At 35.5% G+C, this 57,671-nt stretch carries 60 protein-coding genes (1 of these 60 running past the window's edge); all 60 read left to right on the top strand.

Annotated elements, in window-relative coordinates; translation table 11 throughout:
• Positions 1-839: the 3' portion of a DNA-processing protein DprA gene (gene dprA / locus DES48_RS02765; RefSeq protein ID WP_113866636.1), read on the top strand. The gene continues 64 nt to the left of window position 1, outside the view; only the last 839 of its 903 coding nucleotides appear in the window; the start codon falls outside the window, past its left edge; the stop codon is at positions 837-839.
• Positions 840-980: 141 nt separating this feature from the next.
• A complete protein-coding gene (gene topA, locus DES48_RS02760) occupies positions 981-3,059 on the top strand; it encodes a type I DNA topoisomerase (RefSeq protein ID WP_113866634.1) in 2,079 nt (692 codons plus the stop codon).
• 388 nt (positions 3,060-3,447) lie between these two features.
• Positions 3,448-4,365 (top strand): tyrosine recombinase XerC, encoded by a 918-nt coding sequence (gene xerC / locus DES48_RS02755; protein WP_113866631.1) that lies wholly within the window; start codon positions 3,448-3,450, stop codon positions 4,363-4,365.
• A gap of 9 nt (positions 4,366-4,374) precedes the next feature.
• Positions 4,375-4,920 (top strand): ATP-dependent protease subunit HslV, encoded by a 546-nt coding sequence (gene hslV, locus DES48_RS02750; RefSeq protein ID WP_113866629.1) that lies wholly within the window; start codon positions 4,375-4,377, stop codon positions 4,918-4,920.
• A 25-nt stretch (positions 4,921-4,945) separates the two neighbouring features.
• Positions 4,946-6,337, top strand: a complete 1,392-nt coding sequence (gene hslU / locus DES48_RS02745) for an ATP-dependent protease ATPase subunit HslU (protein ID WP_425451850.1) — start codon at positions 4,946-4,948, stop codon at positions 6,335-6,337.
• Between the two features lie 37 nt (positions 6,338-6,374).
• Positions 6,375-7,154, top strand: a complete 780-nt coding sequence (gene codY, locus DES48_RS02740) for a GTP-sensing pleiotropic transcriptional regulator CodY (RefSeq protein ID WP_113866625.1) — start codon at positions 6,375-6,377, stop codon at positions 7,152-7,154.
• A gap of 517 nt (positions 7,155-7,671) precedes the next feature.
• Entirely contained in the window at positions 7,672-8,064 is a 393-nt protein-coding gene (gene flgB, locus DES48_RS02735; RefSeq protein ID WP_113866623.1) for a flagellar basal body rod protein FlgB, read from the top strand.
• Between the two features lie 2 nt (positions 8,065-8,066).
• Positions 8,067-8,519 (top strand): flagellar basal body rod protein FlgC, encoded by a 453-nt coding sequence (flgC, locus tag DES48_RS02730; protein ID WP_079709441.1) that lies wholly within the window; start codon positions 8,067-8,069, stop codon positions 8,517-8,519.
• 18 nt (positions 8,520-8,537) lie between these two features.
• Positions 8,538-8,846, top strand: a complete 309-nt coding sequence (fliE, locus tag DES48_RS02725; RefSeq protein ID WP_113866620.1) for a flagellar hook-basal body complex protein FliE — start codon at positions 8,538-8,540, stop codon at positions 8,844-8,846.
• 46 nt (positions 8,847-8,892) lie between these two features.
• Positions 8,893-10,500 (top strand): flagellar basal-body MS-ring/collar protein FliF, encoded by a 1,608-nt coding sequence (fliF, locus tag DES48_RS02720; protein WP_113866618.1) that lies wholly within the window; start codon positions 8,893-8,895, stop codon positions 10,498-10,500.
• A gap of 12 nt (positions 10,501-10,512) precedes the next feature.
• Positions 10,513-11,526, top strand: a complete 1,014-nt coding sequence (gene fliG, locus DES48_RS02715) for a flagellar motor switch protein FliG (protein ID WP_113866615.1) — start codon at positions 10,513-10,515, stop codon at positions 11,524-11,526.
• Positions 11,519-12,256: a flagellar assembly protein FliH gene (gene fliH / locus DES48_RS02710; RefSeq protein WP_170126151.1), complete on the top strand. Its 738-nt coding sequence runs from the start codon at positions 11,519-11,521 to the stop codon at positions 12,254-12,256. Before fliG ends, fliH begins: the two co-directional genes overlap by 8 nt.
• Complete coding sequence (gene fliI, locus DES48_RS02705; RefSeq protein WP_113866611.1) at positions 12,246-13,559, top strand: flagellar protein export ATPase FliI; 1,314 nt, start codon at positions 12,246-12,248, stop codon at positions 13,557-13,559. The genes fliH and fliI overlap by 11 nt, the downstream gene beginning before the upstream one ends.
• Positions 13,559-14,005, top strand: a complete 447-nt coding sequence (gene fliJ, locus DES48_RS02700; protein ID WP_113866609.1) for a flagellar export protein FliJ — start codon at positions 13,559-13,561, stop codon at positions 14,003-14,005. The genes fliI and fliJ overlap by 1 nt, the downstream gene beginning before the upstream one ends.
• A gap of 5 nt (positions 14,006-14,010) precedes the next feature.
• Positions 14,011-14,595: a MotE family protein gene (locus DES48_RS02695; protein ID WP_170126150.1), complete on the top strand. Its 585-nt coding sequence runs from the start codon at positions 14,011-14,013 to the stop codon at positions 14,593-14,595.
• 33 nt (positions 14,596-14,628) lie between these two features.
• Positions 14,629-16,011, top strand: a complete 1,383-nt coding sequence (locus DES48_RS02690) for a flagellar hook-length control protein FliK (RefSeq protein ID WP_113866605.1) — start codon at positions 14,629-14,631, stop codon at positions 16,009-16,011.
• 10 nt (positions 16,012-16,021) lie between these two features.
• The gene (gene flgD, locus DES48_RS02685; RefSeq protein WP_079709450.1) at positions 16,022-16,471 is read left to right on the top strand and encodes a flagellar hook assembly protein FlgD; all 450 of its coding nucleotides are present in this window, start codon (positions 16,022-16,024) and stop codon (positions 16,469-16,471) included.
• A gap of 13 nt (positions 16,472-16,484) precedes the next feature.
• On the top strand, positions 16,485-16,853 hold the full coding sequence (locus DES48_RS02680; protein WP_113866602.1) for a TIGR02530 family flagellar biosynthesis protein: 369 nt from the start codon (positions 16,485-16,487) through the stop codon (positions 16,851-16,853).
• An 82-nt stretch (positions 16,854-16,935) separates the two neighbouring features.
• Complete coding sequence (flgG, locus tag DES48_RS02675; RefSeq protein ID WP_113866600.1) at positions 16,936-17,862, top strand: flagellar basal body rod protein FlgG; 927 nt, start codon at positions 16,936-16,938, stop codon at positions 17,860-17,862.
• A 45-nt stretch (positions 17,863-17,907) separates the two neighbouring features.
• Positions 17,908-18,129, top strand: coding sequence for a flagellar FlbD family protein (locus DES48_RS02670; protein ID WP_079709453.1), 222 nt, complete (start codon positions 17,908-17,910; stop codon positions 18,127-18,129).
• Complete coding sequence (fliL, locus tag DES48_RS02665; RefSeq protein ID WP_079709454.1) at positions 18,119-18,538, top strand: flagellar basal body-associated protein FliL; 420 nt, start codon at positions 18,119-18,121, stop codon at positions 18,536-18,538. Before DES48_RS02670 ends, fliL begins: the two co-directional genes overlap by 11 nt.
• A 29-nt stretch (positions 18,539-18,567) precedes the next feature.
• Positions 18,568-19,572 (top strand): flagellar motor switch protein FliM, encoded by a 1,005-nt coding sequence (fliM, locus tag DES48_RS02660; RefSeq protein ID WP_113866598.1) that lies wholly within the window; start codon positions 18,568-18,570, stop codon positions 19,570-19,572.
• Positions 19,562-20,731, top strand: coding sequence for a flagellar motor switch phosphatase FliY (gene fliY / locus DES48_RS02655; RefSeq protein WP_113866596.1), 1,170 nt, complete (start codon positions 19,562-19,564; stop codon positions 20,729-20,731). Before fliM ends, fliY begins: the two co-directional genes overlap by 11 nt.
• Positions 20,732-20,749: 18 nt before the next feature.
• Positions 20,750-21,112, top strand: a complete 363-nt coding sequence (locus tag DES48_RS02650) for a response regulator (RefSeq protein WP_079709457.1) — start codon at positions 20,750-20,752, stop codon at positions 21,110-21,112.
• A 7-nt stretch (positions 21,113-21,119) separates the two neighbouring features.
• The gene (fliO, locus tag DES48_RS02645) at positions 21,120-21,818 is read left to right on the top strand and encodes a flagellar biosynthetic protein FliO (RefSeq protein WP_079709458.1); all 699 of its coding nucleotides are present in this window, start codon (positions 21,120-21,122) and stop codon (positions 21,816-21,818) included.
• On the top strand, positions 21,811-22,479 hold the full coding sequence (fliP, locus tag DES48_RS02640) for a flagellar type III secretion system pore protein FliP (RefSeq protein ID WP_079709459.1): 669 nt from the start codon (positions 21,811-21,813) through the stop codon (positions 22,477-22,479). Before fliO ends, fliP begins: the two co-directional genes overlap by 8 nt.
• Before the next feature lie 20 nt (positions 22,480-22,499).
• Entirely contained in the window at positions 22,500-22,769 is a 270-nt protein-coding gene (gene fliQ / locus DES48_RS02635) for a flagellar biosynthesis protein FliQ (RefSeq protein WP_079709460.1), read from the top strand.
• A 4-nt stretch (positions 22,770-22,773) separates the two neighbouring features.
• Positions 22,774-23,553 carry a flagellar biosynthetic protein FliR gene (gene fliR, locus DES48_RS02630; RefSeq protein WP_113866594.1) on the top strand — a complete coding sequence of 260 codons (780 nt, stop codon included), beginning with the start codon at positions 22,774-22,776 and terminating at the stop codon, positions 23,551-23,553.
• 4 nt (positions 23,554-23,557) lie between these two features.
• Complete coding sequence (flhB, locus tag DES48_RS02625) at positions 23,558-24,637, top strand: flagellar biosynthesis protein FlhB (RefSeq protein ID WP_113866592.1); 1,080 nt, start codon at positions 23,558-23,560, stop codon at positions 24,635-24,637.
• Positions 24,638-24,662: 25 nt separating this feature from the next.
• Positions 24,663-26,696, top strand: coding sequence for a flagellar biosynthesis protein FlhA (gene flhA, locus DES48_RS02620; RefSeq protein WP_113866590.1), 2,034 nt, complete (start codon positions 24,663-24,665; stop codon positions 26,694-26,696).
• Positions 26,693-27,844 carry a flagellar biosynthesis GTPase FlhF gene (flhF, locus tag DES48_RS02615; RefSeq protein ID WP_113866588.1) on the top strand — a complete coding sequence of 384 codons (1,152 nt, stop codon included), beginning with the start codon at positions 26,693-26,695 and terminating at the stop codon, positions 27,842-27,844. Before flhA ends, flhF begins: the two co-directional genes overlap by 4 nt.
• Positions 27,837-28,700 (top strand): MinD/ParA family protein, encoded by an 864-nt coding sequence (locus DES48_RS02610; protein ID WP_079709465.1) that lies wholly within the window; start codon positions 27,837-27,839, stop codon positions 28,698-28,700. Before flhF ends, DES48_RS02610 begins: the two co-directional genes overlap by 8 nt.
• 6 nt (positions 28,701-28,706) lie before the next feature.
• Positions 28,707-29,768 carry a protein-glutamate methylesterase/protein-glutamine glutaminase gene (locus DES48_RS02605; RefSeq protein WP_113866586.1) on the top strand — a complete coding sequence of 354 codons (1,062 nt, stop codon included), beginning with the start codon at positions 28,707-28,709 and terminating at the stop codon, positions 29,766-29,768.
• 10 nt (positions 29,769-29,778) lie between these two features.
• Positions 29,779-31,803 (top strand): chemotaxis protein CheA, encoded by a 2,025-nt coding sequence (locus DES48_RS02600; RefSeq protein ID WP_113866584.1) that lies wholly within the window; start codon positions 29,779-29,781, stop codon positions 31,801-31,803.
• Positions 31,804-31,817: 14 nt separating this feature from the next.
• On the top strand, positions 31,818-32,303 hold the full coding sequence (locus tag DES48_RS02595) for a chemotaxis protein CheW (protein WP_079709468.1): 486 nt from the start codon (positions 31,818-31,820) through the stop codon (positions 32,301-32,303).
• Between the two features lie 11 nt (positions 32,304-32,314).
• A complete protein-coding gene (locus DES48_RS02590) occupies positions 32,315-32,947 on the top strand; it encodes a chemotaxis protein CheC (RefSeq protein ID WP_079709469.1) in 633 nt (210 codons plus the stop codon).
• Complete coding sequence (locus DES48_RS02585; RefSeq protein ID WP_079709470.1) at positions 32,947-33,447, top strand: chemotaxis protein CheD; 501 nt, start codon at positions 32,947-32,949, stop codon at positions 33,445-33,447. The genes DES48_RS02590 and DES48_RS02585 overlap by 1 nt, the downstream gene beginning before the upstream one ends.
• Positions 33,448-33,482: 35 nt before the next feature.
• Positions 33,483-34,250, top strand: a complete 768-nt coding sequence (locus DES48_RS02580; RefSeq protein ID WP_079709471.1) for a FliA/WhiG family RNA polymerase sigma factor — start codon at positions 33,483-33,485, stop codon at positions 34,248-34,250.
• 27 nt (positions 34,251-34,277) lie between these two features.
• Positions 34,278-35,651, top strand: coding sequence for a flagellar assembly protein A (locus DES48_RS02575; protein WP_113866582.1), 1,374 nt, complete (start codon positions 34,278-34,280; stop codon positions 35,649-35,651).
• Between the two features lie 21 nt (positions 35,652-35,672).
• On the top strand, positions 35,673-35,975 hold the full coding sequence (locus tag DES48_RS02570) for a hypothetical protein (RefSeq protein WP_079709473.1): 303 nt from the start codon (positions 35,673-35,675) through the stop codon (positions 35,973-35,975).
• Between the two features lie 11 nt (positions 35,976-35,986).
• The gene (locus DES48_RS02565; RefSeq protein WP_113866580.1) at positions 35,987-36,517 is read left to right on the top strand and encodes a DUF6115 domain-containing protein; all 531 of its coding nucleotides are present in this window, start codon (positions 35,987-35,989) and stop codon (positions 36,515-36,517) included.
• 152 nt (positions 36,518-36,669) lie between these two features.
• Complete coding sequence (rpsB, locus tag DES48_RS02560) at positions 36,670-37,407, top strand: 30S ribosomal protein S2 (protein WP_113866578.1); 738 nt, start codon at positions 36,670-36,672, stop codon at positions 37,405-37,407.
• A 154-nt stretch (positions 37,408-37,561) separates the two neighbouring features.
• Positions 37,562-38,446 carry a translation elongation factor Ts gene (gene tsf, locus DES48_RS02555; protein ID WP_113866576.1) on the top strand — a complete coding sequence of 295 codons (885 nt, stop codon included), beginning with the start codon at positions 37,562-37,564 and terminating at the stop codon, positions 38,444-38,446.
• Positions 38,447-38,571: 125 nt separating this feature from the next.
• On the top strand, positions 38,572-39,294 hold the full coding sequence (pyrH, locus tag DES48_RS02550; RefSeq protein ID WP_079709477.1) for a UMP kinase: 723 nt from the start codon (positions 38,572-38,574) through the stop codon (positions 39,292-39,294).
• A gap of 3 nt (positions 39,295-39,297) precedes the next feature.
• Entirely contained in the window at positions 39,298-39,855 is a 558-nt protein-coding gene (gene frr / locus DES48_RS02545; protein ID WP_079709478.1) for a ribosome recycling factor, read from the top strand.
• Between the two features lie 703 nt (positions 39,856-40,558).
• Positions 40,559-41,329 carry an undecaprenyl pyrophosphate synthase gene (locus DES48_RS02540; RefSeq protein ID WP_113866573.1) on the top strand — a complete coding sequence of 257 codons (771 nt, stop codon included), beginning with the start codon at positions 40,559-40,561 and terminating at the stop codon, positions 41,327-41,329.
• Between the two features lie 33 nt (positions 41,330-41,362).
• Complete coding sequence (locus DES48_RS02535) at positions 41,363-42,154, top strand: phosphatidate cytidylyltransferase (protein WP_113866571.1); 792 nt, start codon at positions 41,363-41,365, stop codon at positions 42,152-42,154.
• Between the two features lie 175 nt (positions 42,155-42,329).
• On the top strand, positions 42,330-43,586 hold the full coding sequence (rseP, locus tag DES48_RS02530) for an RIP metalloprotease RseP (protein WP_079710008.1): 1,257 nt from the start codon (positions 42,330-42,332) through the stop codon (positions 43,584-43,586).
• A 95-nt stretch (positions 43,587-43,681) separates the two neighbouring features.
• Positions 43,682-45,382 carry a proline--tRNA ligase gene (locus tag DES48_RS02525; RefSeq protein ID WP_113866569.1) on the top strand — a complete coding sequence of 567 codons (1,701 nt, stop codon included), beginning with the start codon at positions 43,682-43,684 and terminating at the stop codon, positions 45,380-45,382.
• 110 nt (positions 45,383-45,492) lie between these two features.
• Complete coding sequence (locus DES48_RS02520) at positions 45,493-49,785, top strand: PolC-type DNA polymerase III (protein WP_113866567.1); 4,293 nt, start codon at positions 45,493-45,495, stop codon at positions 49,783-49,785.
• Positions 49,786-50,105: 320 nt separating this feature from the next.
• Positions 50,106-50,579 (top strand): ribosome maturation factor RimP, encoded by a 474-nt coding sequence (gene rimP / locus DES48_RS02515; RefSeq protein WP_113866565.1) that lies wholly within the window; start codon positions 50,106-50,108, stop codon positions 50,577-50,579.
• 12 nt (positions 50,580-50,591) lie between these two features.
• Positions 50,592-51,710 carry a transcription termination factor NusA gene (gene nusA / locus DES48_RS02510; protein WP_079709484.1) on the top strand — a complete coding sequence of 373 codons (1,119 nt, stop codon included), beginning with the start codon at positions 50,592-50,594 and terminating at the stop codon, positions 51,708-51,710.
• 14 nt (positions 51,711-51,724) lie between these two features.
• Positions 51,725-52,006, top strand: a complete 282-nt coding sequence (gene rnpM, locus DES48_RS02505) for an RNase P modulator RnpM (protein ID WP_113866563.1) — start codon at positions 51,725-51,727, stop codon at positions 52,004-52,006.
• Complete coding sequence (locus DES48_RS02500) at positions 51,999-52,304, top strand: YlxQ family RNA-binding protein (protein WP_079709486.1); 306 nt, start codon at positions 51,999-52,001, stop codon at positions 52,302-52,304. The genes rnpM and DES48_RS02500 overlap by 8 nt, the downstream gene beginning before the upstream one ends.
• Before the next feature lie 20 nt (positions 52,305-52,324).
• Complete coding sequence (infB, locus tag DES48_RS02495; RefSeq protein ID WP_079709487.1) at positions 52,325-54,409, top strand: translation initiation factor IF-2; 2,085 nt, start codon at positions 52,325-52,327, stop codon at positions 54,407-54,409.
• Positions 54,406-54,684 carry a DUF503 domain-containing protein gene (locus DES48_RS02490; RefSeq protein ID WP_079709488.1) on the top strand — a complete coding sequence of 93 codons (279 nt, stop codon included), beginning with the start codon at positions 54,406-54,408 and terminating at the stop codon, positions 54,682-54,684. Before infB ends, DES48_RS02490 begins: the two co-directional genes overlap by 4 nt.
• A 28-nt stretch (positions 54,685-54,712) precedes the next feature.
• Complete coding sequence (gene rbfA, locus DES48_RS02485; protein WP_079709489.1) at positions 54,713-55,063, top strand: 30S ribosome-binding factor RbfA; 351 nt, start codon at positions 54,713-54,715, stop codon at positions 55,061-55,063.
• 83 nt (positions 55,064-55,146) lie between these two features.
• Entirely contained in the window at positions 55,147-56,046 is a 900-nt protein-coding gene (gene truB / locus DES48_RS02480) for a tRNA pseudouridine(55) synthase TruB (protein WP_113866561.1), read from the top strand.
• A 25-nt stretch (positions 56,047-56,071) separates the two neighbouring features.
• Entirely contained in the window at positions 56,072-57,016 is a 945-nt protein-coding gene (locus DES48_RS02475; RefSeq protein WP_113866559.1) for a bifunctional riboflavin kinase/FAD synthetase, read from the top strand.
• 126 nt (positions 57,017-57,142) lie between these two features.
• A complete protein-coding gene (gene rpsO / locus DES48_RS02470; protein WP_079709492.1) occupies positions 57,143-57,412 on the top strand; it encodes a 30S ribosomal protein S15 in 270 nt (89 codons plus the stop codon).
• Positions 57,413-57,671: the final 259 nt, after the last annotated feature.

Raw genomic sequence — 57,671 nt, 5'->3', positions numbered from 1 at the left:
CAATTATTCGTCATTTATTAACGCAAGACCCTTCTTTAACATACCTCTATGATTATTCCTCTAATCAGTTACAAGAACTACTTCATCTTTCAATAGAAAGGGCAAATCTTCTTTATTATGATTTACACGACAATCACCTAATCAAACAAGTAAACATGGATTTTAAAAATTATCATATATGGACAATAATAGATGAAAATTATCCAACCTCACTCAGGCAAATACCTGATCCTCCCCTCGTTTTATATGGCTTAGGTGATCCGAGTTTTATTCATTATCAACCTTCACTTAGTGTGGTAGGAACAAGGCAACCATCCAGAGAAGCAAAAAAGAAAATGTATACTATTTTGGCTCCTTTAATCACAGAAAAGTGGTTATTTGTTAGTGGAATGGCGCTAGGTATTGATGGTTATGCTCATCGTTTAGCCACCTATTATGATGGGAAAACGATTGCAGTCTTAGGAAGCGGACTAGCCTCCGTCTATCCAAAGCAGCACCTTGAATTATTTCACCAATTAGTTACTAGTCACTTAGTTATTTCGGAATATCTTCCAGAAACACCACCAAAAAGATATCATTTCCCTGAACGTAATCGGATCATTAGCGGTTTAAGTTTTGGAACGATTGTGATAGAGGCGAAGGAAAAGAGTGGTTCACTAATTACTGTAGATCAAGCCTTAGAACAGGGGAGAGAAGTGTACGCCATTCCTGGTTCCCCGTGGTTAGAACAAACAAAGGGTTGTCATAAGATGATTCAAGATGGTGCAAAATTAGTGCAACATCCCGAAGATTTGTTACAAGATTGGAATGAATCGCAGAAATCATGGCTTTTAATATAGATAAATAGAGGTACTAAAATAATCTTTTTTTAATATGATACTAATGTTAACGTTTGACAAAACGGTAACAAGTATTTAATAATAGTGAAGATTTATCAAAAAGATAAACAGGAATGAAAACCTCTTGGGAGGAACGAAGAAATGGCAGATTATCTCGTAATAGTAGAATCACCTGCGAAAGCAAAAACGATTGAACGTTATTTAGGAAAAAAATATAAAGTAAAAGCATCAATGGGACATGTTAGAGATTTACCAAAAAGCCAGATGGGTGTAGATGTGGAAGATCATTATAATCCAAGATATATTACCATTCGTGGAAAGGGTCCCGTACTAAAAGAATTAAAAACAGCAGCAAAAAAAGTAAAAAAAGTATATCTTGCAGCTGACCCCGATAGAGAAGGGGAAGCAATTGCTTGGCATCTTGCCCACAGTTTAGATATTGATGAGCATTCTTCTTGTCGTGTTGTTTTTAATGAAATTACGAAAGATGCGATTAAAGAATCATTTAAACATCCAAGAAGCATCAATATGGATTTAGTAGATGCTCAACAAGCTAGAAGAATTTTGGATCGACTCGTTGGGTATAATATTAGTCCGTTATTATGGAAGAAAGTAAAAAAAGGACTTAGTGCAGGCCGCGTTCAGTCAGTGGCTGTCAAAATGATTATTGATAGAGAAAGAGAAATAAACAACTTCAAACCAGAAGAATATTGGTCAATTGATGGTACCTTTTTAAAGGATTCTACCACTTTTGAAGGCGCTTTTTATGGAATCGATGGTAAGAAAACAAAGTTACCTAATAAAGCAGAAGTAGAAAAAATACAAGCAAAATTAACCAGTAAGCAATTTACGGTAGAAAAAGTACAAAAGAAAGAACGGAAACGCAATCCATCTGCTCCATTTACGACCTCTTCTTTACAACAAGAAGCAGCCCGTAAATTAAACTTTCGAGCTAGAAAGACCATGATGGTTGCGCAGCAATTATATGAAGGTATTGATCTAGGCAAGAAAGATGGTGGTATTACAGGTTTAATCACCTATATGCGTACAGATTCAACTAGACTATCAGATACAGCTAAAACAGAAGGCAGAGATTATATTACGCAGCATTACGGTGAAAACTACATTGGCGCCATGAAGCAAAAGAAAAATGCAGAAGGCGCACAAGACGCACACGAAGCAATCCGACCAACTTCTGCATTTCGTGATCCTAGCTCCTTAAAAAGTATTTTATCTCGTGATCAATACCGATTATATAAATTGATCTGGGATCGTTTCACGGCAAGTTTAATGGCTCCGGCAGTGATGGATACCATGACCGTACATCTTACGCAAAATGGCGTAACTTTTCGAGCAACTGGATCTAAGGTTAAGTTCAAAGGCTTTATGAAAGTGTATGTAGAAGGAAATGACGATAATAAGCAAGAAAAAGATAAATTATTACCAGCCTTAGAAGAGGGGATGGTCGTTCAAGCAAAAGATATCAAACCAAATCAACATTTTACCCAGCCACCTCCACGTTATACAGAAGCAAGATTAGTAAAAACAATGGAAGAGCAAGGAATAGGCCGACCATCTACTTACGCTCCTACATTAGACACGATTCAACGAAGAGGGTATGTATCATTAGATAACAAGCGGTTCGTACCTACAGAACTTGGTGGAATTGTGATTGATTTAATTAAAGAATTTTTCCCAGAGATTATTGATGTTGATTTCACGGTTAAAATGGAAGGTGACTTAGATGCAGTAGAAGATGGTGAAACTAATTGGGTTTCCATTATTGATGGCTTTTATCAAGGATTCGAAAAACGATTGGAAAAAGCAGAAAAAGAAATGGAAAAAGTAGAAATCAAAGATGAACCTGCTGGTATTACTTGTGAAAAATGTGGGCACGAGATGGTTTATAAAATGGGGCGTTATGGCAAGTTTCTAGCTTGTTCTAATTTTCCTGAATGTCGAAATACAAAACCAATACTGAAAGAAATCGGTGTGAGGTGTCCAAAATGTGAAACAGGTAATATAGTAGAAAGAAAATCAAAAAAACGTCGTACGTTCTATGGGTGTGATAACTACCCTGAGTGTGACTTTTTGTCTTGGGACAAACCAATAACTAGACCTTGTCCTAAATGTAATAGTTTACTTGTAGAAAAGAAATCCAAAAAAAGTGTACAAATCGAATGTACCTCTTGTGATTATAAAGAAGAACCACAGCAATAAGTCTAAGTAAGGTATGAATAACGAAGTGAATAATGACATGAATGCGAATTATATATGATTAATCTCATTATAGTTCGTTTTTGTCTTTTTTTAGCTTAATTATTTTAAAAAAAGGATTGAAAGTTCATAAAAAAGGATATGAATATAGTAAGTAACATAATACTTTTAATTATTAGAAAAATAACCCTATTAAAAACAATGAAAATTATTCATTGACAAGTATGAACCAAAAGGCTATAATCATCCATTGGTAAGCAAATATACTTGACACCGAGTCATCAAAATTTCAGTTTATTAGTTAATTCAGAATTTTATTACAATTTTGTAAATTTAATTGCGTTACTATAATTGATGTGTTACGATTTAATCGCCTAAGTGGGGTGAAAAAGTGAATGAGTTTAAATATCAACTGCAGCAATTCCATTCCTTTCTACAAATAGAAAAGCGAGCCTCTGTACATACGATAAATTTCTATTTAAAAGATGTGGAAGCGTTTTTTGATTTCTTAAATCAAGAAGGGATTAAACAATTAGATGAATTAGATTACCAAGCTGTTCGTGTATATCTCACTTCATTATATAATCAGTCGTTGACGCGGCGAAGTGTTTCTAGAAAAATTTCCAGTCTAAGAAGTTTTTATACATTTCTTGAGAGAGAACAAGTAGTAGCTGGAAATCCGTTTGTACATGTTACTTTTCCAAAAGATAAGCATCGTGTTCCAGACTTTTTGTATGAAGAAGAATTGGGCGCGCTATTCGCCATTAATGATTTATCGACACCATTAGGCCAACGAAATCAAGCGATATTAGAATTAATGTATGCAACTGGAATACGTGTTAGCGAGTGTACGAATCTCACTTTAGACGCAATCGACTTTGACTTACAAACGATTTTAGTTCTAGGTAAAGGGCGAAAAGAACGATATGTTCCTTTCGGGAGCTATGCAGAAAATGCGATAAAAGCCTACATTAGTGATGGACGTCGACGTTTAATAAATAAGACAAATACACCTAGTCATTTTCTATTTTTGAATAATAAAGGAAATCCTATCACAACAAGAGGCATTCGATTAATTATGCAAAAAATGGTGGAACATGCTTCTGATACAGTAAAATTGCATCCCCATACATTACGGCATTCCTTTGCTACTCATATGCTAAATGCAGGTGCAGATCTTAGGAGTGTGCAAGAATTGCTAGGACATGAACATCTTTCTTCAACACAGATATATACACACGTTACCAAAGATCGATTGAGACATATTTATATGGATAGCCATCCAAGGGCACAAAAAAGAAAAAGTTGAGGTGAGAGAATGAATAGTACGTTTCATGCAACCACTATCTTTGCTGTACAACATAATGGACAATGCGCGATGAGCGGTGATGGTCAAGTTACAATGGGAAATGCTGTTGTAATGAAACATAAGGCACGAAAAGTTCGTAAATTATTTAAAGGGCAAGTACTTGCTGGATTTGCAGGTTCTGTGGCTGATGCTTTTACATTATTTGAAAAATTCGAAGCAAAATTAGAAGCGTTCAACGGTAATTTACAAAGATCTGCCGTTGAACTTGCCAAAGAGTGGCGCAGTGATAAAGTATTGCGTAAATTAGAAGCAATGTTAATCGTTATGAATAAAGAAACATTACTTCTTGTTTCTGGGACAGGTGAAGTAATTGAACCAGACGACGGTATTTTAGCTATCGGTTCTGGTGGTAATTATGCATTAGCAGCAGGAAGAGCGCTAACACGCTATAGTCAAGAGAAATCAGCAAAAGAAATTGCACAAGCAGCTTTAGAAATTGCTGGAGAAATATGCGTCTATACCAATGACCAAATTATTTTAGAAGAAATTAATTAGTCTTGAGGAGGTAATGTTGGTGAGTATGGGTATGTCACCGAAACAAATTGTGGCAGAACTAGATCAATATATTATTGGGCAAAAACAAGCAAAAAAATCAGTGGCAGTGGCGCTGAGAAATCGTTATCGCAGATCCAAATTAGATGATCACATGCGAGATGAAATTGTGCCAAAAAATATTTTGATGATCGGTCCTACAGGTGTGGGAAAAACAGAAATTGCTAGGCGTCTAGCAAAACTTGTTGGCGCACCGTTTATTAAAGTGGAAGCAACGAAATTCACAGAAGTTGGTTACGTTGGTAGAGATGTAGAATCAATGGTACGTGATTTAGTTGAAACGGCCATTAGAATGGTAAAAGAAGAAAAAATGTCACAAGTGCAAGATCGTGCAAAAAAACATGCTGACGATCGATTGGTAAAGTTATTAGTGCCGATTGCAAAAAAACAACAGAATCAAGCGAAAAATCCGTTTGAAATGCTATTTTCAAATCAACAAAACAATGAAGATACAAATGAAAAAGATGAAGTAACACAAGAAATTGAAACAAAGCGTACACGAATCGCTCACCAACTAGCTTTAGGTGAATTGGAAGATACCCTCGTAACGATAGAGGTAGAAGAACAATCTTCTAATATGTTTGATATGTTACAAGGATCAGGTATGGAACAAATGGGTATGAACATGCAAGATGCATTTGGTTCACTTATGCCTAAAAAGAAGAAAAAGCGTAAATTGCCAGTAAGTGAAGCACGAAAAGTACTTGTTCATCAAGAAGCGCAAAAATTAATTGATATGGACGAAGTGACACAGATCGCCTTGGATAAAGTGGAGCAATCTGGAATGATCTTTATTGATGAGCTCGATAAAGTCGCAGGAAAGTCTGAGCAATCTGCAAATGTTTCGCGTGAAGGTGTTCAACGTGATATCTTACCGATCATTGAAGGTTCCACGATTGTAACCAAATATGGTCCGGTTAAAACCGATCATATTCTGTTTGTGGCAGCAGGTGCTTTTCATATGGCTAAGCCATCTGATTTAATTCCCGAATTGCAAGGAAGATTTCCTATTCGTGTAGAATTGGAGAAACTTTCTGTATCAGACTTTGAGCGAATATTAGTAGAACCATCGAATGCGCTCTTAAAACAATACCAGGCATTATTAAAAACAGAAGGCATAGAAGTAGTGTTTACTGATGAAGCGATTACAAAAATTGCAGAAGTTGCTTATGAAGTGAACCAAGAAACCGATAATATAGGTGCAAGGAGACTACATACTATCTTAGAAAAGTTACTCGAAGATCTGTCTTATGAAGCGGCTGATGTGACAATGCCGACAATTGAGATCACTAAAGGGTATGTAGAAGAAAAGTTAGAAAATATCGTTAAAAACAGAGATCTAAGTCAATACATTTTATAATTTTAAAATGACAGTCTTAGAGAAACGGAGGAACAACATGGAACTTTTAGAACGAGCTAGAAAAATTAATTCTATTTTACAGAAAGCAACGGGAAAATCAGTCAATTTTAATGAGATGGCCGCAACATTGCGCGATATCATCACGGCAAATATTTTTGTGGTAAGTAGAAGAGGTAAATTACTAGGTTTTGCAATCAATCAACAAATTGAAAATGAACGAATGAAATCAATGTTAGAAGAAAGACAATTCCCAGAGGAGTACACCGATAGTTTGTTTCATATCGATGAAACAACTGCTAATATTGATATTGATAGTGAGTATACAGCTTTCCCGGTTGAAAACCGTGAGCTATTCCAGAAGGGGTTAACCACTATCGTACCAATAATTGGTGGAGGAGAAAGGCTCGGTACACTAATCTTAAGTCGCTTAACACAAAGCTTTAATGATGATGATCTTTTATTAGCAGAATATGGTGCCACGGTAGTTGGTATGGAAATACTACATGAGAAGACAGAAGAAATAGAGACTGAAGCACGTAGTAAAGCAGTAGTTCAAATGGCGATTAGTTCTCTTTCTTATAGCGAGCTAGAAGCTATTGAGCACATCTTTGATGAATTGGACGGAAATGAAGGATTACTAGTTGCAAGTAAGATTGCTGATCGAGTTGGAATTACGCGTTCTGTAATTGTAAACGCATTGCGTAAATTAGAAAGTGCTGGTGTAATCGAATCTAGATCATTAGGGATGAAAGGTACGTATATTAAAGTATTGAACAATAAGTTCTTATTAGAATTACAACAATTAAAATCAAATTAAGATAGTAAAACCGATGTTTCTAGTTGAACATCGGTTTTTATTTTATATAGATATTTATTAATTCAATAAAATCAGTTATATAATTTTTTTAATTGTAACTTTCAAACCTTCACCAATAAAAAAATTTTACCAACAACAAAAAGACCTAACCAAAAAACAACTTTATCCAATATAAAAATGATTAATTATACCTAATTTTACTGAAGTCAAGAAAATAACGGTAAATTTTTAGCGGAAAAATGTAAATTTAATAGGAGAATTACTCCCAAATAATTTTAATTTGGTGTTTCTATTTTTCTTATTATGTGTAATAATATTTTTGGGAGCGATTTTTCGACAATTTTCACATAAGAACAATCCTACTACTAAACTGGTTCTTTAGAATTAGTTCAACAACAAATTGTAGCAACTATAGTCAGATTATTAATAGTTGGCATAGACACTATGTAACTTTTAAATTACAATATTTGATAGAAAACAATGGTTTATGACCGTTTATACACAGGGAGGTAAAATCATGTCACTTTTTGGAGGGACTATTTCTAGTTTACAAACTGGTTTAGATTACGCCACAGTTAAAAATCAAACAATCTCCAACAATATTGCTAACGTAGATACAACGAATTACAAAGCCAAAGACGTTACGTTTAAACATACCTTAAATAATCAACTACAATTTCAAGCGAAGCGAACAAACGAAAAACACATTAATTTTAGTGGTCATACCAATCAGCCTTTTCAAGTTACCATGAATAAAAATACCCAATTCAATCACAATGGAAATAATGTAGATATAGATAAAGAAATGACGGAATTAGCAAATAATCAAATCTACTATCAAGCATTAGTTGATCGAATGAATGGAAAATTCAACAGCTTACAACGAGTAATTAGAGGAGGAGGAGCGTAATCATGAGTATATTTCATTCTCTTAACACAAGTGCCAGTGCTTTAACAGCGCAACGTCTAAGGATGGACACAATCTCCTCTAACATTGCTAATGCTGAAACGACTAGAGCGAGAATTAATGAAGATGGTGAATATGAACCATATCGTAGAAAAATGGTTAGTTTAGAAGAGCAAGGTGCATCTTTCTCGTCTTATTTAAATCGGGCTAAAAATACAAGTGAAGTTGGTTCAGGTGTTCGAGTTGCTGAAATTACAGAAGACCAAGAACCTTTTACTATGGTATACAACCCAAGTCATCCCGACGCAGATGACCAAGGATATGTGGCTATGCCAAATGTAGATCCATTAGAAGAAATGGTCGACTTAATGAGTGCAACACGTTCATATGAAGCAAATGTTACTTCTATTAATGCAACGAAGAGTATGTTAATGAAAGCTTTAGAAATAGGTAAATAAAACGGAGGATGATGCTCTATGCTAACAAATATTCAAGCTTTACAAGCAACAGGTCAGGCAACGAACGTTGCATCAACCTCACCTAAGATTACTCCTGGTGAGGCACAAAATAAGTTCGCTTCAAGCTTAAAAGGAGCAATTGATCAACTCAATGCTTCTCAAGTAGCTTCTGATGTTAAAACGCAAGCTTTAGTAAATGGAGAAATTGATGATTTGCATGATGTGATGATTACTGCTCAAAAAGCAAGTATTACGTTAAATACTGCTATTGAAGTACAAAAGAAAGCAGTAGATGCTTATAAAGAAATGATGAGAATGCAAGTGTAATAAACAATTATAGAAAATAATTGCTTATGCTTGATGGAGGAAGAGAATGAAACAAAAACTAGAAAACTACAAAAACAAGTTAATAGAATATTGGCGTGGTAAGTCAACAAAACAAAAAGGGTTTTTATTCTCTATGGTTCTTTTGTTTCTCATCATTGTTATTGGTGGAACTGTTTTTTTTACAAGGTCAACAATGGTGCCTTTATATAATGACTTATCTATGCAGGAAATAGGTCAAATTAAAGCTGAATTAGATACTCGTGGGGTAAAATATGAAGTTAAAAATGCGGGTTCATCGATCTTAGTACCTAGTGAACAGGCTGATACATTGCTTGTTGATCTTGCGGCTCAAGGTATTCCTGATAGTGGAAATATTGATTATTCATTCTTTAGTAAAAATTCGTCATGGGGAATGACGGAAAATGAATTCGATGTGATGAAATTAGATGCGATGCAATCAGAACTTGCTAATCTAATTTCGGGTATTTCAGGTATTGAAGATGCAAATGTGATGATAAACTTACCCAAAGATCAAGTCTTTGTCAGCCAAGAGCAACAGACAGCTTCTGCATCAGTCGTTTTAACAACTACACCTGGTTATCAATTTGATGCTGGACAAATAAAGTCACTATATCATTTAGTTTCGAAAACTGTTCCTAATCTACCTACTGAGAATATCGTCATTATGGATCAAAATTTTAATTATTATGATCAAGAAAGTTCAACAACTGTTGCAAGTGGAGATGCATATACCACGCAACAAAATGTAAAAAAAGATATTGAGCGCGACATTCAACGTCGTGTGCAACAGATGTTAGGTACAATGATTGGGTCAAATAAAGTAGTAGCATCAGTTACTGCAGATATTGATTTCACACAGGAAAATCGAACGGAAAATCTTGTGGAACCAGTTGATGAGGAAGCAATGGAAGGTTTACCTGTTAGTGCAGAGACCATTAGAGAAACGTATACCGGAGAAGGCGCCGCTGCAGCTGATGAGGTTGGTGTTGGCGATGAAGATGTTGCTAATTATCCAGCTGCTGAAAATGGCGGAAATGGTGACTATGAAAGAACTCAAGATTCAATTAACTACGAATTTGACCGTATTACCCGTGAAATCGTAGAAAGCCCTTATAAAATTAGAGATTTAGGAATTCAAATAGCAGTTGATAATACAAAAGGAACGCTAAATGAAAATGGTGAACCCGAGTTATTAACAGCTCAAGAACAAACAGAAGTAGAAAATAGTATAGCATCAATCTTAAATTCTATTATTTCTACCTCTATAGATGAGTCTTATGGTGCGGATATTAATCCAGCAGATAAAACATCAATCGTTTTCCAAGAATTTAACGGAAATCAAGCCCAAGGTCAAACACCAACAGCACCAATGATTCCGATGTGGGTTTACATTGTCGGTGGCGTACTATTGTTAGCTATTATTGGCTTAATTATCATGCTTGTTAGAAGAAATAAACAACAAGATGAAGAAATCAGTGAAGAGGTTACAACGCAACAAACGTTTGAAGTCCCTGATATAGAAGAGCCGGCCGATACTGAGGCGTCCATTAGAAGAAAACAGCTTGAAAAAATGGCAACAGATAAACCAGATGAGTTTGCTAAATTATTACGAAGCTGGATTGCAGAAGATTAGGAGGATACCTTTATGGCAGGAAGAGCACAGAAACTTACAGGAAAACAAAAAGCTGCGATTCTACTAATATCTTTAGGACCAGATGTTTCGGCGCAAGTATATAAACACCTTACTGAAGAAGAAATCGAAAAATTAACATTAGAGATTTCTTCTGTACAAAAGGTAGAATCAGACCAGAAAGAAAATATACTTGAAGAATTTCACCAAATTGCACTGGCGCAAGATTATATTTCTCAAGGCGGAATCAATTATGCAAAAACTGTTTTGGAAAAAGCACTTGGTCAAGATCAAGCAACAAGCATTATTTCACGTTTGACATCTTCCTTACAAGTAAAGCCATTTGATTTCGCTAGAAAAGCAGATCCCGGTCAGATTTTGAATTTTATTCAAAACGAACATCCGCAAACGATAGCACTTGTCTTATCTTATTTAGAAAAAGAGCAAGCAGGACAGATTTTATCTGAACTTCCACAAGAAATGCAGGCGGATATTGCTAAACGAATAGCCATTATGGATTCCACATCACCAGAAATTATTAATGAAGTGGAACAAATACTTGAACGAAAACTATCTGCTACAGTAACACAAGATTACACACAAACTGGTGGTATCCAGGCTGTTGTTGAAGTATTAAATGGTGTAGATAGAAGTACAGAAAGAACAATCTTAGATGCCCTTGAGATTCAAGATCCTGAATTAGCAGAAGAAATCAAGAAACGTATGTTTGTATTTGAAGATATCGTTACGCTTGATAATCGAGCAATTCAGCGAGTGGTTCGAGAAGTGGAAAACGATGATCTACGTTTAGCATTAAAAGTTGCAAGTGACGAAGTGAAAGAAGTTGTCTTTAGTAATATGTCACAACGAATGGCAGAAACATTTAAAGAGGAAATGGAATTCATGGGGCCTGTTCGATTACGTGATGTTGAAGAAGCACAAACGCGAATCGTGTCTGCTATTCGTCGCTTAGAAGAAGTTGGCGAAATTGTAATTGCTCGTGGTGGAGGAGATGATATCATTGTCTAATCATAATAGTCGGGTTATTGGTTTAAAACCGATTAAATTTCGTCAACAAACCGATCATCCAACAAATGATAATGATGTAATGGAAGATTTATCAACTCAAATTACGAGCGCGAAACAAGAACTTGAAGAAGTAAAAGCAAATACAAATAATCTTATTAAAGAAGCGAACGAAGAGATACAGAAAAATAAAGAAGCTTGGGAAAATGAAAAACAAGAATGGATTGAACAAGCCAAACGAGAAGGTTATCAAGCTGGTTTTCAACAAGGTGAGGAAGACGGCCAATTACAGTATCAGAGCTTACTAGATGAAGCAAAACAAATTATTGAGTTAATGCGAAAAGATAAGGCAGAGTTACTTGAGCAAAGTCAACCAAAAATACTGGATTTAAGCGTTGCTGCAGCAAATAAAATCATACACCAGTTAATGAATGAGAAAGATGCTTTCATTTCGATTGTAAAAGATGTAATTACAGAGGCCAGGAATCAACCGATCATTCAGATTTTTACACATCCAACTGATTTTCTTCTTTGTCAGAAATATCGAGATGAGTTAAATGAAATTGTTGATACAAAAGTAGAGTTGGATTTTTATCCGGATGAAGCGCTTGAACAAGGTAGTTGTATAATGGAGACTCCATTTGGAAGAGTAGATGCCAGTGTGGATACACAATTAGATAACTTGCGAGAGCAATTACATCAATTGTTGGAGGAATTGCAACGTGAATCTTGAAGCATTTGTTGATCGAATTAACCAAGTAGATTTGTATAAACGATACGGGAAGATAAAGCGTGTCATCGGATTAATGATTGAATCTGTTGGCCCCTCTGTAAGTATTGGAGATGTATGTTATATCCATACCTCTGAGACACAAAAGATATTAGCAGAAGTTGTAGGTTTTAATGGAGAGAACGTACTACTAATGCCTTACTCTTTTATTAATGAGATTAGTCCAGATAGTTTAGTGGAGGCAACAAACAGTCCATTAACAATAAAAATAGGGAAAAGGTTAATTGGAAGTGTAATTGATGCGATTGGTAATCCATTAGATGGCTCAGCGCTACCCAAAGGTTTGCTACCTTATCTAACTGACCAAATGCCACCAAATCCACTTAATCGCCCGAGAATTTTAGAGCCGATCCAACTTGGTGTGAAAACAATTGATGCTTTATTAACCGTAGGAAAAGGACAACGCGTGGGAATCTTTGCTGGTAGTGGTGTAGGAAAAAGTACATTATTAGGAATGCTTGCCCGTAATAGTGAAGCTGATATAAATGTTATTGCTCTTATTGGTGAGCGTGGTCGGGAAGTAAGAGAGTTCATTGAAAAAGATCTAGGTGAAGAGGGATTGAAAAAATCAATTGTCATTGTAGCAACTTCTGATCAACCAGCCTTAATGCGAATAAAAGGAGCTTATACTGCAACGGCAATTTGTGAATATTTTAGAGATCAAGGTTACAACGTGAACTTAATGATGGATTCTGTTACTAGGGTTGCAATGGCACAACGTGAGATAGGTTTAGCCACTGGCGAACCACCAACAACAAAAGGGTATCCACCTTCCGTGTTTGCTACTTTGCCTAAATTGTTAGAGCGAACAGGTACGAGTAGTCATGGTACTATTACAGCATTTTACACTGTCTTAGTTGATGGTGATGATTTAAATGACCCTATTGCCGATACTGCAAGAGGGATTTTGGATGGTCACTTTGTCTTGGATCGTAGACTGGCAGAGCAAGGACAATATCCAGCCATCAATGTCTTGAAATCTATTAGTCGAGTGATGCCACAAATCACATCTGAAAAGGAACAACAATTAGCTCAAGCTATGCGTTCGATCATAGCAACATATGAAGAAAATTATGAACTTATTCAAATTGGTGCATACAAAAAAGGGACAAGTAGAGAAGTGGATCATGCTATCCAACTATATCCTAAAGTCATTCAATTTTTAAAACAAGATATGAATGAAGCAATTACGAGAGAAGATGCAATTGAACTAATGGACAAAACATTACATGGAGGGCTCCGCTAATGGCAGATGTACGAGCTTTCAAAAAAATTCTATCACATCAAGAACGGATCAAAGACAAAGCACAATTGGTATACCAAGAATCAGTTAATGAATTTGAGACAATCGCAACTAGTTTATATGACTTGTTAAAGAAAAAAGAAGAAGTAGAGCATCAATATCAGTATTATCTACAATCAACGGGAACTGTCACTACCTTAGCCACACATTATGCTTATATTGAAGAAATAAAAAAAAGGATTGAAAAAGTTCAACTAGAAGTAAATAAAGCTCGCAAGGATATGGAAGATAAGCAATCCGATTTAACAACGGCACATGTAGAAGTGAAAAAAATTGAAAAAATCATTGAAAAAAAGAACTTAGCAGAAAAACTATCACTAGTTGAGAAAGAAAAGAAACAATTAGATGAAACGTCCATGCGACAATTTTTAATGAATGAAAATAGGTGATGGATATGGCTCAAGCAAACGAAAAAACAACCAAAAGACCTGGTTTCTTCCAATGGTTAATAGTAATCATCGTACCACTTATTTTAGCAATTATAGTTACATTTATTGTCTTAACTTTTATGGGGATAGACGTTGTTTCTAAATCAAAAGATGTTGCTAACAAAATTCCATTTTTATCGTCTGCTGTTACCACCGAACAAGAAGCGGAAACAGAACGAGAACAAGAACAGGTTGATAATCAATTAGCTGAAAAAGATCAACAGATTGAATCATTACAAGGAGAAGTCGCTACGCAAAAATCAACTATTGATGAATTAAATCAAGAGATTGTTAAATTAAACAATCAATTAGAAGAACAAGTTGAAAGTACGGAATCTGAATCAGAAGCAAATAGCAATGAAAACCTAGCAAAACTAACGAAATCATACGAAGAAATGGATGCAGAGCGCGCTGCTCCTATCTTGGCTAATTTAGATCAAGAACTTGCTACGACCATTTTAAGCGAAATGGATGATCAAGCTCGTGGTGAAATATTAAGTGCAATGGATGCAGAAACTGCAGCTAATTTAACCCAACAACTATTGCAATAATTATTTATACCCAATTTGAAGGGAGGTGAAACAATGAATATAGGAATCGTTTTAAATCAACAACCTATTCGTCAATCAACTCATCATAGTACGAAACAAGATAACGGCGGATCTTTTGCAAATTTATTTGACAACATGGCTGCGAAGCAAAAACAACTAACCCTTGCAAGTGATCAGGGTACTTCAATCCGTTCTACTTTAGCAAGCTCAGAGAAATCTCTAGAAAGGTTCGCTGAATTAACTCAACTACCTGAAAAAGATTTAGTAAACTTGCTTGAAAGTTTTGGGATTGATAGCGAAAAGATTCAGTCATTGTTAACTAGCATAGACAAAGATTCAACTAATTCAGTTGACGCCAAAGAAGCAATGGCATCTTTATTAGAAAATTTACCAGAAGAGCAAGCGATTATGTTGCAAATGTTAAGTGTATCCATGCAACAAACGTCAAAATCGAAGCTTCCTACAGAAGGGATGCATGTTGAGAACCTAACAATTAATGTCACAAGTAACACTGGAAAAACAGAGCAATCAGTTTCACTTGAAAAAGCTACGCAAATGTGGAATCAAATAAAAGATGTGCTTAAACAAGTTGTTTCTGGAGCGTCATCAAATGATTTTAGTGCAAAGTTATTAAAATCATTAGAACAGTGGAGTGCATTAATGAAAAACGCCCCAAATGTGGCGGCAAATGTATTATCTCAAGATAAAAATAGTACAGAAGCAAAGCTTTGGGATCGGTTGATGCATGCGTATCAAAATCGAATGGATGGGGCAGTACGCTCATACCAATCGGCAAAAGTTACAATTACAGATGTTTCTAAGTGGGTTCAAAATGCAATGTCTAAAATGTCAAATGAAGCAAAAGACGTAACTACCAATACTAATCACGCATCTATGAGTTCAGTTAGTGGACAAGCGATTTCAAAAGTTGAACAATTTGTTATTCACATGAATCAATCGGCGACAACAGATCAAAAAGCCATGCAAAATGAACTAATTGAGAAGTTTCAAAACATATTGAAATCCAGTCAATTTATGTCTAAAGCCAATGGTTCAAATGAATTGTTGCTAAAACTTAACCCGAAACAATTAGGTGATATAACGGTTCGGTTAATTCAACAAAATGGTGAAATGCTTGTTAAATTAATTACCACAACCCAAGCAGCTAAAGATGCTTTAGAAGGAAATATCCAACAACTTAGACATATGTTTTCTCCGCAACAAGTGGTAATTGAGAAGCAAGATGCTCAGAATTTCCAAATGTCACACCAAGATACAAGTGATAATTTTGAAGATCAATTGGGCCATTCTTCTGGACAAACAAATAGTGACAATCAAGATGCTGAAAACAGCGATGACACTAATCAAGAAGAGTCACAAAGTTTTGCTGATATATTATGGAATGAGAAAGTGTAGGTGACTGAAATTGACATCGATTGATACATCCTATTATTTAAGTAATCAATCTAGAGGTTCGACAGGTTCAACATTGGGTAAAGAAGAATTTCTTAAAATATTGATGGCACAATTAAAAAATCAAGATCCAATGAATCCGATGGAAGATAAAGAATTTGTTTCGCAAATGGCTACCTTTTCTTCATTAGAACAAATGATGAGTATGAATAAGTCGATTACTAATTTAGTTCAAAACCAAACCGTCTCACCGGTTATTCAGTACAGTCATTTAATCGGTAAAGATGTTTCTTACTATAAAATAGATGAAGAGACAGGAGAAGTGCAAGAGCCTAAAGAGACGATCAAAGATTCTGTAGTAGCAATAAGCGAAAAAGAAGGGTATGCAGTTTTGGAATTAGCAAACAACCAAAAGATTTACACCGATGAAATATTAAAGATAGAGCAGCCAGCTAAAGAATAGTGAGGGGATTCATATGGATCATCGCATCCAACAAATTCATCAACAAGTGCTGCTTCCTAAAACAAAAAAAGCGCAAGAGAAAAGTCAAGCAAATATTGCATTTAAAGATGTATTAACTAGTGCACAATCTCTTAAAATAAGTAAACATGCGCAAACAAGATTAGAAGAACGAAATATTAAGATTGATGATTCGAAATGGCAAGCAGTTACGAAAAAAGTAAATGAAGCAAAAGAAAAAGGAATAACAGATTCACTAGTAGTAATGAAAGAAGGCACACTGGTAGTTAGTGCAAAAAACAATACAGTAGTTACCGCGATGGATAGAGAAGAAGCACAAGCTAGAGTTTTTTCAAACATCAATGGAACTATTTTAATGGATTAAGCTGGACCCAAATTGGGAGGCTATAAAGCTGTGGAAGGACAGAAACAGCTGAAAAACTTAAAACGAGGGGAAGTAATTAAAAATGTTACGTTCAATGTATTCAGGAATTGCTGGTATGCGAGGATTTCAAACCAAATTAGATGTAGTCGGGAATAACATTGCTAATGTAAATACTGCTGGTTTCAAAAGAGGTCGCGTTACGTTTCAAGATATGCTAAGTCAATCATCATCAGCTGCATCAGCACCAACAGCTACACGTGGAGGGATGAACCCATCCCAAGTTGGTTTAGGATCACAGGTTGGAACAATTGACAATATTCATACGCAGGGAAGTCGTCAAACAACGAACAGAGCTTTAGATGTGGCGCTTCAAGGCGATGGAATGTTAGTCTTTGGGCAAGGATTTGATCCTACACCTGCTGGTTTTGCTGGTTTTGCTCCTGAAGGTATCGCAGCAAATGTTGAATTACAGTATTCTCGTGCCGGTAACTTATATCTAGACGATAATGGTTTTATAGTTAATCCAAGTGGTCAGTATCTAATGGGTTTCCAAGCAAACGGCACAAATGATGGCGTTACTACTCAAGTAGATGCTATAAATATCCCGAAAACTGCAGATAGTTTTAGCATATCAAGTGATGGTACAGTTAATTACGTAGAAGCTGGAGAAACAAAAGTGGCTGGTCAGATTTCACTTGCTAAGTTTTCAAATCCAGGCGGTTTAGAAAAATTAGGTGGAAATATGTATCAAACAACTCAAAACTCTGGTCAAATGTATGTGGACTCGGATGGCAGCGGAGATTTCACTGCTGGAGCGGATTCTATCTTATATACACCTGAATCTGAAGGTACTGCAAAAATTATTGCTGGTGCATTAGAAATGTCAAACGTTGACTTGGCAGAAGAATTCACCGAAATGATTACAGCACAACGTGGTTTCCAAGCGAATACAAGAATCATCACAACATCAGATGAAATTTTACAAGAATTAGTTAACTTGAAACGATAAAAAGGGGGGAGGGAGCAAGTCTAATTAACTTGCTCCTACCAAATCATGATTAAAGTTACTAAATTTACTGGTGAAAGCTTTACCATAAATGCATTATACATTGAACAAATTCAATCATTTCCAGATACCACAATCACTCTGTTAGGTGGTAAAAAAATGGTGGTTAAAGAGACAGAAAATGAAGTGATTGATTTAGTAACCCAATATTATCAAACAATAGGGTTGCGGGGACCTCAAACAGAAGTGAGTGAAAAACATGAATCCTAAGTTATTTAAAATGATGATTATTTCATTAATAGTCATTACGTTGGCAGGAGTAGGTGCGGTTGTTTATATTATGTTCTTTTCAGGAGATGATCCTCCAGAAGAACTTAGCATTGATGACATGGTCAACCATTCGTTTACAACGGAAGAAATGACCACCGATTTACAAGATGGAAGTATAGTAAGAATTCAGTTTCAATTAGTAACTGATGGTAAAAAAGCTAGACAGGAAGTAGAGAAAAGACAACCTCAATTGAAAAACATCTTTATTAAAGAGTCTGTTTCGTTAAGCGAAGAAGATTTTCAATCAGGGCTATCTGAATTAGAAACAAACATAAAAAACCAAATGAATGAGCTTATGGATGATGGAAAGATCATCGATGTATATATTACAAGTAAGATTATACAATAGTAAAAGCTCCTGACCGGGAGGTGAAAAGATTGGCTGATGAAGTTCTATCGCAAAATGAGATAGATGCTCTGTTATCTGCTTTATCATCGGGAGAAATGGATGCAAACCAATTAAAAGAAGATGAACAAAGTAAAAAAGTACGCGTTTATGATTTTAAACGAGCGTTACGTTTCTCTAAAGATCAAATTAGAAGTTTATCACGAATACATGAAAATTTTGCAAGGTTATTAACCACCTATTTTTCTGCCCAATTGCGCACGTATGTGCAAATTAATGTGGCTTCAGTAGATCAAATTCCTTATGAAGAATTTATCCGTTCGATACCGACGATGACGATCTTAAACATCTACAGTATGTCACCATTAGACGGCAGAATAATTTTTGAATTTAATCCTAACATTGCATATGCGATGCTTGATCGTATGTTAGGAGGTAAAGGTACTAGTGTAAATAAAGTGGATTCTCTAACAGAAATCGAGTCAAGCTTAATGACACAGCTTTTTGAAAATGCTTTAGATAACCTTAGAGAAGCTTGGTCTTCTGTTGTTGATATTGATCCAATTTTAGAGGAATTTGAAGTGAATCCACAGTTTTTACAACTGGTATCCCCAAACGAGACAGTGGTTGTTGTTTCATTAAATACCACAATTGGTGAAAGTAGTGGAATGATAAATATCTGTATCCCACACGTCGTTTTGGAGCCAATTATTCCGAAATTATCGGTTCATTATTGGATGCAAACGGAGAAAACAAAAGTTAGAAAACCAGGTGAATATGAACAACTCACCAAAAATCTAGAATCTGCTAATTTAGATTTAAAAGTTTTGTTGGGTGAGACTAAGATTTCAGTCAATGATTTATTGAATTTAAAACCAAATGACGTGATGCAATTAAATCAGTCAATAGAGGATCCACTGGTGATGAAGGCAGACAATGAATCCCTATTTTATGTCCAACCAGGTAAGAAAAAGAATAAACTTGCTGTGCAGATTTTAGAAGAAATTGAAAAGGGGGAACAACCCAATGATGAATGACGGTATGTTATCTCAAGATGAAATTGATGCGCTTCTTAAAGGATCGGATGATGATACATCAGAAACAACTAATGATCCAGCTGAAGAAGTAGGAAGCTATTTATCAGAAATTGAAACAGATACTTTAGGAGAAATAGGAAATATATCATTTGGTAGTTCTGCGACAACCTTGTCTACTTTGTTAAATCAAAAAGTAGAAATCACTACACCAACAATATCTACAGTTAAACATAGTGCATTAGAAGATGAATTTCCTAAGCCACATGTTGGCGTCGAGGTGCAATATACCGATGGATTTGAAGGAGTAAATCTATTTGTATTAAAGTCGAATGACGCAGCAATTATCGCTGACCTTATGTTAGGCGGTGAAGGAAAAACTAATAATGAAGAACTAAATGATATTCATTTGAGTGCAGTACAAGAAGCAATGAATCAAATGATGGGTACATCAGCAACAAGTATGTCGACAATTTTTAATAAACGGGTGGATATCTCACCACCATCAATCATGGTGTTTGATGTAAAAGAAGACAAAAACAGTCAATACTTACCAGATGATGATGTGTTGATCAAAGTTTCTTTCCAATTGAAAATTGGAGAATTAATTGATTCAGAAATTATGCAATTATTACCGGTTAATTTTGCAAAAGAATTGGTAGACGGATTATTAAATCCACCATCAAATGAAACAAAACAAGAACCAGCGCAACAACAAGCTGAAAAACCAACTGAGCCTGTTCAACAGCAACCATCAAGACAACAGCAAACATCTTCAGCTGTAAATAATGGTCAGGCTTCGTCTCAACCGAAACATTTAGGTGAAATGGGTAGTCAGAATGCCGAAGTACAATCAGCAGCTTTTTCTACTTTTGATAACGTTGATTTACCACAAAATGAAAAACGTAATTTGAATATGTTGATGGATATTCCGTTGCAGGTAACGGTAGAATTAGGTCGCACAACACATACAGTAAAAGATATTTTAGAATTATCTTCTGGATCTATCATTGAATTGGACAAACTAGCTGGAGAACCAGTTGATATTCATGTTAACAACAAGTTGATTGCACAAGGAGAAGTTGTAGTAATTGATGAGAACTTTGGTGTTCGTGTAACAGATATAGTAAGTCAATCAGATCGCTTAAAAAAATTAAAATAGAAGGCGGAGGGGTTTATAGTGGCACAAAGAATTTTAATCGTTGATGATGCAGCCTTTATGCGTATGATGATAAAAGATATTTTAACAAAGAATGGATTTGAAGTAGTTGGTGAAGCCCAAAATGGTGTAGAAGCAGTAGAGAAGTATAAAGAGATGACACCGGATCTTGTAACAATGGATATTACGATGCCAGAAAAAGACGGAATTGCTGCTTTAAAAGAGATTAAAGAATTAAATCCGGATGCAACGATCATCATGTGTTCTGCGATGGGGCAACAAGGAATGGTAATTGACGCGATTCAAGCTGGCGCCAAAGATTTTATTGTTAAACCATTTCAAGCAGACCGTGTAATTGATGCCATCCAAAAAGCTTTGAGTTGATGAAGCTATGGGCCGAATAATTAAAGTATTAATCCCTGCTTTACTTTTTGGTTTGTTATTCATGCCGATTTATAGTTCAGCGGCGCCTAATGGGACCGTGGATGAATTATTTGATGATCCAAATGCTACTGAACAGGATAAAACAAATAATGATACTAGTGAAAGTAATCAAGAAGAGCAGCCATCTCCAGCAGAAAAACCGGGTATTAAGAATGGTTCTTCCACCAACATAATTGGAGTGATGATTAGAGTAATTGTAGCTTTGGCTATTGTGGTTGGCTTAATTTATTTGCTTATTAAATTCTTGAATAAGAAAAATAAAATTAGTCAAAGTTCAGCCGCTCTAAAAAATCTTGGAGGACTTCCATTAGGTACAAATAAGTCTGTACAAATCATTCGAATTGGTGAACGTTTGTTTGTTGTAGGTGTTGGTGAAAATATTGAATTATTGACAGAGATAGAAGATGAAGACACCAAAGAACGATTACTAAATCAGAAAGCTTCAGATAATACAGTGGTAAATCCGCAACTGTCAAAATTACTCGGTGATACATTTGGAAAATTAACAAAAAAGAATAAAAATGACAAAGAAAGTTCATCTGGTTCTTTTTCAAATCTGTTTGAATCAGAGTTAAAATCTTTAAAAGATAAAAGAAACAAGATTACGAATAGTTATAAACGTAAGGAAGAAGATAAACATGAATGAATTTGTAGATTTATTTTCAGGTACTGATCCGAGTAATGTTTCAACATCTGTACGACTACTGTTATTGTTGACAGTTTTTTCTCTAGCTCCAAGTATTGTTATATTGTTAACGAGTTTCACCAGAATTATCGTTGTCCTTTCATTTGTTCGAACGTCATTAGCGACCCAACAAATGCCGCCTAACCAAGTTTTAATTGGTATAGCCCTGTTCTTAACTTTTTTCATTATGGCACCAACATTTAACCAGGTAAATGAAGAAGCGTTGACCCCTTTATTTAACGAAGAAATTACGTTAGATGAGGCATACGACAGAGCTAGTATACCTTTAAAAGAATTTATGGCAGAGCATACAAGACAAAAAGATTTAGCTTTGTTTCTAGATTATAATCAACTAGAAGCTCCTGATTCGATTGAGGATATATCATTAACGACACTTGTACCTGCATTTGCGATTAGCGAATTAAAGACAGCCTTCCAGATGGGTTTTATGATATTTATTCCATTTTTAGTAATTGACATGGCTGTAGCAAGTGTTTTGATGTCGATGGGAATGATGATGTTACCTCCTGTTATGATCTCATTACCATTTAAAATTCTATTATTTGTATTAGTAGACGGCTGGTATTTAATTACGCAATCATTACTGCAAGGGTTTAGTTAGTAGGTTATTGAGGTGAGTATATGAACGCAGAACACGTAATTACATTAGCTCAACAAGGTATATATACGGTTTTAATCGTTACAGGACCATTATTGTTGCTAGCTCTAATTGTTGGATTATTGGTAAGTATATTTCAGGCAACAACACAAATACAAGAACAAACCCTTGCATTTATACCAAAAATTGTTGCTGTATTAGTCGGTTTAGTCTTATTTGGGCCATGGATGCTTGTACGAGTGGTGGAATTCGCAAGTAATATATTTCAAAATCTAAACCAGTTTGTAGGTTAAGTAAATGTTAGAAATGATTAATATAAATATTTTCCCTGCTTTCTTACTAATTCTAGTTCGATTTACGGCTTTTTTTGCGACAGTGCCCATTTTTTCTTACCGAAATATACCGAATCAATTTAAAATAGGTCTTGCGATATTTCTAGCTTGGATCACGTTATACAGCATCAATATTCCAGAAATTCCGTTGGATTTAACTTTTCTATTGTTAGTTGGTAAAGAGGCAATTGTTGGATTGCTGCTTGGATTAATTGCTTATATGATTTTATCCGCTGTTCAGATAGCAGGTGGCTTTATTGATTTTCAAATGGGGTTTGCCATTGCTAACGTGATTGACCCACAAACGGGAGTACAAAGTCCGCTAATGGGACAATATTTTTATATGATAGCTTCCCTCTTTTTATTATCGGTAGATGCGCATCATTTATTGATAAACGGAGCAATGTACAGCTTTGATATGATACCGCTTGACCAATTAATAAATTTTAATAATGAAAACTTAGTTATGTTTATTATTGATACATTCAATCAATTGTTTTTAACTGCATTTCAATTAGCAATACCTATCGTAGGCTGTTTATTTCTTGTTGACGTTGCATTAGGTATTATTGCCAGGACGGTGCCACAACTAAACGTCTTTGTTGTTGGACTGCCATTAAAAATATTAGTTGCTCTTTTTGTTGTCTCTATATTTATGGTTATGTACATTACAATTGTGAAGCAACTATTTTCATATATTATTGAATCGATGCAAGTGTTAATACAATTATTTGGAGGAGCTTGATAACATGTATGTAAAGTTAGATTTGCAGTTTTTTGCAGGCGAAAAAACCGAAAAAGCGACTCCAAAAAAACGTCAAGATACAAGAAAAAAGGGACAAGTTGCTAAAAGTCAAGATGTTAACACAGCGATTTTGTTATTTTTAGTTTTTATTCTTTTTATAGTAATAGGAAGTATGTGGAAAGAACAGATGATGGGCTTGTATCAAAAATCTTTTACGGAATATATCTCATGGGAAGTAACACAAGATAATCTCCATACCATGATGTTAGAAATAACCGTATATATCGTACAAGCATTAGCTCCAGTTATGGCAATTGCTATTGTTGGTGGGCTAGCAGCTAATTTTATGCAAATTGGTTTTTTATTTACGACCGAGCCATTAAAAATGCAATTAAACAAAATTGATCCAATCCAAGGCGCAAAACGAATCTTTTCAGCAAGAGCTTTAGTTGAGTTGGTTAAATCACTTTTAAAAATTGTTGTTATCACTTCGATCACTTTCTCAATTCTTTGGATCAATAAAGACGAAATGATGATGTTGGCAGACAAAAGTGTAGATGGATCGCTAGCCTTTTTTGGAAATGTGACGATTTTAATGGGAATTTTTTCTGCAATTGCATTGTTAATTATTTCAATTATCGATTATTCTTATCAACGATATGATTATGAGAAAAATATTAAAATGTCAAAAAACGATATTAAAGATGAACACAAAAATATCGAAGGAGATCCGCTAATAAAATCAAAGATAAAAGAACGTCAACGTCAAATGGCAATGCAACGAATGATGAGTGAAGTGCCAAATGCAGATGTCGTCATTACCAATCCTACGCATTATGCAGTAGCTATAAAATATGACGAGTCAAAAGCAGACGCTCCTTATGTTGTTGCTAAAGGGGTTGATTTTGTCGCTTTGAAAATACGTGAGATTGCAGCAGCAAATGAAGTGACACAGGTAGAAAATCGACGTTTAGCAAGAGCATTATATGCACAAATTGACATTGGAAATACAATTGGAGAAGATTTTTTTCAAGCAGTTGCAGAAGTATTAGCTTATGTGTATCAAATAGAACAAAAAGCATGAGTGAGATAAGTTAGGAGAGGGAATAATGAAAATAAGTGATTTATCTGTATTGTTAGGTGTAATTTTAATAATTGTTATGCTTGTTATCCCTCTACCAGGATGGATTTTAAGTATATTTATATTAACAAATATTTCTTTAGCACTTATTGTTATATTAGTTTCCATGAATATGAGTGAACCATTACAATTCTCTATTTTCCCTTCATTATTGCTACTTTTAACTCTATTTCGCTTAGGATTAAACGTATCTACAACTCGTTCGATTTTATCTGAAGCAGATGCCGGAGGAGTAGTAGCAACTTTTGGTACCTTTGTAATTGGTGGAAATCCATTAGTTGGTTTTGTTGTGTTTACTATCTTGGTTATTATTCAATTTTTGGTTATAACAAAAGGTAGTGAACGTGTATCAGAAGTAGCGGCTCGTTTCACTTTAGATGCGATGCCAGGGAAACAAATGAGTATTGATGCTGATTTAAATGCTGGGCTGATTAATGAACAACAGGCGAAAAACAGACGTGAAAAAATTGAACAAGAAGCCGATTTTTACGGCGCGATGGATGGTGCCAGTAAGTTTGTTAAAGGGGACGCGATAGCAGGCATCATTATCGTGTTAATTAACATCATTTTTGGTCTAATTATTGGAATGATGCAAATGGGCATGAGTTTTCAAGAAGCAATTAGTACCTATATGCAACTTACCGTTGGTGATGGTTTAGTTAGTCAAATACCAGCACTTTTAATCTCTACTGCTACAGGTATTGTTGTTACGAGAGTTGCATCAGAAGGGAACCTAGGTAGTGATGTTACCAAACAATTATTACGTTTCCCTAAATTATTATATATTGCGGCAGGTACCATATTTTTATTCGGTTTAACACCAATTAACTTCTTTCTAACTACCTTTATAGCTGGATTTTTATCTTTTGGAGCTTATTGGTTATCTAGAACACCAAAAGAAGATCCGGTTGAACAAGACTTGCAGGAAGAAGCGGCTGACTCAGAGCAAATGAAGTCCCCAGACAATGTAGTTGAACTACTTAGCATGGATCCGATTGAATTTGAGTTTGGTTACTCATTAATTCCATTGGTTGATACAAACCAAGGTGGAGATCTAATGGATCGTATTGTTATGATTCGAAGGCAACTAGCAATTGAGTTGGGAATAGTTATTCCTGTGGTACGAATTAGAGATAATATTCAACTTAGTCCAAATACCTATCAATTAAAAATTAAGGGAAACGAAGTTGCGCAAGGTGAGTTAATACTTGATCATTATTTAGCGATGATTCCAGGTAATGATGATGGAGAGATTGATGGGATTGATACAACGGAACCGGCATTTGGTTTACCTGCAAAATGGATTAGTGAAGAGGATAAAGATGATGCCGAGTTATCAGGCTATACGGTTGTTGACCCGCCCTCCGTTGTGTCTACACACATTACCGAGGTAATCAAACAACATGCCCATTTATTATTAGGAAGACAGGAAACAAAACAACTAATCGATCACTTAAAAGAGTCTTATCCGATTTTAGTAGACGAGGTTACACCAGAACCATTGTCTATCGGTGATGTGCAGAAAGTACTAGCTAAATTACTACGTGAACAAGTTTCCGTTCGTAATTTACCTGTGATTTTTGAAACACTAGCTGATTTTGGAAAAATGACCAATGATACAGATCTATTAGGAGAATATGCAAGACAAGCATTAGCTTCTCAAATTACCAAACAATATGCGCAAGATGAACGAGCGTTAAAAGTAATTACTGTTGCCGGAGAAGTTGAACAAATGATTGCAGACCATGTCCAGTATACGGAACATGGAAGTTATTTAGCATTAGATCCTGATTCACAACAAAAAATCATTCGTTCTGTGACAGAAAAAGTTGAGCAGGTATCTTTACAAGAAGAAACACCAATCATTTTATGTTCTCCAACCGTAAGGATGTATATCAAGCAGTTACTGGATCGTTTCTTCCCGAATGTCGTTGTATTGTCTTATAATGAACTTGAACCAAATCTAGATGTACAAAGTGTTGGGGTGGTGAATGTAGCATGAAGGTAAAAAAATATCTAGCACCAACGATGCCAGAAGTGATGTCAAAAGTTAGAAAAGAATTAGGTAACGACGCGGTTATACTGAATTCCAAAGTAATATACACAGGTGGTATCTTTGGTCTATTCAAGAAAAAGAATATTGAAGTGATTGCGGCAATAGATCCTGATGTCCAGTCACAGCAAAGCAAAAAAAATAATCAACATAACATACAGTCAACAAAAAACACTCCAAGTTTACCTGAACAGATAACAAATGCAGCTGATGAATCAAATACCAGTCATCAAGTGTTGTTGGATGAAGTTCGATCATTACGTAAATGGATGGAGAAGACAACTTCACAGAAAGATCAAGCTAGTTTTTCTGCTGCTTATCAAACGGTTTATGAGCAATTAATTGCGCAAGAAGTAGACGAAACATTAGCAAGAGAACTTATTTCTCACGTAGATCAACAATTCAGTAATGAAGCTATGACATTAGAACAAGCCAAGCGTTTCATTCAAAATGAAATTAAGACAAGATTAGATAAAATCGGCTGTGGCGGTTTAACGTTTAACAAGAAATTTATACATCTTGTAGGACCTACGGGTGTTGGAAAAACTACCACAATCGCCAAGCTTGCGGCGAATTTCATGTTAAAAGAGAGAAAGCGTGTTGCTTTAATCACAACAGATACGTATCGTATTGCAGCGATTGAACAATTAAAAACGTATTCTAAAATCTTGGGCATTCCAATAGAAATAGCGTATTCTATCGAAGATTTTCAAAAAGCTACGGAGAAATTAAAAGACTATGATTTAGTCATTGTAGATACAGCAGGACGAAATTTTAGAGATGATAAATACGTAAAGGCCTTAGGACAAGTTGTAGATTTAGAAAACGATATTGAAACATATCTAGTTCTTTCGTTAACAACAAAATATAGTGATTTGGCTGCGATATATCATCAATTTCAACATGTTGTGTTAAGGAAATTGATCTTTACAAAAGTTGATGAAACAGCTTCTTATGGAGCAATGTTAAACATCGCTTATGAAAATGATATTGGGATTGCTTATTTAACTACTGGTCAAGATGTCCCAGATGATATTGAAGAGGCAAGTAGTGACAAAATCAGTAAATTAATTGTAGAGGCGAATACGAATGACTGATCAAGCAGCAAACTTACGCAAACAAATTCAACGCTCTCAGGCAAATAAACATGCAAAAACTATTTCGGTTGTAAGCGGTAAAGGCGGAGTTGGTAAATCCAATTTTTCACTTAACTTTGCACTAACGTTAACCAAAAGAGATAGAAAAGTGTTGCTATTTGACTTAGACATCGGCATGGGAAATCTAGACATTTTAATGGGGTTACAACCAAAGTCAACAATCGTCGAAATGTACGAGAAAGAATTACCTATTCATGATATTATAGAAGTAGGTCCAAATGGTTTATCCTATATTGCTGGTGGTTCAGGGTTAACGAATGTGTTTCGTATGGATCAAGCAAAACAAAATTATTTTTTGCAACAGCTTGATGAACTTTTGTTTTTATATGATTATATTATTTTTGATATGGGAGCTGGAGCTACAGCGGATACGTTGCACTATGTCTTAGCCTCCGATGAAACGATCGTTATTACCACACCTGAACCTACTTCAATGATGGATGCTTACGCCATGATGAAACATATAACTAATTATAACAACAAAAGTAAGTTATATCTTGTGGTCAACCAGTCGCAAACGCCGAAAGATGGAAACCAAATTGTCAAGCGTTTACAAGAAGCAATGCGGCGCTTTTTAGAAATGGAGATTACGCCGTTAGGGATATTACCACAAGATAAAGTTGTTTCGAAAGCTGTTCTGAATCAAACACCTTTTTCTATTTATGATTCAAAAGCGAAGATTACTGTTGCACTAGAAGAGCTCGTAACTCAGTATGACACCGGTGAAATCAACTTACATCAAAAGGGACCTTCAACTTTTATCAGCAAGCTTTTAAAATTCGTAAAAGAAAGGTAGACAGTTATGAGACTAATAAATGTATTAGTAGTTGATGATTCAGCGTTTATGCGCAAAATGATTAGCGACATACTTAATGCTCACCCAAAAATGAATGTAATCGCCACTGCTCGGAATGGAAAAGATGCATTGGAAAAATTACATGAATTACAGCCTGATGTCATTACATTAGACGTAGAAATGCCAATTATGGACGGAATGACAACATTGCAAAAAATTATGGTGGAAAAACCTACACCTGTTGTCATGCTTTCCAGTCTTACACAGGACGGAACTGAAAAAACATTAGAATCGATGACTTTAGGAGCAGTAGATTTTATTGCTAAACCTTCTGGGTCTATTTCACTAAACATTCGAGACAAAGAAGCCGAAATTAGAACAAAGGTGTTACAAGCAGTTAATGCAAATGTAAACAAATTAGTTGAAAAAGAAATCAAAAAACCTGTAATACCGATGAATACACAACGAGTTGCATCAAACGTTACCAAGTCGAATCTGATAGTTGGTATTGGTACATCTACTGGTGGACCACGAGCTTTACAACAAGTTGTTACCCAGTTGCCAAAAGAATTCCCTGCTCCAATTGTTATTGTTCAACATATGCCAGCGGGCTTTACCAATTCATTGGCTAAACGATTGGACAACCTGTCTCAAATTAATGTAAAAGAAGCAGAGGATCTGGAAGTGTTACAAAACGGCACTGCTTATATTGCTCCTGGTGGAAAGCAGTTTAGGGTAGAGCAAAGAGGAAATCAATTAATTGCTAGAACAACAAAAGAAGAGCCAAGAAATGGGCATCAACCGTCTGTAGATGTTTTATTTGAATCTTTAGCTGAATTATCTTCCCGTCAAGTCTATACCGTTATTATGACTGGAATGGGTGCTGATGGTGCTAATGGTTTAATTACAGTTAAACAAAAGAAACAAGATACTGTTGCATTCTCTGAATCTCAAGAAACTTGTGTTGTTTATGGCATGCCTCAAGCAGCTGAAAAAACAAGACTAGTAGATCATGTTGTAAGATTACCAGATATCAGTAACGCACTCGTTAAACAAATCAAAGCCTGAGGTGAATAAAATGGAAATGAATGAGTATTTGGATGTTTTTATTGAAGAAAGCAAAGAACATATCCAATCCCTAAACAACCATCTATTAGAACTTGAAAATGATCCAACTAATATGGATAAGGTGAATGAAATTTTCCGTTCAGCGCATACGTTAAAAGGTATGTCAGCTACAATGGGGTTTCAAGATTTAGCTGACCTAACACATAAAATGGAAAATGTTTTAGATGCCATAAGAAATGATAAAATCGAGTTAGATTCTGATATTTTAGATGTGGTGTTTAATGCCGTAGATAATTTAGAATCCATGGTCTTTGATATTATTGATGGCGGAGATGGAAAAAAAGATGTTTCTCAGTTGGTAGCTCAATTAGAAGCAATTGAACAAGGTGAGGTAATTTCTAATACTGCACCAGAACAATCAGCCGCTACCACAAGCAATGCACAACAAACCATTGATATTGGTTCACTTGACCAATTTGAAACGACCGTTTTACAACAATCATCTGATAGTGGTTTTTTCAATTATAAAATTCATGTGCAATTAGAAGAGGGTTGTTTATTAAAAGCTGCACGTGTTTATATGGTTTTTGAAGTATTAGAACAGATGGGAGAAGTTGTTAAATCTGAACCGACTGTTACTGAATTAGAAGAAGAAAAATTCGAAAATGATTTCACAGTACTCTTAGTTTCAAAGGAAGATCAAGATACGATCGAACAAAAAATTATGAAAGTGTCTGAAATTAAAAAAGTTGAAATTTCGATATTTGATATTAATCAAATTCAAGCAAATGATTCAAAGGAAGAGCAGTCTAAAGAACAAAAATCTGCTTCTAAACAAAAAAATGAACCAGCAAATGATAAAACTAACACGAAAAGTACGCATGTAACAAGTAAAACAATTCGGGTAAACATCGAGCGATTAGATGCCTTAATGAACCTATTTGAAGAATTAGTGATTGATCGTGGGCGTTTGGAACAAATATCTGCTACTATGAAAGATACCGAATTGCAAGAAACTGTAGAACACATGACTCGTATCTCCGGTGATTTGCAAAATATTATTCTGAATATGCGAATGGTTCCTATTGATCAAGTATTTAATCGATTCCCGAGAATGGTACGTCAATTAGCTAAAGATTTAAATAAACAGATTGATCTAGTCATTTATGGTGCAGAAACAGAACTAGATCGTACGGTTATTGATGAAATTGGAGATCCGTTAGTTCACTTAATCCGAAATGGTTTGGATCATGGTATTGAAACCCCAGAAGAAAGAAAACAACAAGGAAAAGATGAAAAGGGAACATTAACATTAAATGCCTATCATAGTGGAAACCATGTCTTTATTGAAATTTCCGATAATGGAGCAGGAATTAACCGTGATAAAGTAGCTAAGAAAGCAATTGAAAATGGTGTTATTACAGAAGAACAAGTAGCTAATTTAACAGATTCTCAAATAAATCAATTAATTTTTGAAAGTGGTTTTTCTACAGCAGATAAAATTTCAGATATATCTGGTCGTGGTGTTGGACTAGATGTAGTTAAAAATACGATCGAATCATTAGGTGGATCCATTCGTATTGAATCTGAATTTGGTAAAGGTTCTTTATTTTCTATTCAATTACCATTAACCTTATCCATTATTTCAGTACTATTAGTTGAAGTGCAAAAAGAAAAGTATGCTATACCACTTTCTTCGATTATTGAAACAGCAATTGTCAATAAAAATGATATTATGCACGCACATAATAAACAAGTAATTGACTTTAGAGGTAAAGTTGTACCACTTATTAATTTACATGACATATTTGAAGTTCCTGGAGAAAAAGATGATGATAATTTTTATTCCATCGTGCTTATTCGACAAGGTGGCAAAATGGCAGGTTTAGTGGTAGATACGTTTATTGGACAACAGGAAGTAGTACTTAAATCATTGGGTGATTATTTGTCAGATGTCTTTGCAATATCAGGTGCAACTATTTTAGGAGACGGTCAAGTAGCTTTAATTGTTGATACAAATGCATTAATTAAATAAAAGGGGGTATTATGATGAGTAGTGAAGAGACTTTAGAAGAACAAACTGTATATATCAAATCCATTGTTTTTGATTTAAAAGGAGAAGAATATGCCTTGCCAGTAGAATATGTCGGATCAATTGAGCGAATGATGCATATTACTCGTGTACCTCAAACGGCTAGTTTTGTAAAAGGTGTACTTAATCTTCGTGGAGTGGTTACACCAATTGTTGATTTAAGAGACAGATTTGGTTTTGATGCCGTAACTGAAACTGATAGCACTCGAATTATAATCCTAGAAGTAAATGGATTGGAAGTAGGCTTGATTGTCGACGCTGCTTATGATGTGATCGATATTCCAAAAGAAGCAATTGAACCGCCACCAGAAGTGATTGGATCGGTTCAAGTAGATTATATTCATGGTGTTGCCAAATTAGACGAAAGATTATTAATCCTATTAGATATGGAGAAGGTACTAAACGCAAAAGGTATGAGTGATCTATATCAAAAACAAAGTTAGAGGGTGATGGTATGTCATTTATCGAATCATTAAGCGAATATCAATTAGACGCTTTAAAAGAAGTAGGTAATATTGGATCAGGTAATGCTGCCACAGCCCTTTCTTCTCTTTTGAATCGAAAAGTGGATATGAAAGTGCCAGCGGTTCGTATTGTTGGATTTGACGAAATGATGGATTTAGTCGGAGGTCCAGATACGCTGATTGTCTCCGTTTTTTTAAGAATAGAAGGACAGGCCCCCGGTAATATGTTCTTTGTACTTGCACCAGACGAGGCGGAATCATTTGTACAAGAAATGACCGGGATAAAATCATTTTCGATGCAAGAACCTAATATGGATGAAATTGGTCTTTCAGCTTTGCAAGAGTGTGGAAACATATTAGCAGGTTCATATCTATCAGCATTATCTGATTTTATTCAAATTTTACTTCAACCTTCGGTGCCGCAGTTACATATTGACATGGCTGCTGCTATACTAACACAAGGTTTAATTGAGTTGTCTCAAGCGAGTGATTACGCCATTATTATCGAAACAATCATTAATGAGCAAGACAGTGATAGTGCACCAATTAAGGGACATTTCTTTTTATTACCCGATCCGGAATCTTTTTCAAAAATATTTGAACGTTTAGGTGTTCCTGAGTAATGGAAATAATAGAAAAAAAGGTGATTAGAGTAGGTATAGCTGATTTAAAATTTGCAAAAGATCCGGATAACTTACGAACTTCTGGTTTAGGCTCATGTGTAGGTGTTGTGGTATATGATTTAGGTAAAAAAATAGCCGGCATGGCTCATGTCATGCTTCCAGATTCGTCTCTTTCAAAAAGTACAGATTTTAACCAGCATAAATATGCAGATACGTCTATTCCCTTGTTGGTAGACCAACTCTTAGCTTGTGGTGCTAGAAAATTTGCTTTAAAAGCTAAGTTAGCAGGTGGCGCACAAATGTTCTCCTTTAATTCCAATAATGATACATTACGAATTGGAAAACGCAATGAGGAAGCAGTAAAACAACAACTTCAGCAATATGGAATTCCTATTATGGCTGAAGATGTGGGAGGAAACAAGGGGAGAACAATAGAGTTTGTGTTAGAAACTGGAATGTTAAAAATAAGGACAGTGAATTTAGGAGAAACAGAAATCTAAATTTACTATTAAACCAATTAGGATAGGTGATATGATTGTCTACTTCGAACCCAGCTATAGATAGATTATGGGATCAATGGACTCAAGATAAAGATAATGAAATAGCAAATCAACTTGTGGAACATTATCTTTATCTTGTTCATTATCATGCGCAACGAATTGCAATCCATTTGCCCAAGAATGTTGAAAAAGACGATATCAAAAGTTTGGGGCTATTTGGTCTTTATGACGCATTGCATAAATTTGATCCAAAAAGAGATTTGAAATTTGATACGTATGCTTCTTTTCGTATTCGAGGAGCAATTATTGATGGGTTAAGAAAAGAAGACTGGTTACCAAGGTCAACGAGAGATAAAACAAAAAAAATTGAGCAAGCAATTCACATCCTAGAACAACAATTGCATCGTGCACCTACCTCGACAGAAATTGCTACCTACTTAAATTTAAAAAAGAGAGAGGTAGAGGAGATTATAAAGGATTCCTTATTTTCTAACTTGTTATCTCTTGAAGAAAAAGCTGGCGATAATAACGAAGATCATAAAGAGGGAATTGGCTATAGTATACCTGACCAACGTAATCCATCACCAGAGGATAAGGTGTTATCAACTGAACGTGTTTTGGAATTAGTAAATAGCATTCAACAACTAAATGAAAATGAACAAATGGTCATCAGTTTATTTTATAAAGAAGAATTAACATTTACAGAGATCGGGCAAATATTAGAGCTGACAACTTCAAGAATTTCACAGATACATAAACAGGCCATATTTAAATTAAAAAAAGCCCTGACTTTAACCGTTTAATATTAGTAGTTTAAAGGGGAATGTATAATGGGATCACTTGATGAATTGTTTCGTTTGGAAATAGCTAAAGATAAAATGTCAGCAACCCTTCATTCTAAAAAGGTGGAAGCTGAAGAAATAGAAGTATCTGATACCCTGTTAACAGATTTTTTAGCTTATAACAACGTAGTGTACGGCATTGATAACGAGGCGCTATTAAAGGTTGCATCAGAAAATCCAGATGATATTTGTCCAATTATGATTGCCAAAGGAGTCGAACCTATTCATGGTGTAGATGGTAGGATCGATTATGTATGTGAACAAAAAGAGACGTTGAACCAAGAAGAAAAAAGAGATTTCCGTGATATTAAAAAAATTCCTTCCTTAAGACAAGGTGAAAAAATCGCTATTATAACACAACCAACAGAAGGGAAACCTGGTCGTAATATATATGACCAGCAATTGAAAGCCAAGCCAGGAAAACAGGTGCGTATAAAACCCGGAAAAAATGTAGTATTTAAAGATGAAGATTTATCATTTTATGCTGCTATTGATGGACAGCTCAGCATAAAACATAGATCAATTAATGTCTTTAATACGTACGAGGTTTCAGGAGACCTTAGTTTGGAAACTGGAAACCTTAACTTTGTTGGATCAATAGTAATTAAGGGGAATGTCCCATCTGGGTATCGAGTTGAAGCGGAAGGAGATATTCATGTTCATGGCTTAGTTGAGGGTGCTTACCTTGAAGCGAAGGGAAATATTGTGATTACAGAAGGAATTGCGGGGTTGCGTAAAGGCACGCTCATTGCAGGAGGTAATATTACAATTGGCTATGCAAACCAAGCGATTATTGATGCAGGTGAAGATCTATACGTACAACAGTCCATTTTGCAAAGTTACTGTACCTCTAGAGGAAGCGTCTATTGTGAAACAGGTCATATCATTGGCGGCTCATGCTCAGCTGGTAAATCAATTGAGGTAAAAGATATTGGAAATCAAATGGATACAAAAACGGAAATCGCAATTGGTATAAATCAAAGAGACTATGACCTTGAAAATCAACTAACTAAAGAGAAAGAATCTTTGGTAGAAAATATTAAAAAGTTAGAAAATTTAGGTAGTATGTTGAAACAAAAGAAAGACACGCAAGAAGGTCTGACAGCTAAAGAACGTGTGATTTTATTAAAACAACGTAATTCAATGGTCCAAACAAAGCAACAATTAGCGTCAGTAACTGCGCAATTAGAAGAGTTAAAGGTTGAAGTTAGTGATGCGACGGAATTAAGGTTAATTGCAAAAGGTACAGTACATCCAAACACCATATTGCATTTTGGTAAATACGAAAAAACGATTGCTGTTCCGCAAAAATTTACGCAAGTGTATTTGAAAGATGGAGAAATCATCACTACTACACTATAGTTATGTGAAGGAAGTGAACTTATGAGTTGGAAAGCTGTAGAAATGCAAGTCGCTTTACCACGTGTACAAGATGCAAGTAAAATTCAAGAGCAAATCCAACAAAGAGGTCAATTCATCCAGGACACATTAGCTAGTAAACAAATAATACAAGAAGAAATTAAACGTAAAACCGTTAATCACTCAGAAGAAAATCACAAGTTAGCCAATAACAAAAAAAACAACCGACCAACCTCTTTATCAGAGCAAAAAAACAATGAACAGCAAGCGCAACAACCAAAAATTCGGCATCCTTATTTAGGGTATCTATTTGATATTAATAGTTAAGAGGGGTATGTATGATTTATTTGCTACTTTTTATTAGTTTTATTATTCATATTATTACATTTATCTATATCAAGACTGTTAGGAATGGGACGATTACTGCAGAGGAAATGTCACAACAACAAGAAGAACAGAGAAAAGAAATTCAAGAGTTACTAGCAGTTTATTTAGTTGAAATAAGAGAAGAGAACGAAAAACTTATTGAAGTTTTAGAAGATAAACCCAACCAAAAAACTAAACATCCCCTTTATACTCAAAATAAAACAGAAGAGAAACCTTCTGCTTCGCAGGATACAAATAGAGAAGATTCATCTTCATTTCTTTCAAAAGACGATAGTCAAAAGTCGGCAAATCAAAAATCTGCCACGAACGATTATCAACCGCCTAGTATAGAACAAGTAGAAGATACATTTGTCCCTTCACTGTCTGCACAAGTACTTTCTTTGTATAGTAAAGGTGAGAGTATTGAATCTATTGCAAGAAAATTAGACTGTGGCAAAACAGAAGTTGAATTAATGGTGAAATTTCAACAAAAAAATATGTAAATTGCTTGATTGCAAATGTAGCTTATGATATAGTTACTTTTGGTGTTAATCACACACGCTTATGGATTATAGGAGTGGTGCTAAGCTCAGTTTAGTCCTCCTGTAAAAATGAAGTAAGCGGAGGCATAAAACCAATTTAGGAGGAAAAAATAATGGCAGTTATTTCAATGAAACAACTATTGGAAGCTGGTGTACACTTTGGTCACCAAACACGCCGTTGGAATCCAAAAATGAAGAGATATATCTTCACGGAGAGAAACGGCATTTACATCATCGACTTACAAAAAACAGTGAAAAAGGTTGATGAAGCATACAACTTTATTAAACAAGTTGCTGAAGACGGCGGAAACGTTTTGTTTGTTGGTACGAAAAAACAAGCACAAGAGTCTGTAAAAGATGAGGCAATTCGTTCAGGAATGTTCTTTGTTAACCAACGTTGGTTAGGTGGAACATTGACAAACTTTGATACAATTCGTAAGCGTATTAATCGTTTGAAAGATATCGAGCGTATGGAAGAAGACGGAACTTTTGATGTATTACCTAAAAAAGAAGTAGTAGGTTTACTTAAAGAGAAAGAACGTCTTGTGAAGTTTCTTGGTGGGATTAAAGAAATGAAACAAATCCCTGATGTATTATTCATCATTGATCCACGTAAAGAGCGTATTGCTGTAGCTGAAGCACATAAATTGAACATTCCTATCGTTGGAATTGTTGATACAAATTGTGATCCGGATGAAATTGATTATGTTATCCCGGCTAATGATGATGCTATCCGTGCGGTTAAATTGTTAACTGGTAAAATGGCAGATGCCATTTTAGAAGCTAAACAAGGTGAAGTAACCGAAGAAGCAGGAACTGAAGAAGTAGCAGCAGAAACTGTAGAAGAATAATAAAAGGGTTGCGGAGGTGATAAGAGGGGAACCTTTTATCACCTTTTTTCAAAAAGTATTACAAAATCAAATTACTAGTAAACGTATTTATTACACAGTAAATATTAAAAACAATTAGTATTAACACGCTACATACTTAAAAGGAGGAACTAAAATGGCAGTAACAGCACAAATGGTTAAAGAATTACGTGAAAAAACTGGTGCCGGAATGATGGATTGTAAAAAAGCACTAACTGAAACAGATGGTGATATGGAAAAAGCAGTAGATTTTCTTCGTGAAAAAGGAATCTCTAAAGCTGCCAAAAAAGCAGATCGTATTGCTGCAGAAGGTTCAGCTCATGTTGCAGTAGATAACAATACAGCTGTACTTCTAGAAATGAATTGTGAAACAGACTTTGTTACAAAAAACGATCAATTCAAAACATTATTAGAAGAGATCGCACAACATTTATTATCACAAAAACCTGCTACAGTTGAAGAAGCGTTACAACAGCCACTTCATGGTGAAGGTGAAACTCTAGAAGCATATATTAATTCTAATATTGCAAAAATTGGTGAAAAATTATCTCTACGTCGTTTCACTCTTTTAGAAAAAACAGACGAAGATGCATTTGGTGCATACATCCATATGGGTGGTAACATTGGTTCACTTACTGTTGTTGAAGGAACAACAGACGAAGCATTTGCTAAAGATGTGGCAATGCATATTGCAGCAGTTAACCCACGTTATGTGTCTCGTGATGCTGTCTCTACAGATGAAGTTGAAAAAGAACGCGAAATGCTTAAAACACAAGCAAAAAATGAAGGCAAACCTGAAAACATCGTTGAAAAAATGGTGGAAGGACGTTTAGGTAAATTCTTCGAAGAAATTTGCTTGCTAGAACAGGGTTTTGTTAAAGATCCAGATCAAAAAGTCAAAAAATTAGTAGCGGATAAAGGTGCAACTATTCAAACATTTGCACGTTATGAAGTGGGCGAAGGAATGGAGAAAAAAGAAGATAACTTCGCTGAAGAAGTAATGAGTCAAGTTAAAAAATAATTTACCATTGTTTAATATTATTAAGAGAAGTAAACTAGAGGGGACACGTGGTGTTCCCTTTTCTTAAGAAAGAAATAGTTAACAATGGAAATCATATTTTAAAAATTACATATACGGAGGTTATTATGACTACTGCCCGCTACCGAAGAATTGTGTTAAAATTGAGTGGAGAAGCACTAAGTGGAGAAAAAGGTTATGGAATAGAACCAACAGTTATCCAATCCATTGCTATGCAAGTGAAAGAAATTGCTGAACTTGGGGTAGAAATCGCTGTTGTTGTCGGCGGTGGAAATATTTGGAGAGGTAAAGTTGGTAGTGAGATGGGAATGGATCGTGCGAATGCTGATTACATGGGTATGCTCGCTACGGTCATGAACTCTCTAGCTTTGCAAGACAGTTTAGAAAATTATGGTATTCCGAGTCGTGTGCAAACGTCGATTGAAATGCGTCAAGTAGCTGAGCCTTATATAAGAAGAAAAGCCATTCGACATCTAGAGAAAAAACGTGTAGTAATTTTTGCGGCGGGTACAGGTAACCCATATTTTTCTACTGATACTACAGCGGCTTTACGAGCAGCTGAAGTGGAAGCAGATGTTATTCTAATGGCAAAAAATAATGTGGATGGGGTTTATACGGCTGATCCAAAACGTGATGAAAATGCGGAAAAGTATGAGGAATTATCTTATATGCAAATGCTAAATGAAGGTCTTGGAGTGATGGATTCAACAGCCTCTTCCTTATGTATGGATAATGACATTCCATTACTTGTCTTTTCAATCTCCGAAGAAGGTAACATTAAACGTGCTGTACTTGGCGAGCAAATTGGAACAATTATAAGGAGGAAATAAGTTATGTCCAATACAATAATAAAAGAAACTAAAGAAAAAATGACACAAGCGGTTCAATCGTTCTCAAAGCAACTAGCAACTGTTCGTGCTGGTCGTGCTAATCCAGCTTTATTAAATAGTGTATATGTAGACTATTATGGTATGTCTACGCCACTAAATCAATTATCTACGGTCACTGTTCCAGAAGCGAGACTCTTATTGATTACACCTTTTGATAAATCATCTATTTCAGAAATTGAAAAGGCGATTCAAAAAGCTGACTTAGGCTTATCACCATCTAGTGATGGTAATGTTGTTCGAATTAATATACCAGCTTTAACAGCGGAACGTCGTAAAGAGCTTGTTAAGCTGGTAGGTAAATATGCTGAAGAATCTAAAGTACAAATCAGAAATATTCGAAGAGATGCAAATGATCAATTGAAGAAAGAAGAAAAAGATGGTGACATTACAGAAGACGATTTAAGAGGTTTTCAAGATGATGTTCAAACACAGACAGACAAGCATATTGAAGAAATTGATTCATTAGTAAAAGAAAAAGAAAAAGAAATGATGGAAGTTTGATATAGACAAACTAACATGTCTAAATACGAAAATGGCCCTCTTCGGAAGCAAGGGGGTCTATTTCATTTTATAACAAAAAAGGCTCTATACTAAATGTGGTAGTATCCCTTGATTTCTCAAAGCTTCCCTTGAAGAAAAAAAATACATGCAACCCCTCTCTTTAATAATGGATATAGTGAGGGGGTGAACAACACAATAAAAGTGACGAAATGCATATCTTAGGGCATTAAGCGTTTTGAGCGATTGAAAAAGAAGATACTGGGGTGTCAAGAGATAAGAAGTGTCTTATTATAAAAGTACCTTAGCAGAGGAAATATGCGAGACTCCTACGGGAACAGCAAATGTTTTCGATGGGACGAGTAATCGCAGTCCCACGAGCCGAAGATCCACTTGGTTAAGTGGCTAGAAGTTAGACGAAAACCGTCACGTCCTGTGTGCCCGAGCAAAGCGAGTATATTTCCCCTGCGGTTCAGGTACAAGTATAGTGTAATAAAAGAGATGATGGAGTGAAAATGACACCACCACATTTGACAGAGAACCAAAAATATATAATTCTTTACATTTTTGCTTATAAAATATTTACTAGTGCTTTACAGTAGATAACATGGTAAACTGATAAAAGGTATGCAAATGGTGGATTTATTTTGAACAAATCGAATTAATCACCAAAGTTTCGCTTTAACTGATGGAGGATCGCAAGACAATGTTTAAAATACCTTTTTTCAAAAAGAATAAAAACAAAACAGACCATATTGACCATATTGAAAATGTACCGGAACATGTAGCCATTATTATGGATGGTAACGGTAGATGGGCGAAAAAGAAAGGGTTACCCCGTTTTGCTGGTCATAAACAAGGGATGGACAATGTAAGAAATATTGTACGAAGAGCAAACAATCGAGGAATAAAAATTCTTACGATGTATGCTTTCTCTACAGAAAATTGGAAACGTCCGAGAGATGAAGTAGATTATATCATGAAACTTCCAAAAGAATTTATACATAACTATCTACCAGAATTAATTCAAGAAAATGTTCGAATTCAGACCATTGGTGATTTTAATCTTTTGCCCGCTCACACGAAACAAGCAGTGAATGAAGCAAAAGAACGCACCAAATCTAATGATGGTTTAATATTAAATATTGCGCTGAATTATGGTAGTAGAGGGGAAATTTTACAAGCAGTTCAACAACTTGTAAAAGAAGTTGAATCAGATAAGTTAAGTCCAGATACCATTGATGAGCAAGTGTTAGCCAAGTATTTATATACAACGGGTTTGAAAGATCCTGATCTAGTGATTCGTACGAGTGGAGAGCAACGATTAAGTAATTTTTTGTTGTGGCAAGTTGCCTATGCTGAATTCTGGTTCACAGATAAGTATTGGCCTGATTTTGATGATGAGGCTTTTGATAAGGCTCTACTTGATTACCAAAATAGAAAACGTCGATTTGGTGGTTTAACAAATAAAAAATAATCGTAGAATAGAACGAAGATAGGTGTTGAAGAAATGAAACTGAGAATTATCACAGCAGTTATTGCTATATTGTTGTTTTTTCCATTTGTTTTTATCGGCAAAATGCCGTTTTTTATAGTCATGTATTTGATTAGTTCCATCGGACTATTAGAACTGTTGCGTATGCGTAACATGACAAGTTATCCAATTCCAACACTATTTACACTTCTACTAATGTGGGTTTTACTTTTACCATCGACAAACATTTTTTTGTTTAACCAATTCGACACAAGTAAATCAGAATTTACATTAGTGATTGTACTTATTTTATTAGGATATACTGTCTTAGTGAAAAATAAATTTACATTTGAAGATGCGGGATTTCTTGTACTATCCGCCATTTATGTAGGACTCGGTTTTTATTATTTTATGGAGACACAGACGGCCGGGCTGCACTATATTTTTTATGGTATATTAGTAATACTTGCTACTGATACAGGAGCTTATTTTTTTGGAAGATTACTTGGAAAAAGAAAGCTATGGCCTGAAATTAGTCCGAATAAGACAATAGAAGGTGCTGTAGGTGGGATCTTATTAGCTTGTCTAGTAGCAATTATTTTTCAATTAGTTACTCCTGTTCATTCTTCTATGTATATTGTTATTATAGTAACTGTCTTTGCTAGCGCTTGTGGTCAAGTTGGTGATTTAGTCGAATCTGCATTTAAACGTTACTATAAAGTAAAGGATTCAGGAAAGTTGCTGCCAGGTCATGGAGGAATACTTGATCGATTTGATAGTTGGTTATTTGTTTTTCCTTTCTTGCATTTTATTCAATTTATTTCATAAAATTTTGTACACATGTTAAGTTCTTTTCAAAAAAGAGCTAAATAGCTAAAATAAAGTTGAGTCAGGTAGTTTGCGAGTGAATAAAGAAATAATATACTTTTTTAATTGCTACTATCAATGCGAAATAAAGAAGTGTAAGCTATATGTACTTAGATGGTAAAGGAGCGTGCTAGTGTTGACAACGATTATTGCTTTTATTTTAATGTTCGGTGTGCTTGTTTTTGTACATGAGTTTGGACATTATATTTTTGCGAAAAGATCTGGAATGCTTGTAAGAGAATTTGCGATAGGTTTTGGTCCCAAAGTATTTCACAAAAAGATAGCTGAAACACTATACACCATTCGTCTTTTACCAATGGGAGGCTACGTTAGAGTAGCGGGTGATGACCCCGAAATTATCGACTTAAAACCAGGGCAGCATATTGGATTAGAATTTAATGATCAAGGTATTGTAACCAAAATTATTATTAACAATAAAGAGAAACATCCAAATGCGCAAGTTATTGAAGTAGAAGAATCTGATTTAGAGCATGACTTGTTGATTAAAGGTTATGATGTAGGAGAAGAAGTTCTTCAAACATTCGCTGTTGATCGAAGTGCTGATTTTGTTATGGACGAAGTAGAAACCCAAATTGCTCCTTTTGATAGACAATTTGCTGCAAAAACAAAACGTCAACGTGCAATGCAACTATTTGCTGGGCCAATGATGAATTTTGTCCTAACGATTGTGATTTTTGCCATTCTTGGTTTTACGAATGGCGTCCCTTCAGAAGAAGCAAAACTAGCTTCTATCCAAGAAGATAGTCCTGCAGCAGCAGCAGGTTTCCAATCTGGAGATGAAGTCGTCGAGATTAATGATCAACCAATTTCGGAATGGACAGAATTTCAACAAATTGTCCGTGCACATCCAGAACAAACATTAAATATGACCGTTTTGCGTAATGGGGAGCAGCATGTGTTAACAGTTACGCCTCGAGCGATTGAAGGCCCTGATGGTGATGTGGGTCAATTAGGTGTGATGCAGAGTTTGGATCAATCTTCTTGGCGAGCCATTCCTTATAGTCTCAATCAAACCTATGACTATTCGAAATTAATTCTTGTAAACCTTAGCAAGTTAGTGACTGGTCAATTTTCTATTGATATGCTATCGGGGCCAGTAGGGATCTATGATGCTACGGATCAAGTTGTTCAGACAGGATTTACTAATTTCTTAATGTGGACCGCCGTGTTAAGTGTAAACTTGGGAATTGTCAATTTAGTTCCTTTACCAGCGCTTGATGGTGGTAGGCTATTATTTGTTGGCATCGAGGCGGTTAGAGGAAAACCGTTACCGCCCGAAAAAGAAGGGTTTGCACATTTTATTGGAGCAGCATTGCTTATATTATTATTTATCGTTGTCACTTGGAACGATATCCAACGGTTATTTCTATAAAGAATAGCTATTTTAAAAAATTAAATTACGATTATATATAAAAAAATGAAAATTGATAACGTTATATTTGTTAATGAAAAGAGAGGTTAGATAGTATGCGTCAAAGTAAATCACTTATCCCTACATTTAAAGAGATACCAGCGGGGGCGGATATTGCCAGTCATCAATTATTATTAAGAGCTGGGTTTATTCGTCAGACTGCTTCGGGAATATACAGTTTTTTACCGTTAGGAAATAGAGTATTAAAAAAGGTAGAAGCAATTATTCGCGAAGAAATGGATAAAATAGGAGCGAATGAAATGCTCATGCCAGCTTTACAACCTGCTGAGTTATGGCACCAAACAGGAAGATGGGACACAATGGGTGCTGAATTAATGCGATTGAAAGATCGTCATGATCGTGAATTCGCTTTAGGCGCTACACATGAAGAAGTTGTTACAAGTTTAATAAAGGATGAATTAAACAGCTATAAAAAATTGCCTTTGACAGTCTATCAAATTCAAACAAAATATCGTGACGAAAAGCGCCCACGATTTGGACTATTACGTGGAAGAGAATTTGTGATGAAAGATGCGTATTCTTTTCATTCCTCCGCTGAAAGCCTTGACGAAGCTTATAATGACATGTATCAAGCATATACTGCAGTATTTACACGACTTGGACTTAATTTCCGACCAGTAATTGCTGATTCAGGTGCAATGGGTGGAAAAGATACGCATGAATTCATGGCTTTATCTGAGGTTGGTGAAGATATTATTGCATACTCCGATACATCTGCTTATGCTGCAAATATTGAAATGGCTACAGCCGCTGATCAATATGAAACAACAGATGAGACAATGCAGTCATTAGATAAAAAGGCTACTCCTAATCAAAAAACTATGCAAGAAGTGGCTGATTATTTACAACATTCATTAGATAAAGGTTTAAAATCATTACTTTTTAAAATAGATAATAAGTTCGTATTAGTAGTGACCAGAGGTGATCATGAAGTTAACGACATCAAATTAAAACATTTGTATCAAGCAAATGATGTTGAACTTGCAACCGAAAGAGAAACGCAACAGATCATTGGGGCAGGATTTGGATCACTCGGCCCAATAAACATACCGGAAGAAGTAGAAGTTCTTGCTGATTATGCCGTTAAATACGTGAGAAATGTTACATGTGGAGCAAATGAAGATGGTTATCACTTTGTTAATGTTAATCCAACGCGTGATTTCCAAGTATCACGTTTTGAAGATATTCGCTTTGTAAAAGAAGGTGATTTATCACCTGATGGTGAAGGTAACCTTCATTTTGCAAGAGGAATTGAAATTGGACAAGTCTTTAAATTAGGTTCATTCTATGCAGAAAAACTAGGTGCCAATTTCTTGAACGAACAAGGGAAAGCAAGTACATTACTTATGGGGTGTTATGGAATCGGTGTTTCCCGAACGCTAGCAGCGATTGTTGAACAATACCATGATGAAAATGGTATCACTTGGCCAAATCAAATAGCTCCTTTCCAAGTTCATTTGCTCGTAATGAATAGTAAAAAAGAGGAACAAGTAAGTTTAGGTGATACCTTGTATCAACTACTTCTAGATAAAGGAATAGAGGTTCTTTATGATGATCGTAAGGAGCGAGCAGGCGTTAAATTTGCTGATAGTGATTTAATCGGTATTCCAGTAAGAATTACCGTTGGAAAACGAGCTGATGAAGGTTATGTCGAGTGTAAATTAAGACGAACTGGAGAGCAAACTGAACATCATCAAGCTGAAGTTATTGAATATGTTCAAACATTGATAGACTAGTATATAAGGAATAAACACCCCTGTCTTTAACGCTGACATGGGTGTTTATTGTTCATACACGAAAGTAACTAATTGTTCAGATTTCTGCATGACACATAGGGGGAGAGTAAATGACGATATCCAATAACGAAAAAATGGATCTTTTACTAAAACAAATTAATTTGTCTGAATCTGATAAGGAAGCATATTTCCGTGATAGTAAACTAACTAAGTTAGAAGTATATAAGAAAGAAAAGAAATGGCACTTTCATATTCAAGTACAGAAAGTGTTACCTGCAACTATTTATCAACTGTTTTCCTTGAAATTGAAAGAAACATTTGCTCATATTGCGGACACGCAACTATCACTTTATGCAGATGATTCCACAATGGAAGAAGAAGAAGTATGTAATTATTGGAAAAAATTTATTGCATCAATAAAACAGATTTCACCAGGTTACAAGGATTTGCTTCACGCTCAAACGCCTAAAATTGAAGGTAACAAGCTGATACTTACCGCAAGAAATGAAGCAGAGGCAAGTTCTTTGAAAAAAAATCTAGAACCAGCTTTTAAATCATTTTGTCAACAGATTGGTGCTGCTGTTTATACGATACAAACAGAAGTGAAGACGGAATTTGAAGATATTCAAAAATTCAGGGAGCAAACAGCTTCAGAAGACCAGCAAATGGTTCAAAAAGCCGTTAAAGAGAAAGAAGAAAGAGCGAAAAAAGAAGAAAAAACACAATCGAATGGACCACTTGTACTAGGTTATCCAATTAATGATGACCCCGTTGTTATGAAGGAAATTGTCGAAGAGGAACGACGCATAACGATGCAAGGCTATGTATTTGATGCAGAAATTCGTGAATTACGTTCTGGACGTCATCTATTAATATTGAAGGTTACTGATTATACTGATTCCTTCACATTAAAAATGTTCTCTAAAGGCGATCAAGATGCTGAGAAATTCAAACAAGTAAATAAAGGTATATGGATTAAGGCAAGAGGAACAGTACAAACTGATACCTTTAGTAATGAATTAACTATGATGATAAGTGACTTAAATGAAGTCAAAGCCAAGGTACGTGAAGATCATGCACCTGAAGGAGAAAAACGTGTTGAGTTACACGCCCACACAACGATGAGTCAGATGGATGCAGTTGTTTCTGCATCAAAATTAATTGAACAGGCTGCTAAATGGGGGCATCCAGCAATTGCCATTACCGATCATGCGGTAGCTCAATCCTACCCAGAAGCCTATGCAGCTGGACAGAAACATGGTATCGATATTATTTATGGGGTAGAAGCAAATATTGTCGATGATGGTGTGCCTATTGCTTATAATGAGCAGGATATTGATTTAGCAAGTGCAACATATGTTGTATTTGACGTGGAAACAACTGGTTTATCTGCTGTTTATGACACAATTATTGAATTAGCTGCAGTAAAGGTGAAAGACGGCGATATCATTGATCGTTTTGAATCCTTTGCTAATCCACACCATCCATTATCAGAAACAACTACTGATTTAACTGGCATCACTGATGACATGGTTAAAGATGCTCCAGAGGTAGATCAAGTACTGTCTGATTTTCATACATGGATGGGTTCGGATATTCTTGTTGCTCATAATGCTAGTTTTGATATGGGCTTTTTAAATCAAGGTTTAGAAAAAGCCGGTATCGCTCAATCGACTAATCCTGTAATTGATACGTTAGAATTGGCTCGTTTCTTATTACCTAATTTAAAGAATCATCGATTAAATACGTTATGTAAAAAATTCGATATTGAGCTAACACAGCATCACCGTGCGATTTATGATGCTGAAGCGACAGGTTATTTACTTTGGAAACTAGTCAAAGAAGCAAGAGAAGAGGAAATAGAAAACCACAATCAATTTAATCTTCATATGGGAGAAGGGAATGCATATCAACGTGCACGCCCATTTCATGCGACATTACTAGCTCAAAACGAAGTTGGATTAAAAAATATTTATAAACTTGTTTCGTTAGCACATATCGATTACTTTTATCGAGTTCCACGAATTCCACGTTCAAAGTTACGAGCTTATCGGGAAGGAATTTTAGTAGGTTCTGGTTGTGATAAAGGGGAAGTATTTGAGACAATGATGCAAAAGTCTCAAGCGGAAGCAGAGAAGGTTGCAGCTTTCTATGATTACATTGAGGTACAACCTCCAGCCAATTATTATCCGCTGATTGAACGTGAATTAGTGCAAAATGAAGCTCAACTTTATGATATTATCCGTAATATAGTACAATTAGCGGATAAATTAAATAAACCATGTGTGGCAACAGGAAATGTTCACTATTTAGAAGAACAAGACAAGATGTATCGAAAAATCCTTATTTCTTCGCAGAGTGCAAATCCATTAAGTCGTCAAACATTACCAGATGTACCGTTTCGAACTACTGATCAAATGCTTGCGTGCTTCGCTTTTCTTGGTGAAGAAAAAGCAAAAGAAATTGTTGTTTCTAATACACAAGCACTAGCTAATCGTATGGATTCGGTTAAACCAGTTAAAGAGGATTTATATACGCCTAATATTGATGGGGCAGAAGAAGAAATACGAGAAATGAGCTATAATTTTGCTAGAAGTATTTACGGCGATGATTTACCAGATATTGTGACCAATCGTATGGAAAAAGAATTAAAAAGTATTATTGGGCACGGATTTGCGGTTATTTATTTGATCTCACATAAGTTAGTGAAAAAATCGTTAAATGATGGCTATCTCGTTGGATCTCGTGGTTCTGTTGGTTCTTCATTAATTGCTACATTAACTGAAATTACGGAAGTCAACCCACTTCCACCTCATTACGTTTGTCCAGACTGTAAACATCATGAATTTTTTACGGATGGTTCTGTTGGTAGCGGTTTTGATTTGGACGATAAAGATTGTCCTACATGTGGAACTGCTTATCGGAAAGATGGACAAGATATTCCGTTTGAAACATTCTTAGGTTTTAAAGGGGATAAAGTCCCCGATATCGATTTGAATTTTTCTGGTGAATATCAACCACAAGCCCACAATTATACCAAAGTGTTATTTGGTGAAGATAAAGTTTACCGTGCAGGTACAATTGGTACAGTGGCAGAGAAAACAGCATATGGTTACGTAAAAGGTTATGCAAATGATCGTGACATGCAAATTAAAAATGTTGAAGTTGACCGTTTAGTGCAAGGATGTACAGGTGTAAAACGAACAACCGGACAGCACCCAGGTGGGATCATTGTTGTACCAGATGATAAAGAAATCTATGATTTCACCCCGATTCAATACCCAGCGGACGATCGAAATTCAGAATGGCGTACAACGCATTTTGATTTCCATTCGATCCATGACAATTTGTTGAAATTAGATATTCTTGGACACGATGATCCGACCGTCATTCGTATGCTACAAGATTTAAGCGGTATTGATCCAAAAACAATTCCGACCGACGATGAAGACGTAATGAAGATTTTCTCGGGTCCAGAGATTTTGGGGGTTACGCCAGATCAAATTATGTGTAAAACGGGAACGCTAGGCGTACCAGAATTCGGTACACGTTTTGTTCGACAAATGCTTGAAGATACAAAACCAAAGACTTTTGCAGAATTAGTTATTATTTCTGGCTTATCACACGGTACCGATGTATGGCTTGGCAATGCGCAAGAACTAATCAACCAAGGAATATGTGAGTTACCAGATGTAATAGGGTGCCGTGATGATATTATGGTTTATCTCATGCATAAAGGGTTGGAAGCTTCGTTAGCATTTAAGATCATGGAATTTGTTCGTAAAGGAAAAGGATTACAGGATGAATGGATTGTAGAAATGAAAAAACATGATGTACCTGATTGGTACATTGATTCTTGTAAGAAAATTAAATATATGTTCCCGAAAGCGCACGCCGCTGCTTATGTTTTAATGGCAGTTAGAATTGCTTATTTTAAAGTACATCATCCAATATTATTTTATGCTGCATACTTTTCTGTTCGAGCAAGCGACTTTGACTTAGACACAATGACGAAAGGGTCACATGTAATAAAAAAACGTATAGAAGAGATTCTAAACAAAGGTAATGACGCATCCCCGAAAGAAAAAAGTTTACTCACGGTGCTAGAATTAGCATTAGAAATGAATGAACGAGGTTATTCTTTCCAAAAAGTTGATTTATACCGTTCAAGTGCGACCGATTTTTTAGTTGACGGAAATTCACTAATTCCTCCTTTCAATGCTGTTGATGGTTTAGGAACAAATGCGGCCTTAAATATTGTCAAAGCGAGAGAAGAAGGAGAATTTTTATCTAAAGAAGATTTACGAGAAAGAAGTAGAATCTCCAAAACGGTATTAGAATATTTAGAAAACCATGGTTGCTTAGATGGAATGGAAGAAAAAAACCAGCTATCTTTATTCTAATTCCTTACCAGAAGCGTATTTGCATATTCTAAGAAGATATGATATAGTAATTTATGGTACGAGATGATACGTTGATGGAAAGAGTGGGGCAACCCACTCTTTTCTGCACATCACGATATTTTTATATGTGTGTGTACTCATCTAACGAATGATGACAGGTTACGATTCTAGTAAGAACGCAGTCTCCCTTGCCGATCCTAATGGCAAGGGTTTTATAATTCTATCATGCGATTAATGAAAAAATGAGAACAGCGTACACTTAAGATATAAGTGTAACTAGAGAAAGAAAAAGAAGTATTGATATAAAGGAGGGTAAAACCTTGGGTAAAAAAGTAACAGAGCAAACAGCTGAAATCGTTCAACCAATTTTAGATGAAATGAAGCTTGAACTAGTAGATATTGAATTTGAAAAAGAAGGAAAAAATTGGTTCCTCCGTGTGTTTATTGATAAACCAGGAGGAGTAGATATTGAAGAATGTGGTCAAGTATCTGAACAATTAAGTGAAAAGTTAGATCAAGACGATCCAGTCACGGTGCCATATTACTTAGAAGTATCGTCACCAGGAGCTGAGCGTCCATTAAAAAAACCACAAGATTTTCACGATCACATAGGGAATACGATCTTTGTATCATTGTATGAACCAATGGAAGGCACAAAGACGTTTGAAGGTAAACTGATTCGATTTAATGGAGAAACAGTTGCTATGGAAATTATGATTAAAACCCGTAAGAAGGAAATTGAAATCCCATATCAAAAAATTGCTAAAGCTCGATTAGCAGTCACATTTAATTAAGGGGGAAGAGCAGTGAGTAGTGAGCTTTTTGATGCCATTCAGTATTTAGAAAAAGAAAAAGGAATTAATAAAGATGTTTTAATGGAAGCATTAGAAGCAGCTTTAATATCTGCATATAAGAAAAATTTTAAATCTGCGACCAATGTTCGAGTAGATATAAATGAAGAAACAGGCAGTATGCATGTATTTTCTCGTAAAGAGATTGTGGAAGAAGTATTAGATCCACAGCAAGAAATCAGTCTTGCAGAAGCACAAGCAATTAATCCTAATTATACAATTGGTGACGTTATTGAATTAGAGGTAACACCACGTGATTTTGGCCGTATCGCAGCACAAGCCGCAAAACAAGTGGTGACGCAACGTGTTCGTGAAGCGGAACGAGGTGTTATCTTTAATGAATACATGGATCGTGAAGAAGATGTGATGAATGGAATTATCCAACGAGTAGATCCTCGGTTCGTATACGTTCATTTAGGTAAAGTAGAAGCTAAGCTACCTGAAGGTGAAAAAATGCCAACTGAATCGTACCATGTGCATGATCGCATTAAAGTATTTGTAACGAAAGTTGAAAATACTAACAAAGGACCACAAATATATGTTTCTCGTTCGCATCCAGGTTTATTGAAACGTTTATTTGAAATGGAAGTACCTGAGATTTATGATGGTACTGTTGAGATTCGTTCTGTCGCTCGAGAAGCAGGCGATCGATCCAAAATTTCAGTTCATGCCCCTGATCCAGAAATTGATCCGGTTGGTTCCTGTGTTGGTCAACGTGGTCAACGGGTGCAAACCATTGTCAATGAGTTAAAAGGGGAAAAGATTGACATTGTTGAATGGTCAGAGGATCCAGTTGTATATGTTTCTAATGCACTCAGCCCTTCAAAAGTAATTGAAGTGTTAGTCGATGAAGAAGATAAAGCAACAACTGTAATTGTTCCAGATAACCAATTGTCATTAGCTATTGGTAAAAGAGGACAAAATGCTCGCTTAGCTGCCAAATTAACTGGTTGGAAAATTGATATTAAAAGCGAATCAGAAGCAAGAAAAGATGGCTTAATCACAGACGAAAATAGTGGAGATGTTGAACAAACTGAACCATTATTTGATACTAGTGAAGATTTATTTGATTAAGGGGGGATAAGTCTATGCCAAAGAAAAATAAAAAGATACCTCTTAGAAAATGTGTGATAACGCAAGAAATGAAGCCAAAGCAATCATTAATACGTATTGTACGTACGAAAGAAGGGGAAATTTTTGTTGACCCTTCTGGTAAAAAGAACGGGCGAGGCACATATATTTCAAAAGATTTAACTGTGCTTCAACAAGCGAAAAAGTCCAATGCATTAGACCGACAATTACAAACAAAGATAGATGATTCTATCTATGAACAACTAGAACAAGTTATAGAAGGTAAAAACATTGAATAAAAATTCAACTTATTTGAACTTATTAGGTTTAGCATATCGTGCAAAGAAAATTACCGTAGGCGAGGAATCGATTATACGTGATATTCAAAAAGGGAAAGCGAAATTAGTGTTACTTGCAAGCGACATTGGGCCACAAACAAAGAAAAAATTGACTGATAAATGTCAATATTATCGTGTCCCATTTCGAACGGTAGATGATCGAACTACTATATCGCATGCAATCGGAAAAAATGGAAGAGTAGCCATTGCAATTACCGATGATGGTTTTGCTACTAAATTGAACACTTTGCTCGATTAAATAAATTCGGGGGTGAATGTATGAGTAAAATACGCATATATGAATACGCAAAAGAAAAGAATATTGCTAGTAAAGAAGTTATCAATAAACTACAAGAGTTAAACATAGAAGTATCCAACCACATGTCCACCATAACAGATGAGACAATAGCAAAATTAGATGAAATCTATAATACGAATAATGCTGGTACAGAAGCAAAACAAGAGGATACAAAACCACAGAATAATCAAGACACGAAATCAAAAAAACAATCGAATAGAAACAAAAAGAATAAAAATAAAAAACAACAACAAAACCCAGCAAATCATTCAAATAAACCAAAAAAATCAAATGATTCTAAAAACCAAGAACCAGCTAAAATTACGTATGCTGATTCCTTAACGGTTGGTGAATTAGCTGAGAAATTAGGTAAAGATGCTAGTGAGCTAATTAAGAAATTAATGGGGCTAGGTGTAATGGCTACGAAGAATCAAGAGTTAGAAGTAGATGCGATTGAATTAATTGGTGAAGAATATGGTGTTGCTGTTGAAAAAGAAGTAGAAGTGGATCAAGCAGACCTCACACATTATATCGAAAAAGAAGATAATGAAGAAGATTTAATTGAACGTCCTGCTGTGGTAACAATCATGGGACACGTTGACCACGGAAAAACAACCTTACTTGATTCAATTAGGCATACGAAGGTAACTGAAGGGGAAGCCGGCGGGATCACACAGCACATTGGTGCATATCAAATAGAAAACAATAATAAAAAAATTACGTTTCTTGATACACCAGGTCACGCAGCCTTTACAAGTATGCGTTCTAGAGGTGCTCAAGTAACTGATATTGCTATTCTTGTGGTTGCGGCGGATGATGGTGTTATGCCACAAACAGTCGAAGCAATTAATCACGCGAAAGCAGCTGAGGTTCCTATTATTGTTGCAGTTAATAAAATGGATAAAGAGGGCGCTAACCCTGACCGTGTTATGCAAGAATTAACAGAACATGAGTTAATTCCTGAAGACTGGGGCGGTAGCACAATTTTTGTTAACCTTTCAGCTATCAAAGGGGAAGGTATTGACGATTTGATTGAGATGATTCAACTTGTTGCAGAAGTTGAAGAACTAAAAGCGAATCCAGAGCGTCGTGCTGTGGGTACGGTAATTGAGGCAGAATTGGATAAAGGAAGAGGTTCTGTTGCAACATTATTAGTTCAAAACGGTACACTGCATGTTACTGACCCAATTGTAGTTGGTAATACATTTGGTAGAGTTCGTGCAATGGTCAATGATTTAGGACGACGTGTGAAAACTGCTGGTCCATCTACACCAGTCGAAATCACAGGTTTAAATGAAGTACCACAAGCGGGTGATCGCTTTGTTGTATTTGAGGATGAGAAAAAAGCACGTCAAATTGGAGAAGCACGCCAACAACGCCAAATTGAAGCGCGCCGTGGCGATCAAGCAAAAGTAAGCTTAGATGATCTATTTGAACAGATTAAACAAGGTGATATTAAGGATATTAATTTAATCCTTAAAGCAGATGTGCAAGGATCAGCTGAAGCATTGGCATCTTCATTAGAAAAAATAGATGTAGAAGGTGTGAAAGTAAATATCATTCATACTGGCGTAGGTGCCATAACTGAATCAGATATTATCTTGGCTTCTGCATCTAATGCGATTGTTATTGGCTTTAATGTTCGCCCAGATGTTAATGCTAAAAAAGCTGCTGAATCTGAAAATGTGGACGTTCGTCTTCATCGAATTATTTATAAAGTAATTGAAGAAATTGAATCAGCAATGAAAGGGATGCTTGATCCCGAATACGAAGAAAAAGTTATCGGTCAAGCAGAGGTTCGTGAAATCTTCAAAGTATCTAAAATTGGTACAATTGCAGGAAGCTATGTAACGGATGGTAAGATCACAAGAAATGCTGGTGTTCGTGTAATCCGTGACGGTGTTGTGTTATTTGAAGGTGAAATAGATACCTTAAAACGTTTCAAAGATGATGTAAAAGAAGTAGCACAAAATTACGAATGTGGTATAACTGTAGAAAATTATAACGATATTAAAGAAGGCGATGTTATTGAAGCCTTTGTTATGGAAGAAATTGCACGCACATGATTCTCTATGCTGAAGTAACGTGTATAATCTATGACGCTCAATCTTTAAAAGATAAGCGATCTGTTATCAAACGAATAATTCATCGTATTCAAAATGATTACAATGTCGCTATTAGTGAAATTGATTATCAAGATCTTTGGCAAAAAACGATGTTTGGCATCGTTAGTATTGCAAACGAAAAAGTTAAAGTAGAACGTGTGGTTGATCAATGTTTAAATCTAATAGATACTTTTCCAGAAATTGAGCGAACCACAACAGAAAAGCAGTGGCTCTAATTGTTTTTTAATTGAAGAGGTGATTTAGATGAGTCATATGAGAGCAAATCGCGTCGCTGAACAAATGAAAAAAGAGTTAGGCGATATTATTAGTCGAAAAATTAAAGATCCCAGAGTAGGTTTTGTCACGATTACAGATGTGGAAGTGACGGGTGACTTGCAACAAGCAAAAGTGTTTATCTCTGTACTAGGAGAGGATAAACAAAAGCAAGAAACTTTAGTGGGATTAGCTAAGGCAAAAGGGTTTATTCGTTCTGAAATAGGAAGTAGAATTCGATTGCGAAAAACGCCAGAGTTGTTTTTTGAATTTGATGAAGCAATTGAAAAAGGAAATCGAATTGAGCATATTTTACGTGATTTAAACGAGACAGATCAATAATATTTACTTCACAAAACCCTTGTTCTATAATAGTACAAGGGTTTTGTTTATGATAATTATTGCTCAATAATGGAGGATGTAGAATGAATGGTATAATACCATTATGGAAAGAAAAAGGTTGGACTTCTCATGATTGCGTGATGAAGTTAAGACGTATCTGTCAGACGAAAAAAGTAGGACATACAGGTACATTAGACCCTGAAGTTGAAGGGGTCTTACCGATTTGTATCGGAAAAGCGACAAAAATTGTCCCTTTCTTAACAGATACAAAAAAAACGTATTTTGCTGAAGTGACATTAGGTTATGCTACCGAAACAGAAGATGCTACCGGTCAAACAATGGACAAAAAACCGATTTCAGAGCAGATTGCCTCAGAAAAAATATCAGAAACATTACAGACATTTGTCGGAGAGATTACACAAGTCGTTCCACTCTATTCGGCAGTTAGAGTGAATGGGAGAAAGTTGTATGAATATGCGCGTTTAGGTATTCCGGTTGAACGACCTCAGCGTAACGTTATGATTGATGCCATTCAATTAGATACCTCCTCTATTGTAAAAAAAGATGGTCTATTTCGCTTTTCTTTTCAAGTTACTTGTTCTAAAGGGACCTATATCCGTACACTTTGCGTCGATATAGGAAAAAAGCTTGGTTATCCAGCTCATATGTCATCGTTAATTCGAACACAAACAGGTGGTTTTTCTGAAAAGGAAAGTTTTACAATTGATGAAGTTAAAGAAAAACAAGAACAAGGAAAAATAGCAGAAGTTCTTTTGCCTATTTCAAGTGGAGTTGCACACATGCATACCATAGAAGTTGATAAAGAAACTGCTATTAAAGTAACCCATGGACAGAAGCTACCTAAACCAGTAGCAATCACTACTGATGATGCATTTTGTATTAGTCATCACGGAAACGTATTAGCAATCTATAGTCAGCACCCCGAAAATAACAATGAGATTAAACCGGTGCGTGTACTTTAGTGATAAAAGAAAGTAGGTGCAAACGTTGCAAGTCATCTCGCTAACATATGACGAAAATATTGAATTACTTAATCCAGAAGAAACAGTTGCAGCAATTGGTTTTTTTGATGGTATTCATAAAGGGCATCAAAAAGTAATCAAAAAAGCACAATCCCTTGCTGAACAACAAAATAGAAAGAGCGCAGTTATTACATTTTCGCCACACCCGTCCGTTGTATTGAATAATAAAAAGGCCGTACATTATTTAACACCCTTACCAGAAAAGAAAGCTATACTGGAAGAGATGGGCATCGATATACTATATATTATTAAGTTTGATAAACAATTATCTCAAGTTTTACCAGAGGATTTCATTCAACATTTTATGATAAAACTCCAAATTAAGCATCTAGTAACGGGTTTTGATTTTACATATGGACATAAAGGCAAAGGAAATGTACATACGTTGCCGGAGCATGCAAAAGGTAATTTTAATCTTACTGTTATAGAAAAACTAGAAGATGAAGGTGAAAAGGTTAGCTCAACGCGTATCCGCCAATTATTGCAGGAAGGAAATGTACAAAAAATTTCAGAACTAATGGAGCGACCTTTTGTCACTTCAGGTGTTGTGATTGCTGGGGAACAACGTGGGACATCACTCGGTTATCCAACTGCTAATATTGAACCAGAAGCGACTTATGCACTTCCAAAAGTAGGCGTTTACGGTGTGAAAGTACACGTCCAAGGGCAATATTTTTATGGTATGGCTAACGTAGGCTATAAGCCGACATTTCATGAATTAGCGCAACACAATCAACCAATTTTAGAAGTGCATTTATTTGATTTTAATCAATCCATTTATGGCAAGCAGCTGAAGATAGAATGGCACGTTTTTATTCGTGATGAACAAAAGTTTGCCGAAGTAGAAGATTTGGTCAAGCAATTAGCGCAAGATGAAGCAGCTGTTCGACATTTCTTTTCAACAATTTAGCTATAATACTTGCATTTTTGCTCAAAAAGTTGTAATCTAATTAACGGAAACCGTCCACTTGGCAATGCGAATCTCCGCCGATTGCTAGGGGATTGGGGTTTACAATGAAAATAGGAGGTGAACAGGATGGCAATTACGCAAGAACGTAAAAATGAAATCATCAATGAATTCAAAACACATGATAACGATACTGGATCTCCAGAGGTTCAAATCGCTGTCCTAACAGAAGAAATCACGAAATTGAATGAGCATCTTCGTGAACACAAAAAAGATCACCATTCACGTCGTGGTTTGTTAAAGATGGTTGGTAAACGTCGTAATCTTTTAACTTACTTACGTAATAAAGATATCACACGTTACCGTGAAGTCATTAGAAAACTTGGATTACGTAGATAATTTACAAAAAAAGCGGGATTAATCCCGCTTTTTCTGTATGTTTAGAATTAAATTTTTGGTAAAATATATGAGTGAAACATTCATTTGTTCATATATTAATGATTGCTCATAGCTTATAGTACATAGAAGAAGGCTCTATCATTACATCATCCTTTCGCTCGATTCTGATCAAACAGTTGAAAAGCTAACTTTCAACTGTTTGATCAGGATGGAGCAAGGTAATTACGTATAGATGCAAAAGGATAACGTTTAACAGACT

Source organism: Paraliobacillus ryukyuensis (assembly GCF_003315295.1).
GTDB lineage: Bacteria > Bacillota > Bacilli > Bacillales > Amphibacillaceae > Paraliobacillus > Paraliobacillus ryukyuensis.
The sequence above is the reverse complement of the archived record's forward strand: the minus strand, read 5'-3'. Positions and strand labels throughout refer to the sequence as shown.

What these genes read in the sequence shown, in the direction of transcription:
- pyrH (WP_079709477.1), top strand. Translation starts at nt 38,572, where the DNA reads ATGACTACTGCCCGCTACCGAAGAATTGTGTTAAAATTGAGTGGAGAA.
- DES48_RS02525 (WP_113866569.1), top strand. Translation starts at nt 43,682, where the DNA reads ATGCGTCAAAGTAAATCACTTATCCCTACATTTAAAGAGATACCAGCG.
- DES48_RS02520 (WP_113866567.1), top strand. Translation starts at nt 45,493, where the DNA reads ATGACGATATCCAATAACGAAAAAATGGATCTTTTACTAAAACAAATT.
- DES48_RS02670 (WP_079709453.1), top strand. Translation starts at nt 17,908, where the DNA reads ATGATTAAAGTTACTAAATTTACTGGTGAAAGCTTTACCATAAATGCA.
- DES48_RS02590 (WP_079709469.1), top strand. Translation starts at nt 32,315, where the DNA reads ATGTCATTTATCGAATCATTAAGCGAATATCAATTAGACGCTTTAAAA.
- truB (WP_113866561.1), top strand. Translation starts at nt 55,147, where the DNA reads ATGAATGGTATAATACCATTATGGAAAGAAAAAGGTTGGACTTCTCAT.
- DES48_RS02690 (WP_113866605.1), top strand. Translation starts at nt 14,629, where the DNA reads ATGAATATAGGAATCGTTTTAAATCAACAACCTATTCGTCAATCAACT.
- topA (WP_113866634.1), top strand. Translation starts at nt 981, where the DNA reads ATGGCAGATTATCTCGTAATAGTAGAATCACCTGCGAAAGCAAAAACG.
- hslV (WP_113866629.1), top strand. Translation starts at nt 4,375, where the DNA reads ATGAATAGTACGTTTCATGCAACCACTATCTTTGCTGTACAACATAAT.
- fliQ (WP_079709460.1), top strand. Translation starts at nt 22,500, where the DNA reads ATGAACGCAGAACACGTAATTACATTAGCTCAACAAGGTATATATACG.
- rpsB (WP_113866578.1), top strand. Translation starts at nt 36,670, where the DNA reads ATGGCAGTTATTTCAATGAAACAACTATTGGAAGCTGGTGTACACTTT.
- DES48_RS02600 (WP_113866584.1), top strand. Translation starts at nt 29,779, where the DNA reads ATGGAAATGAATGAGTATTTGGATGTTTTTATTGAAGAAAGCAAAGAA.
- codY (WP_113866625.1), top strand. Translation starts at nt 6,375, where the DNA reads ATGGAACTTTTAGAACGAGCTAGAAAAATTAATTCTATTTTACAGAAA.
- tsf (WP_113866576.1), top strand. Translation starts at nt 37,562, where the DNA reads ATGGCAGTAACAGCACAAATGGTTAAAGAATTACGTGAAAAAACTGGT.
- DES48_RS02595 (WP_079709468.1), top strand. Translation starts at nt 31,818, where the DNA reads ATGAGTAGTGAAGAGACTTTAGAAGAACAAACTGTATATATCAAATCC.
- fliF (WP_113866618.1), top strand. Translation starts at nt 8,893, where the DNA reads ATGAAACAAAAACTAGAAAACTACAAAAACAAGTTAATAGAATATTGG.
- DES48_RS02490 (WP_079709488.1), top strand. Translation starts at nt 54,406, where the DNA reads ATGATTCTCTATGCTGAAGTAACGTGTATAATCTATGACGCTCAATCT.
- fliY (WP_113866596.1), top strand. Translation starts at nt 19,562, where the DNA reads ATGATGAATGACGGTATGTTATCTCAAGATGAAATTGATGCGCTTCTT.
- fliO (WP_079709458.1), top strand. Translation starts at nt 21,120, where the DNA reads ATGGGCCGAATAATTAAAGTATTAATCCCTGCTTTACTTTTTGGTTTG.
- DES48_RS02680 (WP_113866602.1), top strand. Translation starts at nt 16,485, where the DNA reads ATGGATCATCGCATCCAACAAATTCATCAACAAGTGCTGCTTCCTAAA.
- flgB (WP_113866623.1), top strand. Translation starts at nt 7,672, where the DNA reads ATGTCACTTTTTGGAGGGACTATTTCTAGTTTACAAACTGGTTTAGAT.
- DES48_RS02695 (WP_170126150.1), top strand. Translation starts at nt 14,011, where the DNA reads ATGGCTCAAGCAAACGAAAAAACAACCAAAAGACCTGGTTTCTTCCAA.
- flgC (WP_079709441.1), top strand. Translation starts at nt 8,067, where the DNA reads ATGAGTATATTTCATTCTCTTAACACAAGTGCCAGTGCTTTAACAGCG.
- infB (WP_079709487.1), top strand. Translation starts at nt 52,325, where the DNA reads ATGAGTAAAATACGCATATATGAATACGCAAAAGAAAAGAATATTGCT.
- DES48_RS02570 (WP_079709473.1), top strand. Translation starts at nt 35,673, where the DNA reads ATGAGTTGGAAAGCTGTAGAAATGCAAGTCGCTTTACCACGTGTACAA.
- rpsO (WP_079709492.1), top strand. Translation starts at nt 57,143, where the DNA reads ATGGCAATTACGCAAGAACGTAAAAATGAAATCATCAATGAATTCAAA.
- frr (WP_079709478.1), top strand. Translation starts at nt 39,298, where the DNA reads ATGTCCAATACAATAATAAAAGAAACTAAAGAAAAAATGACACAAGCG.
- flhF (WP_113866588.1), top strand. Translation starts at nt 26,693, where the DNA reads ATGAAGGTAAAAAAATATCTAGCACCAACGATGCCAGAAGTGATGTCA.
- fliP (WP_079709459.1), top strand. Translation starts at nt 21,811, where the DNA reads ATGAATGAATTTGTAGATTTATTTTCAGGTACTGATCCGAGTAATGTT.
- DES48_RS02585 (WP_079709470.1), top strand. Translation starts at nt 32,947, where the DNA reads ATGGAAATAATAGAAAAAAAGGTGATTAGAGTAGGTATAGCTGATTTA.
- DES48_RS02535 (WP_113866571.1), top strand. Translation starts at nt 41,363, where the DNA reads ATGAAACTGAGAATTATCACAGCAGTTATTGCTATATTGTTGTTTTTT.
- DES48_RS02540 (WP_113866573.1), top strand. Translation starts at nt 40,559, where the DNA reads ATGTTTAAAATACCTTTTTTCAAAAAGAATAAAAACAAAACAGACCAT.
- flhB (WP_113866592.1), top strand. Translation starts at nt 23,558, where the DNA reads ATGTATGTAAAGTTAGATTTGCAGTTTTTTGCAGGCGAAAAAACCGAA.
- fliL (WP_079709454.1), top strand. Translation starts at nt 18,119, where the DNA reads ATGAATCCTAAGTTATTTAAAATGATGATTATTTCATTAATAGTCATT.
- fliE (WP_113866620.1), top strand. Translation starts at nt 8,538, where the DNA reads ATGCTAACAAATATTCAAGCTTTACAAGCAACAGGTCAGGCAACGAAC.
- DES48_RS02575 (WP_113866582.1), top strand. Translation starts at nt 34,278, where the DNA reads ATGGGATCACTTGATGAATTGTTTCGTTTGGAAATAGCTAAAGATAAA.
- rnpM (WP_113866563.1), top strand. Translation starts at nt 51,725, where the DNA reads ATGCCAAAGAAAAATAAAAAGATACCTCTTAGAAAATGTGTGATAACG.
- hslU (WP_425451850.1), top strand. Translation starts at nt 4,946, where the DNA reads ATGGGTATGTCACCGAAACAAATTGTGGCAGAACTAGATCAATATATT.
- rbfA (WP_079709489.1), top strand. Translation starts at nt 54,713, where the DNA reads ATGAGTCATATGAGAGCAAATCGCGTCGCTGAACAAATGAAAAAAGAG.
- DES48_RS02565 (WP_113866580.1), top strand. Translation starts at nt 35,987, where the DNA reads ATGATTTATTTGCTACTTTTTATTAGTTTTATTATTCATATTATTACA.
- fliJ (WP_113866609.1), top strand. Translation starts at nt 13,559, where the DNA reads ATGGCAGATGTACGAGCTTTCAAAAAAATTCTATCACATCAAGAACGG.
- DES48_RS02605 (WP_113866586.1), top strand. Translation starts at nt 28,707, where the DNA reads ATGAGACTAATAAATGTATTAGTAGTTGATGATTCAGCGTTTATGCGC.
- fliG (WP_113866615.1), top strand. Translation starts at nt 10,513, where the DNA reads ATGGCAGGAAGAGCACAGAAACTTACAGGAAAACAAAAAGCTGCGATT.
- DES48_RS02610 (WP_079709465.1), top strand. Translation starts at nt 27,837, where the DNA reads ATGACTGATCAAGCAGCAAACTTACGCAAACAAATTCAACGCTCTCAG.
- fliR (WP_113866594.1), top strand. Translation starts at nt 22,774, where the DNA reads ATGTTAGAAATGATTAATATAAATATTTTCCCTGCTTTCTTACTAATT.
- flhA (WP_113866590.1), top strand. Translation starts at nt 24,663, where the DNA reads ATGAAAATAAGTGATTTATCTGTATTGTTAGGTGTAATTTTAATAATT.
- flgG (WP_113866600.1), top strand. Translation starts at nt 16,936, where the DNA reads ATGTTACGTTCAATGTATTCAGGAATTGCTGGTATGCGAGGATTTCAA.